This window comes from Marinitoga arctica (assembly GCF_054657315.1).
Genome location: NZ_BAAHYY010000001.1, coordinates 1 through 57,671, shown reverse-complemented (window position 1 = coordinate 57,671; position 57,671 = coordinate 1). Strand labels below are relative to the sequence as shown.

The 57,671-nt window shown below is 27.4% G+C and carries 60 protein-coding genes and 1 tRNA gene (1 of these 61 running past the window's edge); 26 read left to right on the top strand and 35 right to left on the bottom strand.

Annotated elements, in window-relative coordinates; all coding sequences use genetic code 11:
* The 3 genes from ftsH to ACYQ44_RS00295 form a co-directional block, all read right to left on the bottom strand.
* Positions 1-1,087, bottom strand: the 5' portion of a protein-coding gene (ftsH, locus tag ACYQ44_RS00305; protein WP_459994484.1) for an ATP-dependent zinc metalloprotease FtsH. It extends 800 nt beyond the left edge of the window; only the first 1,087 of its 1,887 coding nucleotides appear in the window; its start codon is at positions 1,085-1,087; its stop codon lies beyond the left edge, outside the window.
* Positions 1,065-2,024 carry a tRNA lysidine(34) synthetase TilS gene (gene tilS / locus ACYQ44_RS00300; protein ID WP_459994483.1) on the bottom strand — a complete coding sequence of 320 codons (960 nt, stop codon included), beginning with the start codon at positions 2,022-2,024 and terminating at the stop codon, positions 1,065-1,067. Before tilS ends, ftsH begins: the two co-directional genes overlap by 23 nt.
* 138 nt (positions 2,025-2,162) lie before the next feature.
* A tRNA-Thr gene (locus tag ACYQ44_RS00295) sits at positions 2,163-2,237 on the bottom strand.
* 110 nt (positions 2,238-2,347) lie between these two features.
* Between ACYQ44_RS00295 and ACYQ44_RS00290 the strand changes: the two genes are divergently transcribed.
* On the top strand, positions 2,348-3,238 hold the full coding sequence (locus tag ACYQ44_RS00290; RefSeq protein ID WP_459994482.1) for an HD-GYP domain-containing protein: 891 nt from the start codon (positions 2,348-2,350) through the stop codon (positions 3,236-3,238).
* A gap of 36 nt (positions 3,239-3,274) precedes the next feature.
* Here ACYQ44_RS00290 and miaB read toward each other — a convergent pair whose 3' ends face one another.
* The 15 genes from miaB to ACYQ44_RS00215 form a co-directional block, all read right to left on the bottom strand.
* Positions 3,275-4,624 (bottom strand): tRNA (N6-isopentenyl adenosine(37)-C2)-methylthiotransferase MiaB, encoded by a 1,350-nt coding sequence (miaB, locus tag ACYQ44_RS00285; protein ID WP_459994481.1) that lies wholly within the window; start codon positions 4,622-4,624, stop codon positions 3,275-3,277.
* A 70-nt stretch (positions 4,625-4,694) separates the two neighbouring features.
* Positions 4,695-5,498 carry a 30S ribosomal protein S2 gene (gene rpsB, locus ACYQ44_RS00280; RefSeq protein WP_459994480.1) on the bottom strand — a complete coding sequence of 268 codons (804 nt, stop codon included), beginning with the start codon at positions 5,496-5,498 and terminating at the stop codon, positions 4,695-4,697.
* A 102-nt stretch (positions 5,499-5,600) separates the two neighbouring features.
* Complete coding sequence (gene rsfS / locus ACYQ44_RS00275; RefSeq protein WP_459994479.1) at positions 5,601-5,960, bottom strand: ribosome silencing factor; 360 nt, start codon at positions 5,958-5,960, stop codon at positions 5,601-5,603.
* A 15-nt stretch (positions 5,961-5,975) separates the two neighbouring features.
* Positions 5,976-7,802, bottom strand: a complete 1,827-nt coding sequence (gene glmS / locus ACYQ44_RS00270; protein WP_459994478.1) for a glutamine--fructose-6-phosphate transaminase (isomerizing) — start codon at positions 7,800-7,802, stop codon at positions 5,976-5,978.
* A gap of 12 nt (positions 7,803-7,814) precedes the next feature.
* Positions 7,815-8,807, bottom strand: a complete 993-nt coding sequence (plsX, locus tag ACYQ44_RS00265; protein ID WP_459994477.1) for a phosphate acyltransferase PlsX — start codon at positions 8,805-8,807, stop codon at positions 7,815-7,817.
* 2 nt (positions 8,808-8,809) lie between these two features.
* On the bottom strand, positions 8,810-8,995 hold the full coding sequence (gene rpmF / locus ACYQ44_RS00260) for a 50S ribosomal protein L32 (protein WP_280999832.1): 186 nt from the start codon (positions 8,993-8,995) through the stop codon (positions 8,810-8,812).
* Between the two features lie 21 nt (positions 8,996-9,016).
* The gene (locus ACYQ44_RS00255; protein WP_459994476.1) at positions 9,017-9,574 is read right to left on the bottom strand and encodes a YceD family protein; all 558 of its coding nucleotides are present in this window, start codon (positions 9,572-9,574) and stop codon (positions 9,017-9,019) included.
* Between the two features lie 58 nt (positions 9,575-9,632).
* Entirely contained in the window at positions 9,633-10,568 is a 936-nt protein-coding gene (locus ACYQ44_RS00250; protein ID WP_459994475.1) for an RluA family pseudouridine synthase, read from the bottom strand.
* The gene (lspA, locus tag ACYQ44_RS00245) at positions 10,550-10,993 is read right to left on the bottom strand and encodes a signal peptidase II (protein WP_459994553.1); all 444 of its coding nucleotides are present in this window, start codon (positions 10,991-10,993) and stop codon (positions 10,550-10,552) included. Before lspA ends, ACYQ44_RS00250 begins: the two co-directional genes overlap by 19 nt.
* Positions 10,994-11,003: 10 nt before the next feature.
* On the bottom strand, positions 11,004-11,822 hold the full coding sequence (locus tag ACYQ44_RS00240) for a CheR family methyltransferase (protein WP_459994474.1): 819 nt from the start codon (positions 11,820-11,822) through the stop codon (positions 11,004-11,006).
* Between the two features lie 20 nt (positions 11,823-11,842).
* Positions 11,843-12,628 carry a hypothetical protein gene (locus tag ACYQ44_RS00235; RefSeq protein ID WP_459994473.1) on the bottom strand — a complete coding sequence of 262 codons (786 nt, stop codon included), beginning with the start codon at positions 12,626-12,628 and terminating at the stop codon, positions 11,843-11,845.
* A gap of 39 nt (positions 12,629-12,667) precedes the next feature.
* Positions 12,668-13,423, bottom strand: a complete 756-nt coding sequence (locus ACYQ44_RS00230) for a YebC/PmpR family DNA-binding transcriptional regulator (protein WP_459994472.1) — start codon at positions 13,421-13,423, stop codon at positions 12,668-12,670.
* Between the two features lie 20 nt (positions 13,424-13,443).
* A complete protein-coding gene (locus tag ACYQ44_RS00225) occupies positions 13,444-14,844 on the bottom strand; it encodes a PP2C family protein-serine/threonine phosphatase (RefSeq protein ID WP_459994471.1) in 1,401 nt (466 codons plus the stop codon).
* Positions 14,837-15,205, bottom strand: a complete 369-nt coding sequence (locus tag ACYQ44_RS00220; protein WP_459994470.1) for a response regulator transcription factor — start codon at positions 15,203-15,205, stop codon at positions 14,837-14,839. Before ACYQ44_RS00220 ends, ACYQ44_RS00225 begins: the two co-directional genes overlap by 8 nt.
* 1 nt (position 15,206) lies before the next feature.
* Entirely contained in the window at positions 15,207-15,761 is a 555-nt protein-coding gene (locus tag ACYQ44_RS00215) for a TIGR03936 family radical SAM-associated protein (protein WP_459994469.1), read from the bottom strand.
* A gap of 89 nt (positions 15,762-15,850) precedes the next feature.
* Between ACYQ44_RS00215 and ACYQ44_RS00210 the strand changes: the two genes are divergently transcribed.
* From ACYQ44_RS00210 to ACYQ44_RS00190, 5 genes are all read left to right on the top strand, one after another.
* Positions 15,851-17,872: a transglycosylase domain-containing protein gene (locus tag ACYQ44_RS00210; protein ID WP_459994468.1), complete on the top strand. Its 2,022-nt coding sequence runs from the start codon at positions 15,851-15,853 to the stop codon at positions 17,870-17,872.
* Between the two features lie 13 nt (positions 17,873-17,885).
* Positions 17,886-18,731 (top strand): cyclic nucleotide-binding domain-containing protein, encoded by an 846-nt coding sequence (locus ACYQ44_RS00205; protein WP_459994467.1) that lies wholly within the window; start codon positions 17,886-17,888, stop codon positions 18,729-18,731.
* A complete protein-coding gene (locus ACYQ44_RS00200; protein WP_459994466.1) occupies positions 18,724-19,224 on the top strand; it encodes a hypothetical protein in 501 nt (166 codons plus the stop codon). Before ACYQ44_RS00205 ends, ACYQ44_RS00200 begins: the two co-directional genes overlap by 8 nt.
* Positions 19,225-19,365: 141 nt before the next feature.
* Positions 19,366-20,403, top strand: coding sequence for an L-threonine 3-dehydrogenase (tdh, locus tag ACYQ44_RS00195; protein ID WP_459994465.1), 1,038 nt, complete (start codon positions 19,366-19,368; stop codon positions 20,401-20,403).
* 11 nt (positions 20,404-20,414) lie between these two features.
* A complete protein-coding gene (locus ACYQ44_RS00190; RefSeq protein WP_459994464.1) occupies positions 20,415-21,599 on the top strand; it encodes a glycine C-acetyltransferase in 1,185 nt (394 codons plus the stop codon).
* Positions 21,600-21,622: 23 nt separating this feature from the next.
* On the opposite strand, the gene ACYQ44_RS00185 is transcribed toward ACYQ44_RS00190, so the two are convergent.
* The gene (locus ACYQ44_RS00185) at positions 21,623-21,802 is read right to left on the bottom strand and encodes a hypothetical protein (protein ID WP_459994463.1); all 180 of its coding nucleotides are present in this window, start codon (positions 21,800-21,802) and stop codon (positions 21,623-21,625) included.
* A 7-nt stretch (positions 21,803-21,809) separates the two neighbouring features.
* On the bottom strand, positions 21,810-22,985 hold the full coding sequence (locus ACYQ44_RS00180; protein WP_459994462.1) for an ABC transporter permease: 1,176 nt from the start codon (positions 22,983-22,985) through the stop codon (positions 21,810-21,812).
* Between the two features lie 110 nt (positions 22,986-23,095).
* Here ACYQ44_RS00180 and upp point away from each other — a divergent pair, with 110 nt between their 5' ends.
* Entirely contained in the window at positions 23,096-23,731 is a 636-nt protein-coding gene (gene upp / locus ACYQ44_RS00175) for a uracil phosphoribosyltransferase (RefSeq protein WP_459994461.1), read from the top strand.
* A 25-nt stretch (positions 23,732-23,756) separates the two neighbouring features.
* On the opposite strand, the gene ftsY is transcribed toward upp, so the two are convergent.
* The gene (gene ftsY / locus ACYQ44_RS00170; RefSeq protein WP_459994460.1) at positions 23,757-24,665 is read right to left on the bottom strand and encodes a signal recognition particle-docking protein FtsY; all 909 of its coding nucleotides are present in this window, start codon (positions 24,663-24,665) and stop codon (positions 23,757-23,759) included.
* Positions 24,666-24,841: 176 nt separating this feature from the next.
* Between ftsY and ACYQ44_RS00165 the strand changes: the two genes are divergently transcribed.
* From ACYQ44_RS00165 to eno, 8 genes are all read left to right on the top strand, one after another.
* Positions 24,842-25,501: a DUF2225 domain-containing protein gene (locus ACYQ44_RS00165; RefSeq protein ID WP_459994459.1), complete on the top strand. Its 660-nt coding sequence runs from the start codon at positions 24,842-24,844 to the stop codon at positions 25,499-25,501.
* A complete protein-coding gene (locus tag ACYQ44_RS00160; protein ID WP_459994458.1) occupies positions 25,501-27,561 on the top strand; it encodes a LysM peptidoglycan-binding domain-containing protein in 2,061 nt (686 codons plus the stop codon). Before ACYQ44_RS00165 ends, ACYQ44_RS00160 begins: the two co-directional genes overlap by 1 nt.
* A gap of 3 nt (positions 27,562-27,564) precedes the next feature.
* Positions 27,565-28,044, top strand: coding sequence for an RrF2 family transcriptional regulator (locus tag ACYQ44_RS00155; RefSeq protein ID WP_459994457.1), 480 nt, complete (start codon positions 27,565-27,567; stop codon positions 28,042-28,044).
* Positions 28,004-29,095 (top strand): tRNA 2-thiouridine(34) synthase MnmA, encoded by a 1,092-nt coding sequence (gene mnmA, locus ACYQ44_RS00150; protein ID WP_459994456.1) that lies wholly within the window; start codon positions 28,004-28,006, stop codon positions 29,093-29,095. Before ACYQ44_RS00155 ends, mnmA begins: the two co-directional genes overlap by 41 nt.
* Before the next feature lies 1 nt (position 29,096).
* A complete protein-coding gene (gene coaD, locus ACYQ44_RS00145) occupies positions 29,097-29,585 on the top strand; it encodes a pantetheine-phosphate adenylyltransferase (protein ID WP_459994455.1) in 489 nt (162 codons plus the stop codon).
* Between the two features lie 64 nt (positions 29,586-29,649).
* Entirely contained in the window at positions 29,650-30,249 is a 600-nt protein-coding gene (tsf, locus tag ACYQ44_RS00140; RefSeq protein WP_459994454.1) for a translation elongation factor Ts, read from the top strand.
* 50 nt (positions 30,250-30,299) lie between these two features.
* Positions 30,300-31,001, top strand: coding sequence for a UMP kinase (gene pyrH, locus ACYQ44_RS00135; RefSeq protein ID WP_459994453.1), 702 nt, complete (start codon positions 30,300-30,302; stop codon positions 30,999-31,001).
* A 14-nt stretch (positions 31,002-31,015) separates the two neighbouring features.
* Complete coding sequence (eno, locus tag ACYQ44_RS00130; protein WP_459994452.1) at positions 31,016-32,308, top strand: phosphopyruvate hydratase; 1,293 nt, start codon at positions 31,016-31,018, stop codon at positions 32,306-32,308.
* A 31-nt stretch (positions 32,309-32,339) separates the two neighbouring features.
* On the opposite strand, the gene ACYQ44_RS00125 is transcribed toward eno, so the two are convergent.
* From ACYQ44_RS00125 to ACYQ44_RS00105, 5 genes are read right to left on the bottom strand one after another with little or no spacing between them, the layout of a single operon-like run.
* Entirely contained in the window at positions 32,340-34,028 is a 1,689-nt protein-coding gene (locus ACYQ44_RS00125) for a hypothetical protein (protein WP_459994451.1), read from the bottom strand.
* Between the two features lie 12 nt (positions 34,029-34,040).
* Positions 34,041-35,039, bottom strand: a complete 999-nt coding sequence (locus tag ACYQ44_RS00120; protein ID WP_459994450.1) for a M42 family metallopeptidase — start codon at positions 35,037-35,039, stop codon at positions 34,041-34,043.
* 2 nt (positions 35,040-35,041) lie between these two features.
* Positions 35,042-36,091: a M42 family metallopeptidase gene (locus tag ACYQ44_RS00115; protein WP_459994449.1), complete on the bottom strand. Its 1,050-nt coding sequence runs from the start codon at positions 36,089-36,091 to the stop codon at positions 35,042-35,044.
* Complete coding sequence (locus ACYQ44_RS00110) at positions 36,084-37,118, bottom strand: M20/M25/M40 family metallo-hydrolase (protein ID WP_459994448.1); 1,035 nt, start codon at positions 37,116-37,118, stop codon at positions 36,084-36,086. Before ACYQ44_RS00110 ends, ACYQ44_RS00115 begins: the two co-directional genes overlap by 8 nt.
* 13 nt (positions 37,119-37,131) lie before the next feature.
* Entirely contained in the window at positions 37,132-37,743 is a 612-nt protein-coding gene (locus tag ACYQ44_RS00105) for a septum site-determining protein MinC (RefSeq protein ID WP_459994447.1), read from the bottom strand.
* A gap of 218 nt (positions 37,744-37,961) precedes the next feature.
* Between ACYQ44_RS00105 and ACYQ44_RS00100 the strand changes: the two genes are divergently transcribed.
* The 10 genes from ACYQ44_RS00100 to ACYQ44_RS00055 all read left to right on the top strand — a co-directional run bounded on the left by ACYQ44_RS00100 (position 37,962) and on the right by ACYQ44_RS00055 (position 49,469).
* Positions 37,962-39,644 (top strand): acyl-CoA mutase large subunit family protein, encoded by a 1,683-nt coding sequence (locus ACYQ44_RS00100; protein ID WP_459994446.1) that lies wholly within the window; start codon positions 37,962-37,964, stop codon positions 39,642-39,644.
* Positions 39,645-39,676: 32 nt separating this feature from the next.
* Positions 39,677-40,075, top strand: coding sequence for a cobalamin B12-binding domain-containing protein (locus ACYQ44_RS00095; protein ID WP_459994445.1), 399 nt, complete (start codon positions 39,677-39,679; stop codon positions 40,073-40,075).
* Positions 40,053-40,985, top strand: a complete 933-nt coding sequence (gene meaB / locus ACYQ44_RS00090) for a methylmalonyl Co-A mutase-associated GTPase MeaB (RefSeq protein WP_459994444.1) — start codon at positions 40,053-40,055, stop codon at positions 40,983-40,985. Before ACYQ44_RS00095 ends, meaB begins: the two co-directional genes overlap by 23 nt.
* A complete protein-coding gene (mce, locus tag ACYQ44_RS00085; protein WP_459994552.1) occupies positions 40,966-41,373 on the top strand; it encodes a methylmalonyl-CoA epimerase in 408 nt (135 codons plus the stop codon). Before meaB ends, mce begins: the two co-directional genes overlap by 20 nt.
* A 26-nt stretch (positions 41,374-41,399) precedes the next feature.
* On the top strand, positions 41,400-42,953 hold the full coding sequence (locus ACYQ44_RS00080; RefSeq protein WP_459994443.1) for an acyl-CoA carboxylase subunit beta: 1,554 nt from the start codon (positions 41,400-41,402) through the stop codon (positions 42,951-42,953).
* Between the two features lie 14 nt (positions 42,954-42,967).
* Positions 42,968-43,333 (top strand): OadG family protein, encoded by a 366-nt coding sequence (locus tag ACYQ44_RS00075; RefSeq protein ID WP_459994442.1) that lies wholly within the window; start codon positions 42,968-42,970, stop codon positions 43,331-43,333.
* Positions 43,330-43,734: a biotin/lipoyl-containing protein gene (locus tag ACYQ44_RS00070; protein WP_459994441.1), complete on the top strand. Its 405-nt coding sequence runs from the start codon at positions 43,330-43,332 to the stop codon at positions 43,732-43,734. Before ACYQ44_RS00075 ends, ACYQ44_RS00070 begins: the two co-directional genes overlap by 4 nt.
* 102 nt (positions 43,735-43,836) lie before the next feature.
* Entirely contained in the window at positions 43,837-44,946 is a 1,110-nt protein-coding gene (locus tag ACYQ44_RS00065) for a THUMP domain-containing class I SAM-dependent RNA methyltransferase (RefSeq protein WP_459994440.1), read from the top strand.
* A 150-nt stretch (positions 44,947-45,096) separates the two neighbouring features.
* Entirely contained in the window at positions 45,097-46,878 is a 1,782-nt protein-coding gene (locus ACYQ44_RS00060; RefSeq protein WP_459994439.1) for an ABC transporter permease subunit, read from the top strand.
* Positions 46,878-49,469: a sugar ABC transporter permease gene (locus tag ACYQ44_RS00055; RefSeq protein ID WP_459994438.1), complete on the top strand. Its 2,592-nt coding sequence runs from the start codon at positions 46,878-46,880 to the stop codon at positions 49,467-49,469. Before ACYQ44_RS00060 ends, ACYQ44_RS00055 begins: the two co-directional genes overlap by 1 nt.
* Positions 49,470-49,495: 26 nt before the next feature.
* Here ACYQ44_RS00055 and ACYQ44_RS00050 read toward each other — a convergent pair whose 3' ends face one another.
* Genes ACYQ44_RS00050 through ACYQ44_RS00015 form a run of 8 tightly spaced genes read right to left on the bottom strand, consistent with a single transcriptional unit; the run spans position 49,496 to position 56,136 of the window.
* Complete coding sequence (locus tag ACYQ44_RS00050) at positions 49,496-50,155, bottom strand: YigZ family protein (protein ID WP_459994437.1); 660 nt, start codon at positions 50,153-50,155, stop codon at positions 49,496-49,498.
* A 35-nt stretch (positions 50,156-50,190) separates the two neighbouring features.
* Positions 50,191-51,138 carry a class II fructose-1,6-bisphosphate aldolase gene (gene fba, locus ACYQ44_RS00045; protein ID WP_459994436.1) on the bottom strand — a complete coding sequence of 316 codons (948 nt, stop codon included), beginning with the start codon at positions 51,136-51,138 and terminating at the stop codon, positions 50,191-50,193.
* Between the two features lie 58 nt (positions 51,139-51,196).
* Positions 51,197-52,285 (bottom strand): AAA family ATPase, encoded by a 1,089-nt coding sequence (locus tag ACYQ44_RS00040; protein ID WP_459994435.1) that lies wholly within the window; start codon positions 52,283-52,285, stop codon positions 51,197-51,199.
* Between the two features lie 8 nt (positions 52,286-52,293).
* The gene (locus tag ACYQ44_RS00035; protein WP_459994434.1) at positions 52,294-52,644 is read right to left on the bottom strand and encodes a hypothetical protein; all 351 of its coding nucleotides are present in this window, start codon (positions 52,642-52,644) and stop codon (positions 52,294-52,296) included.
* On the bottom strand, positions 52,628-53,989 hold the full coding sequence (locus ACYQ44_RS00030) for a B12-binding domain-containing radical SAM protein (protein WP_459994433.1): 1,362 nt from the start codon (positions 53,987-53,989) through the stop codon (positions 52,628-52,630). Before ACYQ44_RS00030 ends, ACYQ44_RS00035 begins: the two co-directional genes overlap by 17 nt.
* Positions 53,989-54,756 carry a type III pantothenate kinase gene (locus ACYQ44_RS00025; RefSeq protein ID WP_459994432.1) on the bottom strand — a complete coding sequence of 256 codons (768 nt, stop codon included), beginning with the start codon at positions 54,754-54,756 and terminating at the stop codon, positions 53,989-53,991. Before ACYQ44_RS00025 ends, ACYQ44_RS00030 begins: the two co-directional genes overlap by 1 nt.
* A 5-nt stretch (positions 54,757-54,761) precedes the next feature.
* Positions 54,762-55,784, bottom strand: coding sequence for an L-threonylcarbamoyladenylate synthase (locus ACYQ44_RS00020; RefSeq protein ID WP_459994431.1), 1,023 nt, complete (start codon positions 55,782-55,784; stop codon positions 54,762-54,764).
* 1 nt (position 55,785) lies between these two features.
* Positions 55,786-56,136 carry a carboxymuconolactone decarboxylase family protein gene (locus ACYQ44_RS00015; protein ID WP_459994430.1) on the bottom strand — a complete coding sequence of 117 codons (351 nt, stop codon included), beginning with the start codon at positions 56,134-56,136 and terminating at the stop codon, positions 55,786-55,788.
* A 111-nt stretch (positions 56,137-56,247) separates the two neighbouring features.
* Here ACYQ44_RS00015 and ACYQ44_RS00010 point away from each other — a divergent pair, with 111 nt between their 5' ends.
* Complete coding sequence (locus tag ACYQ44_RS00010; RefSeq protein WP_459994429.1) at positions 56,248-56,616, top strand: VanZ family protein; 369 nt, start codon at positions 56,248-56,250, stop codon at positions 56,614-56,616.
* Between the two features lie 151 nt (positions 56,617-56,767).
* On the opposite strand, the gene ACYQ44_RS00005 is transcribed toward ACYQ44_RS00010, so the two are convergent.
* Positions 56,768-57,592 (bottom strand): SDH family Clp fold serine proteinase, encoded by an 825-nt coding sequence (locus ACYQ44_RS00005; RefSeq protein ID WP_459994428.1) that lies wholly within the window; start codon positions 57,590-57,592, stop codon positions 56,768-56,770.
* Between the last annotated feature and the right edge of the window lie 79 nt (positions 57,593-57,671).

Sequence of the window (57,671 nt, the reverse complement as noted above, 5' to 3'; positions counted from 1 at the left end):
AAACCTCAACATCAACATTTGGAGAAATAGGTTTTCCTCTCATATGAATCTTTAATATTTGTTCTCTACCTTTAACATCTGGCATATCTAATATGACTTTTTTATCAAATCTTCCAGGTCTAAGTAAAGCTTTATCTAAAATATCCGGTCTATTGGTTGCAGCCATAACAATGATACCAACCCTCGGATCAAATCCATCCATTTCTACTAATAACTGGTTTAATGTTTGCTCTCTTTCATCATGCCCTCCACCTAAACCTGCACCTCTTTGCCTTCCAACAGCATCTATTTCATCTATGAATATTATCGCTGGAGCATTTGCTTTTGCTTGAGAAAATAAATCTCTAACTCTTGCTGCACCAACACCAACAAATAATTCAACAAAATCCGAACCACTAATATAGAAAAATGGGACCTTGGCTTCTCCTGCAACAGCTCTAGCAATAAGTGTTTTACCTGTACCAGGAGGTCCAACTAGTAATATACCTTTTGGCATTCTTGCACCCATTTTATTAAATGCTTGAGGATTTTTTAGGAATTTAACTATATCTTCTAATTCTTCTTTCGCCTCATCCACTCCAGCAACATCATTAAATGTAATCTTTTCTTTTTCAGGATCATACTTTCTTGCTGGACTTTTGGTAAAACTCATCCCTTGTGGGCCTCTTCCAGTTAAAGGTCTTAACATTAACATCCAAAGAAAAATTAATATAATAAATGGTATTACATAACTTAATATACCATATAACCATCCAGATGTCACATCTTGTTTGAAATCCACTTCTACATTCTCTTTAGTCAATTTATCTATTAATTGCGCATCTCTTAATATTACTGGGGCAAAAAGTTCATATGATTGTCCATCTATTGTTTTTACATTCAAACTTCCAGTATCTTTAACTATTACCTTAGAAATCTTCCCTCTCTCTACCATATCCATAAATTCAGTATAACTAATAGTTAAGCTTGTAGTATCAACCGTCATTCCTCTTATAATAAAAAATATTATAAGACCTATAATAAAATAGGTTGCTACTATTAAAAGTAATCTTTTTTTATTATCATTAGGACTTTTGTTTTCTGCCAAGAGACTTTACCTCCTTTGATATATAAAGAAAATTCCCATCTTTTTCCAAATATAAATTATTTATCTTTCTTTGACCTTTGGAGCGCATAGATACTATCTTATTTATTTCCTCCTTTGAAGGAGGAAATTGATTAAGATTTAAAAATAACATTCTTAAAATTTCTTTATCTAAAAAATCTTTCTTAATATTAATTTTATATATTTCATCTTTAAATTCAACACGTTCATCATATATGTCTTTAAGGAAATTTCTATATTCCCATGTAATTTCAGCAAATCGAAAAATTGCATCTTCATATTTTTCGTTTATCTTTTCTAATTTTGGTAATATTTCGTGCCTTATTTTATTCCGAGCAAATTTGGTATCAAAATTTGATTCATCTATAACATATTTAACATTGTTAATTGTAACATATTTTTCTAGATTTTCAAAATTTAAACTCAATATCGGTCTTGTTACATTTTTATTTATTGGTAAAATACCTCCTATCCCAAAAATACCTGTTCCCTTTGTCAATCGGTAAATTACTGTTTCAGATAAATCTCTGGAATAATGGGCAATTGCTATTTTATCATAACATTTATTTTCTAATATTTCATTAAAAAATTCATATCTTAATTCTCTTGCTGCTTCTTCAATACTCATTTTATTATCTTCAGCATATTCTTTTACATTTATTTTTTTTGAATAAAAAGGAATACTTCTTTTTCTACATTCTTTTTCAACAAATTTCTCCTCTTTATCAGCAGAAGTTCGCAATGAGTGATTAAAGTGCGCAGCTGCTATGGATATACCTAAATTATCTTTTAATTTATATAATATATCCAACATTGCCATGGAATCTCTTCCACCTGAAACTCCTAATAGAACTCTATCTCCATTTTCATACATTTTATATTTTTTTATAAACTTTAAAACTTCAAATTCTATTTTCATTTTTAACATCTCCCATCTTAATAATTATAACATATTTTTTTATTTTATGTTATTCTTTTGTCAATATAAATGAATATATATTGTATGCATTTTAATAATCCCTTTCAAATAAAAAAGATTCTCCATACGGAGAATCTTTGGAGCCGGTGAAGGGACTCGAACCCCCAACCTACTCATTACGAATGAGCCGCTCTGCCATTGAGCTACACCGGCAATCAAAAAATATTATATATTTTTATATTGATTTTGTCAAGAGATATATTTTCTTCAATAATATGATATAATTAAAAATATATAGAAAATTTTACAAAGGAGGATATTACATGTCATTCGAAAAATATAAAATTTATGATAATACAAGTTTATCAAAAGGGATTCTTAATGTTTTTACTTTTGATTACGTTTCTAATATAGAAAATGCAAAAATAATTATCTCTAATAAAAAGGTAAACATAGAAAAAACTTACATGTTGCTAGAAAATGAACAATTATTTTTAATAAGAAATCAACAACCTATTTTAACAATAGAATTTTCTATTGAGAATTTTCAGTTAATATTGTTATCATTATTATCATTTGTATTTAAAGAAAAACCATTTGAACTTCTATATTTATTAGAGGATAAAAGAAAAGAAGTTTCTGAGTTTATAAAAAATTTAATTGTTTTATTCGAAGTGGAAGACAAAAAAAGCAGTATGAGCCATACTCAAAGAGTAGCCTTTTATAGTAAAAAATTTGCTGAATATATTAATAAATCAAAGGAAGATATAAATTTAATTTATGATTTGGGCATGTTGCATGATGTTGGTAGGATTGGCATAGAACAATTAATGCTATTTTCTAAAACTCGTGTTTATGATCTTGAAGAATGGGATTTAGAACACACTATTGCGGGATCTATCTTTCTTTCAAATAGAAAAGAACTTTGGTATGCAATGGATGTTGTTAGATCTCATCATGAAAATTGGGATGGAAGCGGATATCCTGATAAATTAAAAGAAGAAGAGATTCCATACATGGCAAGATTTATTGGTATTATAGACTGGTTTGATCTTGCCACGCATACAGCAACATCCGAACATTTTGGTATATTAACCCCTGAAGAAGCTATTGAATATATAAATTTAAATTTAGGTAAAAAATTTGATCCAAATATTGGAAAACAATTTATAGAATTTATTAAAGATTTTTTATCTAAAGAGAACTTTATATAAAAAATATCCCTGGAATAAATACTCCAGGGATATTTTTTATATAAATGATTTTATTTTTTCAAAATCTTTTTTCCCTTCAACAGATACAATTTGTCCATATAATGGACCTGCTGAAATTTTATTAATTTTAATTTTAATAAATTTTCCTATTAAATCCTCTGTACTTTCAAATATTGTTACTTTATTATTTATTGTTCTTCCAATATATGCGCCTGATTTGGTTCTATTTTCTTGGATTACCGTTACTATTTTATCTAAATATTTTTCATTTTCTTCATGATTAATTTGTTTTTGTATATTCATAAGATATTGAAATCTTTTATTTTTAATTCTTTTCGGAATATTATCTTCAAAATATTTTGCTGAAATTGTTCCTTCTCTAGGAGAATACTCTGCAATATTTAATCTTTCATATCTAGCTTTTTTCACAAGATCAATTGTTTCCATAAAATCTTCATCCGTCTCTCCTGGAAAACCTACAATAATATCTCCAGAAATAGTTACATGCGGAACTGAACTTTTAATTTTTTCCAACAATTCAAGGTAAAATTCTTTTGTATAACGTCTATTCATTTTTCTTAATATGTTATTACTTCCTGCCTGTACAGGTAAATGAAAATTTTTCGCTGCTTTCTCATTGATTCTTATTTCTTCTATTAGTTTATCTGTTATATCCGTTGGATACGAGGTTAAAAACCATATTCTTTTTATCGAATCGAATTTTGATGCTTCTCTAATTAATATATCTAATTTTGGTTTTTTGTCTCCAATATCCTTTCCATATGAATCAACATTTTGTCCTAAAAAAGTTATTTCTCTATATCCATTGTTATTATAGTATTCTACTTCTTTCAAAATATCTTCTATAGGTCTACTCTTTTCAAAATGTCTTGTATATGGAACTATACAATATGTACAATATTTGTTACATCCATATATAATATTAATCCATCCATGATGTTTACTAAATGGATGTTTAGGTAAATCCGCTGTAATTTGATCAAATTTATCAGAAAAATCTGCAAACCTTTTTCCTAATTTAGCTTTTTCATATAAATCTTTTATATCCATATAGTTTCTGGTACCAAAAACAAAATCAACTCCTAAAAATCTTTTTAAAATATTTTCTCTTTCTTTTTCTGCTGTACAACCACCAACTCCAATAATAAGATTATTCTTTTTTCTTTTTATTTTTTCATATTGGCCAATGGTTCCGTATAATTTATGTTCAGCTTTTTCCCTTACAGCACAACTATTTAAAATAATGAGGTCTGCTTCTTGTGGATTTTCTGTCCATTCGAAGCCTTCGTCTTCTAAAATCCCTGTCATGATTTCTGATTCGTTTACATTCATTTGACATCCAAAAGTTTTAATATAAAATTTCACTATTCCACCTCCTAATCTTATAATAAAATCCCGGAAAATCCGGGATTTTAAGCTATTATTTAATTTTATATTACTCTTCTTCTTCTACAACTTCTCCATACTTTTCTTCTGCTTCAACTTTTGCCCTTGTTACTTCTTCAACTGCATCAACTACTTCTTCTGATTCTTCATTTGCTGCTTCATCACCCATTCTTCCTTCTCTACCTTCAATATATGCATCTGCTATTTTTGATGAAATTAATTTTATTGCTCTAATTGCATCATCATTACCAGGAATTACTATATCTATTGGATCAGGATCACAATTTGTATCAACTAATGCTATCACAGGAAGACCTAACATATTTGCTTCAGCCACTGCAATTTGTTCTTTTCTAGGATCAACTAAGAATATAAAATCAGGAATTTTCTTCATTCCCCTTAAACCACCAAGGTTTTTATCTAATTTTTCATATACTTTTTTAACTTTACTTTGTTCTTTTTTAGGTAGATTTTCAAATTCTTCTGAATTTACAAATTCATCTAATTCTTCCAATTTTTTAATTCTCTTCTTAATAGTTGGGAAATTTGTTAATAATCCACCTAACCATCTGTTGTTTACATAATAGGCTCCTGCCCTTTTAGCTTCTTCAGCTATAATTTGTTGAGCTTGTTTCTTTGTACCTACAAATAAAATAACTTTTCCATCAGCTGCTTGTTCTCTAACAAAATCATATGCTTCTTCAACTGCTTTTAATGATTTTTGTAAATCAATAATATAAATACCTTTTCTTTCTGTGAAAATATAGGGTTTCATTTTAGGATTCCATCTTCTCGTTCTATGACCAAAATGCACCCCTGCTTCTAAAAGTTGTTTCATGCTAATAACTGCCATACCAACACCTCCGAGTTTTTGGTTTTTACCTCCACCGCCCTACGTTTCCGACCTATAATCATTAGGCACCGAGGAAACTGCATAACGGTGTGTGAGGTTATTTTAACTAATATTTATCCTTTCTGCTTCACTCCATAATCCTTCTAGATCATAAAAATCTCTTGCTTTTTCAGTAAAAATATGAACTACTATACTACCACTATCAACAATTACCCATTCATATCCTTTATCTTTATCATAATATAATAATTCATGACCTTTTTCCTTAAATTTTTCTACAACTGCATCTCTTAAAGCATTTAAATGTGTTTCAGAATTACCAGTAGCAATGATAAAATAATCTACTAATAATGGAGATCCTTTCATATTCAAAACTTTTATATCAATACCTTCTTTTTCATCCAAGGTTTTTACTATTTCTTTTGCTAATTCAAAAATCTCCTCTTCTGATTTTATATTCACTAATTTTCACCTCCATTACTCTACTGTAACACTTTTAGCTAAATTTCTAGGTTTATCGGGATCCAGTTTTCTTAATACAGCTACATTATAAGAAAACATTTGAATAATCGGAGCCATTACTAACGGATATAATGCTTCATGTGTTTCTGGAATCATTATATATTCATTTGTTAGTTGTTTTATTTCATCATTTCCTTTTGTTGTTATTGCTATTATATTTGCATTTCTCGCCTTAGATTCCATTAAATTTGATTTCATCTTCTCATATAATGTATCTTTTGGTATTATTGCAAAGACAGGAAATTGTTCATCTAATAATGCTATTGGACCATGTTTCAATTCTCCTGCCTGATATCCTGCTGCATGTATATAACTGATTTCTTTTAATTTTAATGCTCCCTCTAGTGCTGTTGGATATCCAAACCCTCTTCCTATATACATCATATGCTGATAATTTACATATTCTCTTGATAATTCTTTTATCTTTTCATTTAATTTTAATACATCTTTATATATTTCCGGCATTTTTTCTATGCCTTTTAATATCTCTTTTATTTCTTCATTTATTCCTTCTGTTAATTCAATTATTTTTGCTCCTAATGCGTATAATATAGCTATTTGTGCTGTATAGGTTTTTGTTGCAGCTACTCCTATTTCTGGCCCTGTATTCATATATATTGCGCCATGAGACTCTCTAGGTATTGTTGAACCATATACATTACTTATCGTTATTACTTTTGCTCCCTTTTCTTTGGCTATTCTTATACCTTCTAAAGTATCTATTGTTTCACCTGACTGTGATATTGCCAATACTAATGTGTTTTTATCTACGTGAGGATTCATATATCTAAATTCTGATGCTACTTCTATATCTACATCAATTTTCGAATACCTGTTCATAAAATATTTAAATGTTAAACCTGCATGATAACTGGTCCCACAAGCTACTATAAATACTTTTTTTAATTCTTTTGTTATGAAATCCTTAAGATTATCTATCTCTGTTATTATTGGTTCTCCATCTTTAATTCTTCCAGTTATTGCTGATTTTAATGCATCTGGTTGTTCGTTTATTTCTTTTAACATAAAATGGTCATATCCACCCTTTTCTGCTGCCTGTTCATCCCAATCTATATAGACTGATTCTTTTTCTATTTTTTCTCCATCTATATTATAGAATTCTATCTTCCCAGGTTCTAAAATGGCCATTTCATTATCATTCATAAAATATACATCTTTTGTATATTTTATTATTGGTGTTATATCAGATGCTAATAATGCGTAATCTTCATTATATGCTACTACCAAAGGGCTTCCTTTTCTTACTGAAACTATTCTTTTTTCGTCTGTATGAATTACTCCTATTGCATATGCGCCGTCTAATCTTTTAATAGTTTTTAATACTGCTTCAAATAAATTTCCTTCATAATATTCTTCTACTAAATGTGCAATTACTTCTGTATCAGTCTCTGATTTGAATTTATGTCCTTTAGATATTAATTCTTTTCTTAAATCCTGAAAATTTTCTATAATACCATTATGTACTAATGCTATCTTCCCTGTGCAATCTGTGTGAGGATGGGCATTTGAATCTGTTACTCCACCATGAGTGGCCCATCTTGTATGTGCAATTCCTATATTTATATTCTTTTCTATTTCTCTATTTAATTCTTTTTTTAAATTTGATATTTTTCCTGTTGCTTTAATTAATTCTATATGATTATTTTGAGAAAATGCTATTCCTGATGAATCATATCCCCTGTATTCCAGTTTTTGTAATCCATCAACTATATCTTTTACCTTTACTTCCTTTTTCCCTACCAATCCCACAATTCCACACATTGTATTTACCTCCTACAAAATTTCCTTTATCTTTTCTAATATATTTTCTTTTACTGCTCTATTTGCAACATCAAGAGCATTGGCTATAGCTTCACTATCAGATGAACCATGAGCTTTTATAAGAATTCCATTTATACCAAGAAAAAATGTTCCTCCATATTGCCTATAATCAAGACTTTCTTTTAATCCTTTTAATGATTTTTTCATTAAAAGAGCTCCTATTTTTGCAAATATTCCACCATTTTTTATTTTTTCTTTTAATTCTGACATTATATAATAAGCTGTTCCTTCAATTGTTTTTAAAGTATTATTACCAGTAAACCCATCTGTTACAACAACATCTATTTCTTTTTCAAAAATATTCCTTCCTTCAACAAAACCTTCATATTTTATATTTTCATCATTTTTAAGATATTCAGATGCTTCTTTAACTAATTTAGTACCTTTACTTTCTTCTGTTCCTATATTTAATATATGAACTTTAGGTTCATTTATACCAAGAAATTTAGCAAAAGCTATTCCAACTTTTGCTAATGATAAAAAATGAACGGGCTTTAGCTCAGCATTAGCGCCACCATCTACTAAAACTCTTGGTTTCCCACCTTTACCGGGTAATGGAATAACTAAAGCTGGTCTATCAATTCCTTTTATTCTTCCAGTTATAAACGTACCAGCCGCAAGCAATGCACCTGTATTTCCAGCACTTACAAAAACATCCAATTCTCCATTTTTCATCATTTCTGTTCCAATATAAATTGAGCTATTTTTTAACTTTAAAACGTCTGTTGGTTTTGTATGATTATCCACTAAATTTTCGGCTTTAATAAATTTAACCCTTGAATGCAGGTTTTCTGGTATATCTTTTTTGAATTTTTCTTCTCCCCCAATTAAGTATAATTCATCTATATAATTATTTTTCAAAGCAAAAATCGCGCCCTCTAAATTTGAATAGGGCGCGTTATCTCCTCCGAATAAATCTAAGCCTATTCGGGCTTTTTTCGACATTCTTATTCTCCTATTTCTAATATTTGTTTTCCATTATAATATCCACAATTCAAACATACTCTGTGGGGGAGTTTAGGTTCGCCACAATTTGGACATTTTGTAACATTTACTTTTATAGCTTTGTATAAATTTGCAGCTCTTCTTCTATGTGTTCTTGCTCTTGATGTTTTTTGCTTTGGTACAGCCATTTATAATCCCTCCTAAATTTATTATTTTTCATCATTATTAAATATACTTAATAAATTTGCAAACCTTGGATCAATATATTCTTCATCATGTTTATGGTCTGGATTTTCATTTAAATCAATACCACAAACTTGACATAACCCTTTACAATCATCTTTACATAATGGTTTATCAGGAATTTCCATTAATATTGATTCTATTATTCTATCAGAGATATCTACTTTATTTTCAGAAAAGAATATAATGTTATCTAACGACTCAAGTTTTTCACTCTTTGTATACAAGTCTGAAAATCTTTCATTTATATAAAACGCATCAATCTCTCCAACTACCTTTTCATTAAAAGGTTTCAAACATCTTGAACATATTAATTTAATTATTGTTTCCACTTTTCCTTTTATAATAAAACCCTCTGTATTTTTACTAATTTCAAATTCCACATTTACTGGTAAAGTTATGTCAAAAACACCTTCAGGAGTATCTATTTGCTGCCATTTTAATATAAAAGAAAAAGTTTCTTTATCTTCAACTTTATCTAACTCATATATTAATTTAGTATCTCTTAATTTATCGTTTAACATATAAAACACCTCGCGCTTTATTTTACGACAATATTTTTTAATATATAACAAGAGTATGTTAATTTTCTGTTATTTTTTTTTCCAAATTTATCATAGCTTTTTTAAAATCTTCTGGAATAGGTGCTATAAATTCCATCCATTCATTAGTTCTCGGATGATATAATCCCAATCTCAATGCATGCAACATTTGTCTATTAATACCAAATTTATAATCTTCAATTGGTTTCCCATATATTTCATCACCTAATAATGGATGACCAATATATTTAAAATGAACTCTTATTTGATGAGTTCTTCCTGTTTTTAAATTTATCCATGCTAAAGATGCTTTATCTTTAAATTCTTTTATTATTTTATAAAGAGTAATAGATTCCTTACCTCCAGCAACAACTGCCATTTTTATTTTGATTTGAGGATGTCTAGCTAATGGGGCATTTATTTCACCTTTTTTATTTTTTAGAATACCTTTTACTAAAGCTATATAAGTCTTTTTTGTTTTTCTATCTTTAAATTGTTTACTTAGAGATTGATGAGATAAATCATTTTTAGCAACAACTATTACACCTGAAGTATTTTTATCCAATCTGTGAACAATACCTGGTCTTAGTTCTCCACCTATTCCCTGTAAATCAGTACAATGATATAGCAAAGCATTTACTAAAGTACCTGTAACTTTATTAACAATCGGATGCACAATCATAAACGGTGGTTTATTTACAACAATAATATCCTTATCTTCATAAATAATATTTAAAGGTATATCTTCAGGCAAAACCTCTATTGTAGGTGGTTTATCTGGTACTTCTATCGTTATTATTTCACCATTCTTTATTTTATATGACGGTTTTTTTAGATTTCCATTTACAATTATTTGACCTTGTTTAATCGCTTTTTGAACATAGCTTCTAGAAATCCAATCTGGAACTTTTTCAACTACAAATTTATCCAGTCTCCATCCATTTTCTCTATTTGTAACTAAAAAATTCTCTTCCACGGATCATTACTCCTTTTCAAATAATAAATACCCAAAAGGATTCCTCCAATTGTCACAAATGAATCTGCAATATTAAAAACAGAGAAATATTTAACACTAAACATATCAACAACATATTCAATCCTTATTCTATCATAAATATTTCCTAAAGCTCCTCCTATTATAAAAACCGTAGATAAATCAAATAACAAAGATTTGTGTTTTTTTAAATGAACATTTCTATATACATATATTAAAGTAACTACAATTGTTGCAAGAATTCCCATTATAAACGGATGACCTTGAAACATACCAAAAGCTATTCCTGTATTTGTTACATAAGACAAGGTCAAAAAATCTCCTATTAGATTTATAGTTTTTCCTGTTAAATACTCTTGAGCTAATTTTTTTGATATTTGATCAAATACTAATATAAACGGAATCATCCAATCCAATTTAATCACTCACTTTTTGATAAAAGAAAGGTTCTATTATTTCTAAACCTAGATTTTTATAATTAAATATTCTTTCTGTTGATCCAACAAATAATACTCCTCCTTTTCTCAAAGAAGCAGCAAAATTTTTATATAATTTATTTTTTGCATCCATATCAAAATAAATCACAACATTCCTACATGAAATTAAATCCATATCCTTTTCAAATGGGTCCATTAATAGATTATGTTGTTTAAATATAACTCTATTTTTTATTGTTCGTAAAACTTCATAGCTATCTTTAGTTATTTTTCTGAAATATTTTTTCTTTATTTCTTCAGGAACATTAACCATAGATCTCTCAGAATATATTCCTTTTTTAGCTTTTTCTAAAACAAATTTATCTAAATCTGTAGCTAATACCTTAATATTTTTAGGAGCATTTAATTCTTCAAGCAATATTGCGTGTGTATATGGTTCTTCACCTGTAGAACACCCAGCACTCCATATTTTAGCTGTATTACCTTTTTCTTTTAAAATTGTTGGTAAAATATATTTTTTTAAATAATTCCATTTTTCCGGATTTCTAAAAAATTCAGTAACATTTATAGTTAGCTTATCTAAAAATTCATCCCATAATTTGCTTTCCTTTTTTAAATCTTCAAAATATTTTTTATAACTATCATATGAATATTTTCTCATTAACATATCAATTCGCCTTCTAACCCTATGTTGTTTATAGCCTCTCAAATCAAGCTGGAAATACCTCGCAATATTATCTAATAACCATATATAATCTTTATCATCGTATGGGGAATTATATAAACTTTTTTCATCCATGCTATTTCCTCCTAATATTTCTAAAAAATTATATTAAATTTTATTCCATAATATTTATTTGAATTGATAACCAAATATAGGTTATTCTTTATTATAGGCAAATTAAATTCAAATTTATTTTTTTTATCATTATAATACAAACTCCTCATATAATTATTATTTTTACTATTAAAATCAAAAAATAAAGATATATCTCTATTTAAAATTTCAACATAAATATTATTTTTCGATATTATAATTATACCATTATTCGAAAATACAAAAAATACTCCATAATCACTTTTTTTATCAATTGTCTCAGCAAATAAACCAACCTTTATTTTATCTCCATAATAACCCCCTAATGAAGTTTCTGAAAAATTATATAAATTTATCCAATAAAAAAAATTACTAATATCATTTTTCAAGTTTATTCCAATCATACCATTTGAAACTATATAAGAAATCGGATAATTAAAATATATCTTTTCCAATGAAATTACAAAAGAATTAAAAGAACCTAAAAAATATATAGGATCATTAAAATCTTTTCTTTTAAATTTATAATTAATACTAAATCCCGGTTGATTAAAAATCAAATAATTAAGAACTTCATCAATATTGGCTACTTTTATATAATTATCTGTTAAAGGACTCATTGATATAAAAAAAGAAATATTAGCAACATATAAATCTGTTGCTTCAAAATCAAAATTATAATCTATTTTAAATTCTCCATTATTTGCATAAGTTAAAAACATATTATTTGAAAATACCTGTATATTAAAAATACTAATTAATAATAAAAGTAATATTTTAAATTTCATTTAACCACCTGAAAAACAAGGGGCTTAAAGCCCCTTATATTACATATTTTGAGCTAATCTTTCCATTTCTTCATCATCAATTTCAAAATTTGCAAATACTTCTTGAATATCATCACTATCTTCTAAAGCATCTAATAATTTCAATAATTTTTCTGCATCAGATCCTGCAACTTTAACAGTTGTTTTTGGAATATAAGTTAACGCTGCTTTTACTGAATATCCCATTTCCTTTAATGTATCTCTTACTTGTACCATATCTTCTGGTAAAGCAATTACTTGAACATTATCATCTTCTTCTATTACATCCTCTGCTCCAGCATCCAATGCTGCCATCATAAATTCATCTAAATCTGCAACTTCTTCTTTAGGAACAAGAATCATAGCTTTTCTTTCAAAATTCCAAGCAACTGATCCACTTTCAGCTAAACTTCCACCATGTTTTGAAAGAATATGTCTCACTTCTTGAGCTGCTCTGTTTTTATTGTCTGTTAATGCTCTCATAATAATAGCCACTCCTGCTGGCCCATAGCCTTCATACATTATTTCTACATATGAATCTGCATCTGTACCTCCAGCACCCTTTTTTATAGCTGCTTCAATTTTATCTTTTGGCATATTAGCTTCTTTTGCTTTTTCAATAGCTGTTCTTAATCTTGGGTTTGATTCAGGATCTGCTCCACCTTCTTTTGCAGATACAGTTAATTCTCTTATAAGTTTTGTAAAGATCTTAGATCTCTTTGCATCTTGTGCTGCTTTTCTATGTTTTATATTTGCCCACTTGTTATGACCTGACATAAAAAAATACCTCCTTTAAATTATTTTGATTTAATTATCATTAATGTTGTGTCATCATGCTGAGATGCTTTACCAACAAATTTATCTAAACTTTCCATAATTATAGAAACAATTTCCTCAGCATTTTTATCAGCATTTATTTTAAATATATCTATTAATCTTTCAAGCTCAAACTCTTCACTTTTTTCATTACGCGCTTCAGTTATACCATCAGTATATAAAGCTATGTTAACATATTTATTATATTCTAATTGTTGGCTTTCAAATATAAATCCATCCATTATACCAATAGGCATATACTCAGCTTCAAATAATAATAATTCCCCATCTCTAATAATTATTGTAGGATTATGTCCACAATTAATCATTTCTATATTTTTATTTTTATAATCCAACATCATAAAAATAGCTGTTACAAATCTATCCTGCGGTATTTCTTTTGATATATAATCATTTAAATTTGAAATTATTGTAGTTAAATCAGTATTTTTCTCTAATTCATGTCTTAATATAGATCTAAACGAGGTCATAATCAACGCAGCTGGGACACTTTTTCCAGAAACATCTGCTAAAACCAAAAATATCTTATCCCCTAAATCTACAACATCGTAATAATCTCCTCCTATGTCATAAGCTGGTCTATAAAAAGCTTTTATGTCAACATTTTCAAATTCTGGTATTTTTTTCGGTAATAATGACTTTTGAATTTCAGAGGCTATTCTCAACTGCTCATCTAGTTTTTCTTGTTCTATTTTTTTGTTTAAAAAATCAAGGGTATCATAGCTAAATGCTATTTGTTCAGCAATTGATTCCATTATTTTTCTATTCCCTGCTGTAAATATACCTTTTTTTGAACCATAAAAAAGAAAAAAACCCCATACTTTTATATGTGATTCTATGGGTATAAACATTATAGGAATTTCTTCTTGAGTTATTGGATTCTTTTCAAAAATCAAGGGTTTAATTTTATCTTTTATGTTTAGATATTCTATAAAATCAACAGTTTTTTCAAAATCCAATAATTTAAAATCTGCATGTAATATGTTAAAATCTTTTCGTGGCGGAAAATCTGAAAACTCACCTATAATGATATCCTCATACGATATAATATCCTTTATTCTTTCTAATATTTTATCTATTGAATCTCTTGGATTAAGGAATTTATGCAATATTTTTCCTATATCTAAAACAGCCGTTAACTCTTCATACAGTTTTGACAATTCTTCAACTTGCGCCTCTAATTGAAGTGAAAATTCTTCTAATTGCATTCTATAATTTTCGCTCTCATCAAACAATTGTTCAATTAAAAATTTTACTCTATTTCTAATTTCTTTTAAATTTTTTGGCTCGTCTTTATAGTATTTAATTTTATCATTCAATTCCCGATATACTTCTAATCCATACTCCGTTGCCTTATCCATTGGACTCCACCGCCTGCTTTACTACTTCAAGTACACTCTTTGGACTAAATGGTTTAGTTATCACTTTCATTGCTCCTAAGGCTAAAGCTAAATTTTCATCTTCTTCTCCGCCCTTTGCTGTTAAAACAATAATAGAATATTTTAAATTTTCTTCTTTCAATTTTTTTAACACTGTAAATCCATCCATTTTAGGCATCATTATATCCAAACATATTAAATCAGGAGATATTTCCTTTATTTTTTGTAATCCTTCTTCTCCATCCTTAGCTTCATATACTTCGTATCCCTCTTTTTTAAAATTAAATGCTAGTATCTTTCTTAAAACGTCCGAATCATCTACAATTAATATTTTTTTTGCCATATTATTCCCCCCAAATCACATCATAAACAAAAGGAAAAAATATAAAAGATTCATTTATATTATTAAAAATTTTCCAAATATTATATATTTTATTATTCTCTTGTTTATATTCTAACACATAAATCCCTTTATTATTTTTTTCATATTTAATTTCAATAAATTTATTTTTTAACACTTCATCGATTTCCAATGTATCTTTAAGTTTTAAGAACAAGTTTTCAGATATATATATTCTAAACAAATAATATTTTATATTTAGTTTGTAATTTTCCTCTACTGATTTATATTCTATTAATTCAAATCCTTCAGATACATAATTATTAAAGTCTGAAAAATTTTGTTCTTTTTTAGTATTTAATACTATATACAAGCATCTATTGACATATCCTAACGGAATAGCTTGAGATATAGCCAATTTCGGTTTAGAATGGAAACCCTGAGTATACTCCATATCTATTTTAGCTCTTCTAAACATTCTTTCTATTTCTTCTAAAGTATCATTATGAGAAATAAATGTTGATTTTCCAAATTTTTTAAATTTTAAAAGATATTTCAAAACTCTCACTCCATTATATGATATAATTAATTAAGCAAAAACTATTATATACTATTTTTATTAAAATAATTTTAAATGGAGGAATTACTTTGAAATATTTTCTTTCTGGTATTATAATAGTATTAATTATTGGAATTATGCTTTTTTCCTATACTTATACTATTTTTTTAAAAAAATCTATTTTCTCTATTAATAGCAATTACAACACATACGTTTTTTCTAATGAAAATGAGATATTGCCGCCAAAATTTAAATATGTGAAATTATCAGAAACTCCTATAGATTTAATTTTTACTTTATTATGGTCTGAAGACAGAGATTTTTTTGGCCACCCTGGATTTAACTTAAAAGGCTTTACTAGAGCAATTATCACTAACTTAACTCAAGGTACTTCATATGGTGGAAGTACTATAACTCAACAAGTTGTAAAGAATATTTATTTGTCGCAAAGAAAAATAATATCAAGAAAAATATTAGAAATTTTTTTATCTTTTTGGGTAGAAAAAAATTATACGAAAAATGAAATATTAGAATCATATATTAATATAGCTTATCTTGGAAATAACATAAATGGATTTGGTGCTGCTGCTGAAAGATATTTTGGAAAAAATTTAAATAATTTAAATTTAGCTGAAATTTCTGTTCTTGTTGGAATTATTAATGCTCCTGAATACTATAATCCTTACAAATATCCTCTAAGAGCAAAAAATCAAGGTTTGATTATATTAAATTCTTTATTTAATAATCTAATTATTTCAAAAGATGAATATAAATCATATACACAATTATTAAATAATATTAATTTTAAAAAAATTTTTTTTGATGAAAATAACTTCCAATTATTACTTGCTATAAAAAATGAAGAAAAAAATCTCAATCTAAATGGTGGAGGCTATATAATAAAGTCCACTATTGATAAAGATTTATTTGAAACAATAAAGGCAACCTGGGAATCTTCTCAAAGTGCTATAATAATGGATAATAAAACTGGAAAAATCATTAGCTTTTTTGGAAATCAATATGATGTTTTCTATTCCAATAGGCAAATAGGATCCACTATAAAACCTTTTTATTATCTTTTAGCTTTGAATAAGGGATTTAATATTAATACTCCTTTACTTGATGAACCAATGAAAATAGGTGATTGGGCGCCTCAAAATTTTGAAAAAACCTTTAAAGGGAAAGTTTCGCTAAGAGATGCTCTTATTCATTCTATCAATATTCCTTCAATACATGTATTTCTAAGTCTAGAAAATACTCCAGAGAAAGCAATTTTTACTGTAAAAAATTTCTTAAAAGAAATAGGTATAAATGGATTTTATCCTAATGATATAACTTTATCTTTAGGAACTTTAGAAAGTAATGTATATAATATAGCTAAGGCTTATTCAATATTTCCTAATTATGGATTAATACCTAAATATTACTTAATAGAAGAAATATATGATAAAAAAGGAAATTTAATTTATAAAAAATCTCCAGAAATTGATAAAAAAATTCAAAATGTAAGTAATAAATCATATAGTCTCATAAATGATCTATTAAAGGATGTTGTCAATGAAGGAACTGCAAAAACTTTATTTTCTAAAAATACTGATTTTCATGGAAAAACTGGTACTGCTGAATATTCTGTATGGTTCTCAGGTTATGATGGAAAAATTGTAATTTCTACACGAAAAGATGGAAAATTTTTATTGTCTACAAAACACGCAATTCCAATTGCCAGAAAAATTCTTAATAATTTTTATTCATACACATCAATAGTCAAAGTTCCAACCTTTTATGTTAATTCAATTAATAGTAAATCTCAAGACATGTTTGAAACTTTCATCTCTAACAAGTTTAATATCTCAAATCTCTATCTTAGTAAAAAGAATTATATTGTTAACATTCAAAATTATGAATTTTTATTCCCTGATCTTTTTATAAAATACAAAGAAAATATTGAAAAAAATACAATTCATATGTTTGAAAAAGATAAAAATAATATAAAAGAATATAAAAATTCTTTAGATTTAGGAGAAGAAAATACTTATAACAATTTTATTAATGAAAAGTTTTTTTTAGATTATTATTTTCCTGATTTGTTCAATGTTATAAAAAATGATTAAAGAAGGTGTTCTCATGAAAGAATTTTTTAATCCAGGAGAAATTTTATTAAAAGAAAATGAAATATATAATTTTTGTTATTATATTATTTCCGGAAAAGTAATTACATCTCTTAGAAACCATGAATTAGGTGCTGGTGAATTTATAGGTGCATTAAGTTTTTTAACTGGAAAACCTTTATTAGAAAATTTTATCGCAAACACAAAAGTTGAAGTTTTAAAATTTGATAAAAATACTATCCAACAAATCATTGATGAGAAGGAATTTTCATTATTTTTAGAGCACATATCAAAACTATATGTTAATCTTTCATTTAAAAGCCTATTTGGTGTCACTCCGAATATATATGAAATGTTGATTTCTAAAGCCAGAACATCTAATCGAAAAGATTTAATTGAAAATTTTGAACTTGATGAAACAGATATAATACTAACTGAATTAGACCAAATTTTAAATGTCGGTGAAATTTTCGAAACGGAACTCCCTGAAGATCCTAATATTACAACAGAAACATTCAAAACGCTATTTAATAAAAATAATGTAGATCCAGCTGAAATAATAGTTTTTATAACCAATTATATAAGAAAATACAATGGAACTCCTCAACTTTGCGAAGATTTAATTTATGGTTTTGAAAAATCAATAGAAATTGAAGATAGAGCTCTTGTAAAATATTTTTTATATTTATCCACTATTTATTGCGAAGATAAATACAGAATAAGGGATATTATCGAAGAATATTTAGAAATATTAAGGTTTTGGGGAGTACCATCATGGGGTGAGATGTTAATTCGACTTGAAAATTATGATATTTATCTAAATATTTTCAATGAAAAGAATGTTGGTGAGAAAAATGATTGAATGTGAATTAATCACAAATCTCTCAAAAGAGGTTAGAGAAATTGCATATGTTCAAACTGGAATGGTCATTTCTGTTATTAAATACGGAGATGAAGAAAAATTAGGCCAAGTATTTTGTGAAGGTGATTATTTTGGCCTTGATTCCTTAACATTTGGTATTAATTTAATTGACTATTACAAAGTTGTGGGGAAAACTCGTTTCAAAAAAGAATCTTATGATCTATTTGTTGCAATTCTAAAAGATGAAGATTATTATAATAAATTTTTTTTAAATCTTAAAATTACTTTTTTAGAGATTGCATCATTTATACAAAAAAAGAAAGAAGAAGTATTATTACTCAACTTGAAAAAAGTTTATAATAGAAATAAAAACTTAAAAGGTCTCCCAAAAAATTTCATATTGAATTATGTTGAAAAAAACAAAATAAACATTCTATTAGAAAATAACCTCATCACAGAGGATAATGATTTTTATTATTATAATCCTAAGTAAAATGATTATTTTTTAAGATTATTACTGTACAAAAACCATAATAATGAATAACCTGAAAAAAATGACATTGAAATTTTTTTCATTTTTGAGTTAAACTATTATAAATAACTTAAATAAGGATGGTGAAAAATCTTGGGAACTATGAAAGCTATTGTAAAAAAAACTCCTGAAAAAGGATTTGTATTAGATGAAGTTCCTATACCGGAAATAAAAGAACCAAACGAGGTTAAAGTAAAAGTTATTAATGCCTCTATTTGTGGAACTGATTTACATATATGGAAATGGGACGAATGGTCTCAACAACGAATTAAAACTCCTCAAATAGATGGTCACGAATTCGTAGGTGAGGTTGTTGAGATTGGTCCAATGGTTAAAGGATTAAAACCAGGGGACATTGTTGCTGCTGAAACTCACATTCCATGTGGCGTTTGCAAACAATGCAAAACCGGTAAAATGCATGTTTGTAAAGATATGAAGATATTAGGTGTAGATAGAGACGGAGTTTTTGCAGAATATGTTGTTGTACCAGAAATCGTATTATGGAAATTAGATCCTTCAATTCCTAAAGAATACGCCTCAGTTATGGAACCATTAGGAAATGCTATTCATACTGTAACTGCTGTTGATTTAAGGGGAAAAACTGTTTTAATAACGGGAGCTGGACCAATAGGAGCTATCGCTGTTCAAGTTGCAAAAAATTCTGGTGCCGCTACAGTTATTGTTAGCGAAGTTTCTGAATATAGAATAAAAATGGCAAAAGATATGGGTGCAGATTATATAATAAATCCTGCCGAAAAAAATTTAGTTGATGAAGTTATGAAATTAACAAATGGAGATGGGGTTGATGTTTTATTAGAAATGTCTGGAAATCAAAATGCATTAAATGATGGAATTGAAGCCTTAACTAATGCTGGTGAAGCAGCAATATTAGGCGTATTTCCTACAAATCCAGTACCTTTTGCAATGAATACAGCTGTATTTAAAAATATTACAATTCATTGTATTACTGGAAGGAAAATGTTCGAAACATGGCAAATTGCATCAGAATGGCTAAGAACAAAAAAAATTGATTTATCTAAATTAATTACTCATATTTTACCTATGGAAGAATTTGAAAAAGGATTTGAATTAATGAATTCAAAAAAGAGCGGAAAAATCATATTAAAAATTTCAGAATAAGGGGGTATATTATGAATTTCTATGAACAATTAACCAATGAAATGAATGAATTAAAAGAAAGTGGTTTATTTGTTACCATAAGAACATTAAATAGTGCTCAAGGAGCATGGTTTGAAGTAGATGGGAAAAAAGTTTTAAATCTTTGTTCAAATAACTATTTAGGCTTTGCAAATAACGAAAGATTAAAAAAAGCTGCTATTAAAGCTATTGAAAAATATGGTGTTGGGCCCGGTGCAGTTAGAAGTATAGCTGGTACAATGGATATACATCATCAACTGGAAAAAGAACTTGCTGAGTTTAAAAAAACCGAAGCGACTTTGGTTGTTCAGTCAGGATTCAATGCTAATCAAGCTGTTATTCCTGCAATTACTACTGCTGAAGATGCTATACTTTCAGACGAATTAAATCATGCGAGTATCATTGATGGAGTTAGATTATCAAAAGCTAAAAAATATGTTTGGAAACATAAAGACGTTAAAGATTTAGAAGAAAAACTAAAAGAAGCAAAAAATAATGGCGCAAGAAGATTGTTAATAATCACTGACGGTGTGTTTAGCATGGATGGAGATCTTGCCCCATTACCTGAAATAGTGGAAGTTGCTGAAAAATACGAAGCTATTGTCATGGTTGATGATGCTCACGGCGAAGGTGTTCTCGGAGAAAGCGGTAGAGGTATTGTTGATCATTTCCATTTACATGGTCGTGTTGATATTGAAGTAGGAACATTATCAAAAGCGTTTGGTGTTGTTGGTGGATTTGTAGCTGGAAAAAAAGAATTAATTGATTATTTAAAACAAAAAGCAAGACCTTTCTTGTTTAGCAGCTCACTGTCTCCAGCCGAAGCAGGTGCTGCATTAGAAGCTGTAAGAATTCTTGTTGAAAGCGGAGAAGTTGTTAAAAATTTATGGGATAATGCAAAATATTTTAAAGATAAATTAAATGCTCTAGGTTTTGATACATGGCATAGTGAAACTCCTATTACACCTGTTATGTTATATGATGCAAAAGTCGCAAAAGAATTTAGTTTAAAATTATTTGAAGAAGGTATTTTCGCTCAATCAATAGGATACCCAACTGTTCCTAAAGGGTTAGCAAGAATTAGAGTTATGATTAGCGCAGCTCATACAAAAGAGGATTTAGACTTTGCTGTTGAAAAATTTGAAAAAATAGGGAAAGAATTAAATATTATAAAATAATAATGAGTTATATCAAGGCGCACCTATATTTTAGGTGCGCTATTTTTTTCTAATCTTTCATTTACCTTTATCTCTGTACCCTTTATTATTCTTATTATATTTTCAATATGTTTCGGAATTACTATTAAGAAAATTAATGCCCACAATAATAAATCAAAATCAAATACATTAAAATAAGCCAAAATTAAATACAAATATTCCATTAAGTAACTACTTTTTCTCTATATATGACAACGAAATTAAACTAATAAAAAATGAAGATATTGTAAAGAACAACATAATATATATATCTTTGCTTACCATCAGAAGATCATATTTTAATAAAGCAACTTTCCTTAAAGAATCCACCGAATACTTTATAGGTAATAAATATGACCATTTATACCACAAAGAATCTTTGGGGATAGAAACCAAAACATCTCCAAATAATACCATCATTCCTATAAAAATAGCTAATAAAAATGTTGTTGTTCTTGTTGTTTTTGAAATCGATGAAATTAATAAACCAATAGATGCAAACATTACAACATTTAAGATTATCAATATCATTAAATAAATTTCATTACCCGCAAAATTACTTCCATAATATTTAAAAATGTAAAAAGTTATAGTACTTGATATTAATCCTAAAATTACATATGTTAATAATTTATATAAAGAAAATTCCCATATTTTTAGACCATTAGCTCTATAAATATCTAATAAACCATTTTCCCTTGTCTGTGAAATGGAGATCCCTATTCCACCCATAGAAAAAATTAATATCAAAACTAATATTGCAGATGGTGCCAACATATCTTGAAAATCTAAAGATGCCCTTTCAATATTTTTCAAACTGCCATTTTTTATATTTGGAATTTGGATTTTTATTTCTGGAGGCTTTCTGTTTTTGTCAACAGAAATACCTCCTTTTAAAAGAAATTGTGTTGTGGATCCTACTGAAATTTCTGGAATCCCTGACAATTCATTAAATAAAGCTTTTACAACGGTATAAATAGCTACACTACTATCTAAATCATTAGGATTTGGAACTAAAATCAGATTAGTATCTTTATAATCTTTTAAATTTTCCATAAATCCTTTAGGAATTATTAATATAGAATCATATTCATTACTTTTTACAGCTTCAACTAATTCAGATTGAGATGTTATCTGAACTGCATCTTTCCATTTAAAAAATTGACTAAGAAATAAAAAACCAAATTTACCTAAAAATGAATTATCCTCATTATAAACAGCTATTTTATAATCAGCAAGCATATTTTCCGGAAATAAGTTAGATCCCAAATATGATAACAAAAAAGGAACTAATATCAGAGTTAATATAAATCCTTTATTTCTAAAAATTTTTACTAATTCATATTTCATTAATGAAAGTATTTTCATTTTACCACCCCTATTTTCTAAATCTTTATATATTTTATCAAAAAAAGTAAATTGTTCAAAGCATTTTTATGGTATAATTGTTAAAAGAATATAAAAAAGGAGGCACAAAAATGGATTTCCCTAATCTTACTGTTGTTAATCACCCTTTAATCAAACACAAATTAACTATTATGAGAGGTAAAGAAACTGGCCCAAAAGAATTTAGAGAATTGCTAAAAGAAATCACTCTCCTTCTTACATATGAAGCTACTAGAAACTTGCCAACAATAAATGTTGATGTTGAAACTCCAATTCAAAAGACTAAAGGTGAAATGGTTGAAGATAAAAAAATAACCATAGTTCCTATCTTAAGGGCTGGTCTTGGAATGATGGATGGAATTCTTAGTCTTGTACCTAATGCAAGCATTGGTTTTTTAGGAATTTATAGAGATCCCGAATCCTTAAAGCCTGTAGAATATTATTTAAAATTTCCACCTTTTTCAGAAAATCATTATGTTTTCATTGTCGATCCAATGTTAGCTACTGGATTTTCTATAAGATATGCAATAAAAAAAGTAAAAGAATTTGGAGTTAAAAATATAATTGTAATGTCCTTACTCGCAGCACCTGAAGGAGTTAAAAACATAGAAAATGAGTATCCAGATGTAAAAATTTTTACTGCTTCACTTGATGAAAAACTTAATGATCATGCATATATTATTCCTGGACTCGGCGACGCTGGAGATAGATTATTTAGAACTAAATAAAATAACCGATGCATTTGGGCATCGGTTATTTTTCTTCAATACCTAACAACGCATTACAATATTCTTTAGGATCAAAAATTTGTAAATCATCTGCCTTTTCTCCAACTCCTATAAGTTTAATAGGTATTTTTAATTCTTGATTAATTGCAAATGCAATTCCTCCTTTTGCTGTTCCATCTAATTTAGTCACTACTATCCCACTCAAATCTATAGCTTCTTTGAATACTTGAGCTTGAATAATACCATTTTGTCCCGTAGTCCCATCCAATACCAATAACGTTTCATGTGGAGCATCAGGAATTACTTTTTGAATTACTCTTTTTATTTTTTTTAACTCCTCCATTAAATTACTTTTTGTATGCAATCTTCCTGCAGTATCAATAATAACTACATCTTTATTTTTTGCTACCGCATGATTCAATGCATCGTAAGCTACAGCTGCCGCATCTGAACCATGCGAATGTGCAATAACATTTATACCTAATCTATTTCCCCATTCTTTTAATTGTTCTATAGCAGCGGCTCTAAATGTATCTCCTGCTGCAAACACTACTTCTTTACCTTTCTCTTTATACATCCTTCCTAATTTTGCTATAGTTGTAGTTTTTCCTGTTCCATTAACACCTACAACTAAAATTACAAACGGTTTTTCATTTGGATTAAAATTAATTGGATTATTATCTAAATGCTCAACCATAATGTCTCGCAACAATAAAAGAGGATCTTCACTTTTTTCTTTTTTATATCTTTCTTTTAATTTTTCTAAAATATCTTTTGTTGACTCTACTCCAACATCTGATAATATCATTATTTCCTCAAGTTCTTCTAATACCTCTTCATCCAATTTTCTACCTGCAAATAACGTTTTTATATTCCCAAAAAACTTTTCTCTAGTCTTTTTTAATCCATTCGCAATTTTATCAAAAAAACCCATATTCAACCTCCTGCTCTTTTTATATCATTTAGATTTTTTTTTATCATTTTAATTTTATCATTAATTTCTGTTTTTTCAAAGAATATATTGTTATATTAAATTTAATATATACTATTTGGAATTTTTTCATTGAAATGGTAAAATATTTTCATAGAAGAATTTTAAGGGGTGTTAATATGGGAGATTTTTGGGAAGATGTTACAACATGTCCTTTATGCGGAAAAAATTTTTCATTTACAAAAATAAAATACGATAGTATAATAGTAAAAAAATATGAAGATGATTTAAAACCTATTTATAGTGGTCCTAATCCATTAAACTATTCAATTTTAACCTGTCCAAAATGCGGGTTTACTTATTATTCAGATAAATCTGGAGATTCATTAAAAAAAGTTTCTAAAGAACAAAAAAACAGTCTAAAGGAATATTTAAAATTAAGTAGAAGTAAATTAGGAAGAATTGACAACTCAAAAGACAAATCCATTGATTTTTTAAAAAAACAGTATGCCCAAGCAATAGTTTTATACAAAATAATAGATAAACCGGAAATAGTAGCAAAAAGCATGATTAGGCTTGCATGGATTTTTAGAGATGAAGAAAAAATCAAAGAAGAATTGAAACTATTATTCTCGGCAGTAGAAATTTTAGAACAAAATTTTAAAAATCTTAATTCTGATGAAGATTTAATTTTATATTACTTTTTTAAAGGGTATACACATCTAAGAATAGGAAAGAAAAAAATAGCAAAAGAGTTCTTCAATAAATTAATTGCTAGATATAAAAAATCTAATAATCCTTATGTAAGAAAAGCTGAATATTTGAAAGGAGAGCTATAATGAAAAAGTTGCTACCTGTAATATTATTAATTATACTATTCCTTAATTCTTGTTCTTTGTTTCAAAACACACCAACAATTACGAATGATAGAGTTGATAAAATAGAGCAAGAAATTGCGTTATTAAAATTGTCTTTAAATAATCAAGAAAAAAAATTAGAGTTATTAAACAAAAAATCTGAAGATCTTTCTTCTAAAATATCAAATCTTGAAAAAGATATTGATTTTGTTTTTTCTTCTATAGAAGCATCAAACAGCAAGACTTCTGAAAAACTATTATCGTATAAAACAGAATTAACAAACATAAATAAATCTATTGATTTATTAAAAAAACAAATTTCTGATTTAAAAACTGTTCAAGAAAAAAATATATATACAGATATATTGAATTCAATGGAAAATCGTATTTCGGACATTGAAAAAAATATATACACTTTAGATAACGAGACTTTAAAAAAAGATTATTTTTATAATATCTCAAAAAAATTTATAACAAAAGATTCTACTTTTATTTTAAATTTACAAAATGAATTTTATTCTTCTCTAAATTCAAGTATAACGGCTGTCGAATCATTAATAGAAAAAAAATATTATAATATAGATAATAATATAGTTGACATTACAGATAAAATTTCAACATTAGAAAAAAATTATAATTCTTTAACAAAAGAGATTGATAAAATATCGAATAGTCTTTATACAATTTCCTTAGGTGCAACAGAATTAAAAAACACTATAGATCAATCTGTAAAATCTAATTTAGATAATCTATTAAAAACTGTTAATTCTTTAGATAAAATATGGCAAATAAATTTTGAAACTTTAGAAAAAGATTTAGATACTTTAAAAAATGATTATTCTCAATTCAAAGATTTAACCTCTGGTATTATAAATGAAGAAAATTTAAAAAAATATGTTTATCAATCTGTAGAAACCGAGACTCAAAGAGAAGTCGCTAAATTATTTTATAAAACAAAAAGTGAAGAATTATTAAAGATTAAAAATCTTGAGGAAAATTTAGATAAATTAGATAAAAACATGAAAAATCTACAAAATTCATTTGAATTATTATCTTCAAGACCACCTAATACTATAGATGAAAAATATAAATCCAAATTAGAAGAATTAGAACGCGAACTAACTAATGCTTTAATATCATTCTCCAATGCAGAAATAAAAAATCTATTTGGATCAAGTGATCAAATTATTTATCAAGTTAAATCAGGGGATACTTTAAGTCAAATTGCATTAACTTTTGGTTTAGGTTATAATGGTATAGATTTAATAAAAGTTGCCAATAATATTGATGATCCAAGAACAATTCGTGTTGGACAGAAATTAATAATTCCCGTTAACAATATAGAAAATTTCTTAAGATGGCCATTGAATTACACAAATCCTTCTGATTATGAACGTATTGTCATAAGATTTGGAGATAGAATCTCAACTGGTATCTCCGTTGGTTTAGGAATATTACCTTTAAAAGATGAAGCTGTATATCCTGCTTTACCAGGAAGAGTTATTGATACTGGAAAATATTTAAATAATTCCTTTTATATAAAAATTGATCATGGTAGTGGTGTTATAAGTGTTTATTCAAATTTGTTTAATATTAATGTAAAAACAGGAAAATGGGTAGATTCCGAAACAATTTTAGGCAATGTAAAAAAAGATAAACTATTTAATTTTGAGATTTGGAAAAATGGAGAACCTAAAGATCCTATGAAATTATTTTTCAAATACCTTGGAAACTTCAAAGCGACTTTTTATACTGAATGGGATGATAAAATTATTTATTACCCAGCTTTTAGATTAACAAAATCTCAAAACGTTCCACGACCTTGGGTTACCGTAGCAGCAGATCCAAATTTTTTACCTTTAGGTACAGTGGTATATATACCTGAATTTAGAAATTCACCAAATTTTGGTTTTTTTGAAATTGAAGATATTGGTTCAAAAATAGTAGGAAATAGATTAGATATATATATTAACGATGTAAGACTTGCTCAAAATACACAAAATGTTAGTGTATACATTGTTGGTAAAAAAAATAGGAGGTAAATTATGGGCTTAACAGTAAAAAGCAGTTATGCATTAAGAGCTTTATATGAACTTGCATTATTTCATAAAAATGGGATAGAGAGAGTTTCAATAAGCGAATTATCAACAAAGCAAAAAATACCTAAAGATTTTTTAGAAAAAATTTTTAGTGAATTGCGTGAATATGGTATAGTAGATTCAGTTAGAGGTAGATATGGTGGCTACTCATTAAGTAGAGAACCTGAAAATTTAAAATTAAGCGAAGTAATATATATTCTCGATAAACCTTTTCAATCGTATGAATGTGTTGTATCTGGAAGATGTGAAACTCTAGGATCAGATTGTGCTGTTGGTTATGTTTGGAAAAAAGTAAACACAGTATTAATGAGTGAATTGTCAAAAATTACTTTATCAGATTTGATTGAAATTGGAGAAAAAATAAAATTAATGGGAGGAAATACAGTTGAAGAAAAAATTAATAATGCTGATGAGCGGAGGAGTTGATAGTTCTGTTTCTGCTTATTTAGCAAAAAAAATGGGATATGAAATAATTGGTATTCATTTTAAAACTATTCCTGATGAAGTTTTTTTAAAAATCCCTGAAAAGAAAAAAATATGTTGTAGCCCTTCCGATACTTATGATGCTATGCGAATCGCTGATAAATTAGGATTTGAACTAAAAGTTATTAAAATTTATGATGAATTTAGAGAAAAAATAATAAAATATTTCATAAATGAATATAAAAAAGGAGTTACTCCAAATCCATGTATGTTATGTAACAAATATTTCAAATTCGGACTGGCAATTGACCTACTAAAAGAGTATCAAGCAGATTATGTTGCTTCAGGTCATTATGCTATAAGAGAATTTTCAGAGAAATATAATACCTGGGTAATAAGAAAAGGTATTGATATTTCAAAAGACCAATCCTATTTTTTAGCTTACATTAATAAAGAATATTTACCAAAAATTTTATTTCCTAATGGAACCTACACAAAAGATGAAATTAGAAAAATTGCAGAGAAATTAGATCTTAATATAGCAAAAAAAATTGATAGTCAAGAATTATGTTTTATTCCAGATAATGATTATCGACGTTTTTTAAAAGATAATAATATAAATATTTCAAAAGGTGACGTATTGGATTTAAACGGAAATAAAATAGGAGAACACTCTGGATATACAAATTATACTATAGGCCAAAGAACTGGAATTTTATATTTTAAAAATCCAAATATAAAAATGCATGTATACAAAATAATCCCTGAAAAGAATCAAATAATAGTTGCTCCAACAAACAAAGTTTACTTTAAAGGATTAATAGCAAAAGATTTTAATTTTTTAGTTAACTTTCAAAAAATTGAGGCTAGATGTAGAATCCGAAAAAGAAATGAAGAAAAAGACGCTTTAATAGAAAAAATTGACGAAAGAAAAATTAAGGTAACATTTAAAGAACCTATTTTTGCAGTTACACCTGGGCAATTTGCAGTTGTTTATGATAAAGAAGGTATTATTTTAGGTGCAGGCAAAATAGAAAAATATCTGGAGGTATAATATGTCAAAAGCAATATATCCAGGAAGTTTTGATCCTATAACATATGGTCATTTAAATATCATCGACAGAGCATCTAAGATATTTGATGAATTATATATAGTTGTTTTGCATAATGTAAATAAAAATTATTTTTTTAGTTGCAACGAAAGAGTAGAAATAACAAAAAACGCATTAAAAAATTATAAAAATATTCATGTTGAAAGTTATGAAGGCTTATTGGTTGATTATGCTAAAATGAAAAAAATAAATGTTGTTATCCGTGGTTTAAGGGCTGTTTCTGATTTTGAATACGAATTACAACTTGCAAATGCTAATAGATCTTTACATGAAGATCTTGAAATATTGTTTTTAATGACAGATACGGAATTTTCATTTATTTCTTCTACCATTGTAAAAGAGGTAGCTAAATTTGGCGGAAATATTTCTCAATGGGTACCTAAAAATGTAGAAAAATCTATAATTAAAAAAATTAGTAATAACAATGTTTAAAAAAAGAAAAATAATTATGTTAAAATCACTTGGAATTAAAGAAAATTATTAGGAGGGAATTGAAATGGCTATTACTGCTGCTGATGTAAAAAAATTAAGAGATGCTACTGGTGCAGGCATGATGGATTGTAAAAAAGCTTTAGTTGAAGCTGATGGTGATTTCGATAAAGCTGTTGAAATTTTAAGAATAAAAGGCGCTGCTAAAGCTGCAAAAAAAGCTGGAAGAAGTGCTGGAGAAGGTATTATTTATTCATACATTCATCATAATGAAAAAATTGGCGTTTTATTAGAATTGAATTGTGAAACTGATTTCGTTGCAAGAACTGAGGAATTCCACGAATTAGCTAAACAAATCTCTTTACAAATCGCTTCTATGAGACCAAAATGGGTAAAAAGAGAAGAAGTACCCGAAGAAATTATTGCTAAAGAAAAAGAAATATACAAAGAAGAGATGAAAGAATCAGGTAAACCTGAACACGTTATTGAGAAAATTGTTGAAAATAAAGTTAATAAATTTTTTGAAGACAATTGCTTGTTAGAACAAGAATTTGTTTTTGCAGAAAAGAAGGGGACAAAAATAAAAGATCTTATTACTGAAGCTATTGCAAAAATAGGGGAAAATATTCAAGTTTCAAGATTTGCTAGATTTGAAATCGGTGAATAATTAAGGGTGGTTTGTGTCCACCCTTTTTTTTAAGGAAAAGGGGGAATATTATGTATAAAAGAATATTATTGAAGCTTAGTGGAGAAGTGTTATCTGGTGAAGATAAAAAGGGTTTTGATGAACAATCACTTGAATACCTAGCTAAAGAAATCAAAAATGTAGTTAAACATGGAATAAAATTAGGTATGGTTATTGGGGCAGGAAATTTATTTAGAGGTCGAGAATTACAAAATGTAACGAATAGTATAGGTGATCATATAGGAATGTTGGGAACAGTTATAAATGCCCTTTATTTAAAAGACTACTTTGAGAAAAAAGGAATTAAGACTGTTGTTGTTTCACAAATAGTGAATTTACCTTCTGTACGAATTATTCACTATGATGATATTGAATTATATTTTAATGCGGGTTATGTAGTAATATTTGCTGGAGGGACATCAAACCCTTTTTTTACCACAGATACCGCTGCTGCATTAAGAGCTGTTGAAATGAAAGCTGATGTTTTAATTAAAGCTACAAAAGTCGACGGTATTTATGATAAAGATCCTAAAAAATTTAAAGATGCAAAAAAATATGATAAAATATCATATGATGATGCTATAAATCTTGGATTAAAAATTATGGATACAGAAGCTTTTTCTATATGTAAACGTTATAAAATGCCTATAATTGTTCTAAATTTCTTTACGAAAGACAACTTAATAAATTCTTTATTGGAAAATTCAAATGTTGGTACTTTTGTTAAACCTTAGGGAGGTGGAGAAACATGTGGTATGATGAAATTGTTGCAGTAAGCGCAAGAGAAGTATTAGATTCAAGAGGAAATCCAACTGTTGAAGCAGTTGTAGAATTAGCAAGTGGTGCTATGGGAAGATCTATTGTTCCTTCAGGAGCTTCTACTGGAAAATTTGAAGCTTTAGAATTAAGGGATGGTGATAAATCAAGATTTAAAGGTAAAGGTGTATTAACTGCTGTAAAAAATATAAATGAAGTTATTGCAAAAGAATTAGTAGGGTTTAATGTTTTTGATCAACCATTAATTGATAAAGTTATGTTAGAATTAGACGGAACAGAAAACAAGTCAAAATTAGGTGCTAATGCTATTTTAGCAGTTTCTATGGCTGTTGCAAGAGCTGCTGCAGATTCATTAGGAATTCCTTTATACAAATATTTAGGCGGTCCAAACGCAAAGGTTTTACCTGTTCCTTTAATGAATATAATCAATGGTGGAGAACATGCTGATAACAATCTTGATATTCAGGAATTTATGATTGTTCCTGCAGGATTTAATAAATTTTCAGATGCATTAAGAGCTGGTGCAGAAGTATTTCACTCATTAAAATCTTTATTGAAAAAAGAAGGCCATGTTACAGCTGTTGGTGATGAAGGTGGATTTGCTCCAAATCTTAATTCAAACGAGGAAGCTATTCAATTTATTATTAAAGCTATTGAAGACGCTGGATACAAAGCTGGAGAACATGTATTTATAGCTTTGGATTGTGCAGCTTCTGAATATTACAATGAAGAAAAGAAAGTATATAATATTGATGGAAAATCTTTAACCGCTGATGAAGCTATGGAATATTATGAAATGTTAATAGATAAATATCCAATTGTTTCTATTGAAGACCCATTTGATCAAGAAGATTGGGAAGCATATTCAAAATTCACTTCAAAAGTAAGTAATAAGGTTCAAATTGTTGGTGATGATTTATATGTAACTAATGTTAAAAGATTACAAAAAGGAATTGATTTAAAAGCTTCAAATTCTATTTTAATCAAATTAAATCAAATAGGTTCAGTAACAGAAACATTAGACACAATGGAATTAGCTATGAAATCAAATATGACAAATGTTGTTTCACACAGATCTGGAGAAAGCGAAGATACATTTATTGCTGATTTAGCTGTTGCTATGAATGCAGGATTTATAAAAACTGGTTCCTTATCAAGAAGTGAAAGAATTGCAAAATACAATCAATTATTAAGAATTGAAGAAGAATTAGGTGAAGTTGCAGAATACAGAGGTTTAAAATCCTTTTATTCTTTAAGAAAATAATCTTTAGCGGGCTCTTTAGCCCGCTTTTGTTTTAATATATGTTTTCCAAGTTTTCCCATTGTTCATTAAGAACTCTTTCTATCTCTCTGAATAATTTCTTTTTCTTACTTCCATACTTGGGAACATTAAATAAAATATATTTTATATCCATTCCTTCAAAATCCATTAAAATATTTATATAATCTACTATTTCACGCATAAATGTTTCATTATGAATTAAAAATATATAATTGTTATTATATTTAATTATATAACTTTTAAATATTTTTATGTCTGGCAAATTTGGGAGTTTATCTTTAAATTTCAAAATTATTGTAGTCTTAAAATTATAATTAAAAAATAATTTTTCAAAATACTCTTTATTATAAATAGTACTCATTTTCATATACAATTCTTTTAACATGTATATAATTCCATCAAGAACATATTTGAATTCAAAATCCCCAAATTTCTTCTCTTTTATTATAATAATTCCATCAAAATCAAATATTTTTTCTTCAAAACTATGTTTATAAACATTTTTTGTAGTTTCTAAAAATCCTATTATTTCTTTAGATACATTTATATTTTCAGAACTATATATCTCATATGCTGAATAATTTATATCACTAATTTGCTTTTTAAAAAAAGAAAAATATATTATATCGTCATGAAGTTTAATAACTTTCATCAAATTATTTTCCAAATCCTCAAAAGTTTTTATTTCTTTAAAAAGGTATTGTCTTGTATAATTTATCCTTTCAATTGTTTTATCAACAATTTCAACGTCATCTACACCTAAGTTATTAGAAATTTTTTTTAATTGACTAAAAATATAATCTTCATATTTAAAATATCTTCTCATCCATATAATTAACACATTAGAAAAAAACAATGTTAACAATAAAAAATATAAAAATGAATATTTTAAAATATATTTATTTTCAAAAATTGATAAAACATATACACTATTTCCAAAATTAGTCTTTTTTATACTATATATTTTCCCATTAAAATTAAAACTACTATTTCCCTCTTTAGATAAAAATATTTTAGAATAAATAAAATATGGTAAAGATAAGTTAGGCCAAATTGTTTTTGTTTTACTATCTACAATATAAAATTTTAATTCATCCATAAAAAATGTTGTTAAATAATCAAAATTTATATTTATTTCAAGAGTAATAAATCCAGAAGGTATTTGATTAACCCCAAAAAGATAAGTTGAAATATATATATAATTATTATTTTTAATTTGAAAAATAGGTGAATACATAATTATATTTTCACTATTATCAAGTTCTGTTAAGTTATTTTCAAATAAACTAAGGTTCAATAAATTAGCATTGCGAGGGTATATTATTTCATGATCAAAATTACTTATAATTATATTCCCCTTAAAAAGAAGCATATCTTTTTTTTCTTGAATATATTTCTCCAGTTTATCATAAGTACTTTTATATAAAAATTCTTTATTTTTTTCATAACTTGGTATTATATATATTAAAGACTTAGAGTAAGCATTTATATTCAAATCATTACTAAAATTTTTTGCTAAATCTATATATTTAGAGCTATATTCACTAACTATTTTAACTGCAGAAATAGAAGAACGGTCTACTATTTCTTCAACCGTTCTTTCTAAATAACTGGTATTTAAATAAAATATTATTAAAAATAACCCAATAAAAATACTCAAACTTATTAAGAAAAAATCTCTGAATGATCCTTTATCCTTCATTTAATCACCATATTATTTATTAGAGAGAGCTAAAACAAATTTAACAGTTTCCTCAACATCGAACATAGAAACCATCTCATGAGGTGTATGAATATATCTTGTTGGAATAGAAATTGTACCTGAAGGTATTCCAGATTTCGTTACCTGATAACCGCCTGCATTTGTTCCGCCAAACAATAAAACTTCCATTTGATGTTTTATATTATTTTCTTTAGCTGTTTCTTTTAAATATTCCACAACAAATTTATCACTTACTGTATATCCATCTTTTATTTTTATACATGGTCCTTCATTTAATTTCATTGACATTCTCTTAAATGCTTTAGGTGTATCTGCTGCTGCTGTCACATCTAATGCAATCGCCATATCAATATTATAATTATATCCTGCCACAGATGCTCCTATAAGACCAACTTCTTCTTGAACTGTAAATGAAAAAATTAAATTATTTTTAGGTTTATCAATTTCTTTTATAGCTTTTATCATAATAGCACAACCTACTCTATCATCTAAAGCTTTTGAAATAATTTTATCACCTAAATCATTAAATTGCGAATAATATGTTCCAAAAGTCCCTATAGGTGCTATTTTTTCTGCTTCATCTCTTGAATCTACACCTATATCAACATATAATATATCAAAATTAATATTATTCATATTTTTAGAATATTCCTCTATAGTTTCTCCTTCAAAACCTACAACTCCTATATGACCATTAAACTGAACCTTTGCTCCAATTAAAACTCTTGGATTAACCCCTCCTACAGGTTCTACTCTCAAAAATCCATTGTCTGTAATATGAGTTACAACTAATCCTATTTCATCCATATGAGCATCAAATAATATTGTTTTATCACTTACACCTTTTTTTAAAGCAATTAAATTACCCAATTTATCAACTTTGTATTCATCAACATAATTTTTAATTTCATCTATTATAATATCCCTTATTTCCTTTTCTCTACCACTAGGTGATTTTGCTTCAGTTAATTTTTTTATTAAATCTTTCATTATTATAAAATCCTCCCTTCAATTACTAAATATTCGAGCAATTTATAACCATTAATATAATCATTAATATCTATAACCGTATTTGGTGAATGAATATATCTTGAAGGCACTGCTAAAATACCAGATGGAATTCCATCCAAAGTTATAGCCAATCTTCTTGCATCTGTACCTCCAGCTGTTCTCATTTTAAATTGCAACTTAATATTTTTTTCTTTTGAAACATTCAATATTTTATCAAAAATTTCTTTTGATAATACAACTCCTGAATGCATAAAAAACGTAGCTGGACCATCGCCTAAATGAGTAGCCCATTTATCTTTATCTAGTAATGGATAATCTCCAGCAGTTGTTCCCTCCAAAACCAATGCTACATCTGGTTTAATTCTGTGTGCCGCTACTCCACTACCTCTTAATCCAACTTCCTCTTGAACTACAAATGCAAAATAAGTATCATACTTTGGTTTATTACCTTCAGATATTTTATCTATAAGATTCATCATCCATGAACATCCCGCTCTATCATCAAAAGCTTTTGATACTGCCCTATTTCCTTTTATATTGAATTTAGTATCAAATGTAACCATATCTCCTACCTTTATTTTATTTTTAATTTCTTCTTTAGAAAAACCAGTATATATTCTAAATTTTTCATATCCTGGCTTTGATTTTCTCTCATCTGGGCTCAAAAGATGTATAGGTTTAATTTGAACAACAGATAATAATTCTCCATTAACTCTTAATCTCTGAGCAAAAACTACTCTTGGATCCACCCCGCCGACTGGAGAAATATGAAATGTTCCATCATCGTTTACTTTAGTAACCATAAACCCAACTTCATCCATATGTGCTAATAGCATTATTTTTTTAGATGAATCTTTTCCACTTATTTTTGTAATTAAATTGCCCATCACATCAACGTGATATTCGTCTACTTTATCTTTTATTTTCTCTAATATGTACTCTCTAACCTTATTCTCTTTGCCAGAAATCCCCGGCAATTCAGTTAACTCTGGTAAATATTTTAATAAATCATTTTTTAATAACTCATTCACCTTCTTCACCTTCTTTACCATAATCTGCTATAAAATTAGCTATAAGCATTGCTGATGTATCAATATCAGAAGGATCAACTATTTCTACTGAAGAATGCATATTTAAAATAGGTATAGAAATGCCTATTGTTTTTATTCCTTCTTTAACTATTTGAACAATATCAGCTTCAGTTCCGCTTCTTATTGGTAAAGGTTCAAGTTGATATTTGATATTATATTTTTGAGCTATTTTAATTAATTTTTCTGTTACTTCATTATTCATAGTTGGACCTAAAGCTATAGCAGGACCCTTACCCATTTCTATTTTCTCAAAATGAGCTGGTGTATCACTTCCAAAAGTTACATCCAATATAATTCCCACCTCGGGATATATTTCATACCCTGTTCTTTTTGCTCCTTTTAAACCTATTTCTTCACCTTGATTAAATAGGAAATATACTGTCTTATCTTCTAATATATATTTCTCCAAAAACTCTAATGTTTTCAAAAGTACAGCACACCCTGCTCTATCATCAATAGCCTTACCTGTAACCTTACCATTTATCTCTTCTGCTTTTACATCAATAACTCCAATATCACCTACTTCAATACCTTCAGTACCCTCATCTATAGAAAAATCTACATATAAATTATCGAAACTTGGAGCAGAATTTCTGTGTTCTATTTTTTGTAAATGTGGTGCCAGCATACCAACTAATCCTAACTTAACACCTTTTTGAGTATAAAACCTAACTCGTTTAGCAATTAAAGTTCTTGGGTCTACTCCCCCTATTGTATGAACCATAGCAAATTGATCATCAACTATTTTAGAAATTACTAAACCAATTTCATCCATATGAGCAAATAACCCTATTTTCTTATCACCATTTCCATATTTTAATCCTAACGAACCATTTCCAACATCTAACACTTCTATTTTTTTTGAAATTCCTTTAGCAATCTCTATAATTCTCTTCTTTACTTCATTTTCATACATTGAAATACCATCTGTATCACTTAAAATTTTTAAAATTTCAATACTTTTCATCTTCAGACCTCCATTATAATTCTATAGGCTCAACATTTATTTGATCATTATCATAATGTATTGAAACAGGACCTTCCGGCCATGCATAATTATTTAACACTATTCCACAAATTTCTACAAGAGGAGAATCCATTTCCGATGCTACTATAAATGTATTTTTATGTTGAGTCATTCCAACTCTTACAGTTCCTTTTACCTTTCCAAATACTATAACACTTCCACCTGCACGAATTTCTGCTCCTTGATTAACATTACCAAATATTATTATATCACCTGGATTATCTAAAATCTGACCTGATCTTACATGTTTTTTATAAATATTTGTTCCACTTAATCTGAATTCCCTTTTCTTTTTTTTGATTTCTGGCAAATCTTCAAAATATGCACCAGACAAATACAGTTTCTTTTCTTTAGCTAATTTACCAATTTTAGGAACTATTGAATACATCTCAGGATTTTTCACTAAAACATAAAATCCATCACCTTCAGAAAAAAAATTACTTAATTTATCAAGGTTTTCAGAAAGTTCTTCTAAAAGTTGCTTTTGTGTAACATTTTTTTCCAGAAAAAAAATGATGTCTCCATCAATAAACTTTGGATATACTATTTCATTTTCTGAAGCCATACAAAAAACCTCCCGTAATTTTCAATTAATTTCTATATTATATAATAACATATAATTATTACTAATGCCAATTTATTATTCTTATAATATAGAAGATAATCCTTAATTATTGACTTAAATTATGTTTTATTGCTATTTTTTTTATTAGCAAAAAAAAGAAAAATATTGTAAAATATAAAAGGATATATTTTACCATAAAATAATTATGGAGGTGCCTTATGTTTAATGAAGATAAAATAAAAGAAATTTCGGAAAAGAAAAAACAATGGGAAGAAACAACTTTAAAAAAGACATTAGAAAAATTTCCTGAAAGGAAAGAATTTTTTAAAACCACATATAATGAAGAACTTAAAAGATTATATACTCCAGAAGATATAAAAGATTTAAATTACATTGAAGACATTGGGTTCCCTGGTGAATATCCATTTACCAGAGGAGTACAACCAACAATGTATAGAGGAAGATTTTGGACAATGAGGCAGTATGCAGGATTTGCAACTGCTGAGGAATCAAACAAAAGATATAAATATCTTTTAGAACAAGGCCAAACAGGTTTATCGGTTGCTTTTGATTTGCCAACACAAATAGGATATGATTCAGATCATTCTATGTCAGAAGGAGAAGTAGGAAAAGTTGGTGTAGCTATAGATTCCTTAAAGGACATGGAAATATTATTTGATGGAATTCCACTCGATAAAGTTAGTGTATCTATGACAATAAATTCTACAGCCTCTATATTACTTTCTATGTTAATTGCTGTTGCTGAAAAGCAAGGAGTCCCTAAAGAAAAGTTAAGAGGAACTATACAAAATGATATTCTAAAGGAATATATTGCTAGAGGTACTTATGTATTCCCACCTGAACCTTCAATGAAAATAATTGTAGATATTTTTGAATATGGTTCAAAATACTTACCTAAATTTAATTTAATTAGTATTAGTGGTTATCATATTAGGGAAGCTGGCGCAAATGCTGTTCAAGAAGTAGCATTTACATTAGCTGATGGTTTGGCATATGTTGAGGCTGCTATAAAAGCTGGTTTAGATCCAAATGTATTTGGAAAAAATCTTTCTTTCTTCTTTAATGCCCATAATAATTTTATTGAAGAGATTGCAAAATTTAGAGCTGCTAGAAAATTATGGGCAAAACTTATGAAAGAGAAATTTAATGTAACTAATCCTTCAGCATTAAGGTTAAAATTCCATACCCAAACAGCAGGTTCTACATTAACTGCCCAACAACCATTAAATAACATTATTAGAGTAACAATGCAAGCATTAGCTGCTGTATTAGGAGGTACACAATCATTACACACAAATTCATATGATGAAGCATTGGGATTACCTACTGAATTATCAGCTACTATTGCTTTAAGAACTCAACAAATTATTGCTTATGAATCAGGGGTTACTGAAACAATTGATCCATTCGCGGGTTCATATGCAATAGAAGCTTTAACAAAAGACATAGAAGAAAAAGCCTTAAAATATATAGATAAAATAGAAAAAATGGGAGGCATGGTACGAGCTATTGAAGATGGATATATACAAAAAGAAATTTTAAATTCTGCATATGAATCACAATTAGCAGTTGAAAATTCAAACCAAATAATTGTAGGTTTAAATAAATTTACTGTTGAAGAAGAACAAAAATCTGGTACTATACTTAAAGTTGATCCAGAGGTTGAAGAAAGACAAAAAGAAAAATTAAAAAAATTAAAAGAAGAAAGAAACAACAATTTGGTTAAGAAAAATCTTTTAAAACTAAGTAATGCCGCTGAAAATAAAGAAAATATTATGCCATATATTTTAGAAGCTGTAAAATCATATGCTACATTAGGTGAAATTACCGACGTTTTAAGAGACGTTTATGGCGAATATCATGAAGCTGTAATATTATAATAATATAATATGAAAAAAGAGGAGGACTAACAATGGACAAAATCAGGGTATTAGTTGGAAAACCCGGTTTAGATGGTCATGATAGAGGAGCAAAAGTCGTTGCTAGAGCATTAAGAGATGCAGGAATGGAAGTTATATATACAGGAATCAGACAAACTCCAGAAGATATAGTTAATACAGCTTTAGAAGAAGATGTTCAAATAATTGGTTTATCTATTTTATCAGGCGCTCACATGAAATTATGTGAAAAAATACTGAATTTATTAAAAGAAAAAGATGCTAATATTCCAATCTTTTTGGGCGGAATAATACCAGAAGATGATATACCTAAATTAAAAGAAATGGGTATAAAAGAAGTATTCGGTCCAGGAACACCATTAGAAACAATAATTAGTAAGGTGAAAGAAATTGCAATTTCAAAAAAAGCTTGAAAAAACAATAGAAAAATTTAAAAATGGAGATAAATATGCACTTGCTCAAGTGATTTCTCTTGTGGAAAATAATATAAATTATGCATGGGATATCATTTCTCAACTCCCAATACCAGAAAAAGAAACTCAAATAATTGGAATAACAGGAAGTCCAGGAGCTGGAAAAAGTACAACATTATCCAAAATGGTGAATAAGTGGAGTAATGAAGGATTAAAAATAGGTATTATTGCTGTTGACCCTTCAAGTCCTTTCTCAGGAGGAGCTTTTTTAGGGGATAGAATACGTATGAGAAATCTTTCTGGAAAAGAAAATATATATATAAGAAGTGTTGCTTCAAGAGGTAGTGTAGGCGGTTTATGTGATTCAATTTATGACATAGTTGACGTTATGAAATCATTTGGTTTTGATAAAATCATAATTGAAACTGTCGGAGCTGGCCAATCAGAAATTGAAGTTATATTTGTAGCAGATACAATTCTCCTTGTATTATCACCTAATACTGGAGACGAAATACAAATGTTTAAAGCAGGAATTATGGAAATTGCTGATGCTTATATAGTAAATAAAATTGATTTACCAGAAGCAGACAAATTCATTTTACAATTGAAAAATACCTTATCTTTAGAGAGTGAATCAAAAACAAAAACTATTCTCCCTGTTAGTGCTATAAAAAATGAAGGAATTAAAGAAGTTATTGATTGGATTACTTATCACTTTGAAGAAATCAAAAAATCTGGTGAATATAATTTTAGAAAAAAAAGAAGAATAAAAAGAAGAGTTAGGAGCTCAATAATTAGAAATATTGATGATATAATTGAATCATCTAGCTTGGATTTCAAAAATATGACAGATTTAAAAGAAAAAATACTAAGTTATATTTGCGAGGTGAATAAAGGTGAAAAAAATTGATCATATTGGAATAGCTGTTAATTCAATAGAAAATGCCTTAAAATTATATAAAGGTTTATTAGGATTAGAAATAACAGGAGAAGAAATTCTTAAAGATAGAGGATTAAAAGTTGCTTTTATTGAAATTGGGGATACTAGAATAGAATTACTACAACCATTAAATGAAAATTCTGAAATTTCTGGTTTCTTAACTAAAAAAGGTGAAGGAATACATCATATTGCTTATGAAGTTAAAGATACAAAAGAAATGATTGAAAAAGCCAAAGATTTAGGATTAAAACCTTTAAGCGATGAACCCAAACTTGGTGCTCATAATACAAAAGTTGTATTTTTGCATCCAAAAACAACAAATGGAGTTCTTGTAGAATTAGTAGAACATAACAAATAATCAATCCTCTGAAGGGAGTGTATTACATGGATGAAAAGTTCCAAGAAATTTATGAAGAATTTTTAAAAAGAAAAGAAAAATTACTTGAAGGTGGTGGCCATGAAAAAATAGAAAAACAACACAAATTAGGAAAATTAACTGCCCGCGAAAGAATTGAATTATTATTAGATGAAGGTTCTTTTGTTGAAACAGATTTATTCGTAAAACATAGAAGCACAAACTTTGGTTTAGATAAAAAATCATTCCCATATGATGGTGTAATAACAGGCGTAGGAACAATCAATGGTAAAAAAGTAGCTATTTATTCCCAAGATTTTACAGTTCAAGGTGGCTCTTTAGGTGAAATGCATGCTAAAAAAATAATGAAGCTACAGGATATGGCTATGAAATATGGCATGCCTATAATTGGTATCAACGACTCTGGTGGAGCTAGAATACAGGAAGGTGTTGATTCATTATATGGATATGGTGGTATTTTCTATAGAAATACCTTAGCTTCAGGGGTTATACCTCAAATTACAATTATTGCTGGCCCATGTGCTGGGGGTGCTGTTTATTCACCAGCAATAACAGATTTTATAATTATGGTAGATAAAACTTCTCAAATGTTTATCACTGGCCCACAAGTTATAAAAGCTGTTACAGGAGAAGATGTTGATAAGAACCAACTAGGCGGTGCTATGGCACATAATGCAAAAAGTGGAGTTGCTCATTTTGTTGCAAATTCTGATGAAGAAGCTATGAACATCGCTAAAAAAATATTATCTTATATTCCTTCAAATAATCTAGAAACTCCTGAAGATATAGAATTTGATAATAATTTTGATATACCTGAAAAAATATATGATATAGTTTCTCCTAATCCTAAAAAAGGATATGATGTAAGAGAAATATTGGATTTAGTATTAGATAAAAATTCTTTCTTTGAAGTACATGAATACTATGCACCAAATATTGTTGTTGGTTTTGGTAGACTTGGTGGGAAAAGTGTAGGTATTATTGCTAATCAGCCGAAATACTTAGCCGGAGCTTTAGACATTAATTCTTCAGATAAAGCAGCTCGTTTTATAAGATTCTGTGATGCTTTTAATATACCTTTAATTACTTTTGTAGATACTCCAGGATTTTTACCAGGTGTTAATCAAGAACATGGTGGCATAATTAGACATGGTGCTAAATTACTATATGCATATAGCGAGGCCACTGTTCCAAAATTAACTATAATTTTAAGAAAAGCCTATGGTGGTGCATATATTGCTATGGCTTCACAACATATTGGATCTGATTTTGTATTTGCATGGCCTACAGCAGAAATTGCTGTTATGGGCTCTGAAGGTGCTGCGAACATAATTTTTAGAAAAGATATTAAAAATTCCGAAACACCTGAAAAAACGAGATTGGAAAAAATAGAAGAATATAAAAAGGAATTTGCTAATCCTTATGTGGCTGCTGGAAGAGGTTATATAGAAGATGTTATCGATCCTAAAGAAACAAGAAAAATATTAATTCAAACATTATTTATGTCAGAATCAAAAGCAGAGCCAAGACCAAATAAAAAACATGGAAATATTCCATTATAATTGGTGGTGTAATTATGGGTAATGTATTATCTATTACTTTTGTAGGTATTGTGATTGTTTTTTTAGTATTATTCATTTTAAGTATGTTTTTTGTATTCTTTAGATTTCTTTCACCTAAAAATGAAAAAAAAGTAAAAAAAGAAATAAACATTCCTCATAAAGATCCTATACCAATTACAAATATTGATCTTCCCAAAGATGAGGATAATGAGTTAATTGCTGCTATTATGGGTGCTATTGCTGTTACCATGAAAGATAAATCTTATAAAATAAAGAGTATAAAGCCCGCTACTTTAACACAAAATAAAAAATATAGTATGTGGGGTATGTTACCGCCAGTTATTACATGGCGAGCAAAAAGATTAGGAGGGAGAAAATGATTAGAAAGTTTAATGTTAAAGTTAACGGAAAAAGTTATGAAGTTGAAGTTGAAGAATTAGGTGTTGAAAATACTGTTTCTCAACTATCTCAAACACAAAAAGTTGATACTGTCCCTACACCTCCTGTTCAAAAAGTTGAGGAAAAACCTAAACCTAAACCACAACCAGTTGCTACTTCTACCTCAGGTAGAAATGTTGTAAAAGCTCCTTTACCAGGTGTTGTTGTTGATATCAATGTTGCTGAAGGAAATAGGGTAGAAAAAGGACAAAAATTATTAGTTATAGAAGCAATGAAAATGGAGAATGAAATTTTAAGTGAATTTGATGGAGTTGTTGAAAAGGTACTTGTTAAAAAAGGTGATAGTATAGATGGTGATCAAGAATTAATTATAATTGCATAGTCAGCTTTAAGCTGACTATTTTTTATTAATAAATTTTTAACATAAAAAACTAATATATAGTATATAATTTAGAATAATTTAGAAAAACAAAAGAGGTGTAATATGGAATATATAGCTTTATGTGCCACTGGTTTAGAAAAAGTACTTTCAAATGAATTAAAAAAAATGAATTATAAAATAGAAAAAACAAAAGATGGAATGGTGTTTTTTTCTGGAAAAGATTATGATTATTATAATCTAAATTTAAATATTCGTACTGCTGAGCGCATTTTAATACAAATAGGAGAATTTCATGCAGAAACTTTTGATGAATTATATGATGGTATTATGAATTTATCACTATCCCATTTTCTACCTAAAAATGGAAAGATCATAATTGATAAAGTTAGATCTTCAAAATCCTTATTATATAATAAATCAGTTATACAATCTATAATAAAAAAAGCTATAGTAGAAAATTTAAAAAAGACTTACAATTTAAAAACATATTCGGAAGAGCATGGAATATATAAAATTAGGGCTTATTTAAAGAAAAATAATATTATATTAGCTTTAGATACTACAGGCGATGGGCTTCATAAAAGAGGTTATAGAAAATTAGTCAGCGAAGCTCCTTTAAGAGAAACTATTGCTGCAGCTATGATATTAAAAGCTGGTTGGAAAAGAAAATTTGCTTTGATAGATCCTTTTTGTGGTTCAGGTACAATTCCAATTGAGGCAGCTTTATATGGCTTAAATATTTCTCCAGGTTTATATCGTAATTTCTCTTTTGAATCTTGGAAAAACTATGATAAAAAAAGATTTGATACATTAAAAAAGCAGGCTAAAGAAGCAATAAAATATTCTGATTTAAAAATTTATGGGTTTGATAAAAACTATAAAATGATTGAAATTGCTTTAAAAAATTCACAAAATTTTGGACTTGATAAATTTATAAAATTTGAAAAAAGAAATATGGAAAGTATAAAATTAAACTATAGTAGTGGATATATTATAACTAATCCACCATATGGTATAAGACTAAATGATAAAACACATGCAGAAAAAATCTATGAACAAATGCGTTATTTAAGAAAAAACTATTCAAATTTTTATTTTTCAATAATCACATCACACGAAAATTTTGAATCATTTTTTGGAAAAAAAGCTGATAAAAAAAAGAAAATAATTAATGGTAATCAGATATCATATATATATGAGTTTAAAAATTAAACTATTAATAAGCTCTTTTAAGGGCTTATTTTTTTACATAATATTTTATTTTCAAATTGATAAAAAAGGTATTTTTATGTTATAATTATTAAGTATTTTTAATTAAAACAAAAAATCTAAGTTTTTCATACATTTTAAGGGAGGGACACCATGAAAACTCTTGGAAAAATTTTGTTGTACTCTATAATAGCTCTTATGAATGCTGGATTAGTGTGGTCTATTTTTATTTTATCAGGTTTAGGAAATTATGGATTAGCAGTTGTCATTGCAGCTTTTGTAGTATTAGCAAATGTGGCTATTTTCTCAAAAAAAGGATATCCATATAGATATACATTACCTGCAATGTTTTTCTTATTTATTTTAACTGTTTATCCTATATATTACACAGTTAAAACTGCTTTTACGGATTATGGAACAGGACATTTATTTACACGGGATCAGGCAATTCAAATACTTTTAAATGATCCTAATTATTTATTTGAACCAGAAAATGGAAATAGTTATAATTTCAGAATTTATGTAAATCTTGAAAATTTTAAACCTACAGAAGATTTTTTAATAATTCTTTACAATGATAATGAAATATTATTTTCTGAAAAACCAAAAGATATAACTTATAATTCAAAAGGAACCCCTAAAAACGCCGTATCAGAATTAGTTCCTGTAAACAAAAATAATATGACTGTTTCGATTAATGGAAACACATATACTGCATTTTTAAAACGGGAATTAGATGATACTTTTAAGAACCTACCTATTGAAGAAAAAATAAATAATATTCTTGGTTTTGAAACAGACAAAGGTAAAAAATATGTATATTTTTATTCTCCTACAGACTCTGAAACTTTTAAAAATGCCGCATTTTATAATTCTGTATTAAGACAAAAGTATCTTGGTGTTTTGGAACTTAAAAATTATGATAATAAAATATATAGACTTTCTTCGCGATATATATATAAAAAATTTTCAGAATCATATAGAATATACGAATTAAGAGTCAAACCTATTTTTATAAATAATAAAAAAACTTATAAAACTATTATCTTTAATACAAAGACAAATAAAGAATTAGTTGATAAAGATGGAGCATTTTGGGATTATAATGAAAAAGGAGAATTAATTAGATTAATTGGTTATACCTCTTTTATTGGAACATATCAATTTGATAGAATAAGAAAAGATCCTAAAATCTCTGGCCCTTTCTTAAAAATATTCACCTGGACATTTACCTATGCCGCTTTAAGTGTTTTATTTAGTTTTGTTATTGGTTTGATATTAGCATTAATGCTTAATGATAGGTTTATGAAAGGTAGAATATTGTATAGAACTCTCCTTATTATACCATGGGCTGTTCCAGCATTCATTTCGGTTTTAATATGGAGAAATGGTTTTTTTAATGAAACATACGGTATATTAAATAGATTTGTTATTTCCAATTTAGGATTAGAACCCATAAAATGGCTTAATGACCCTTTTTGGGCTAAAGTTTCTGTTTTAATTGTAAATACTTGGCTTGGATTTCCATATATGATGACTATCACTCTTGGTGCTTTACAAAGTATACCTGATGAATTATATGAAGCTTCTTCAATAGATGGAGCAACTAGGTGGACACAATTTAGAAAAATTACACTTCCATTATTAATGGTTTCTTTAACCCCTTTGCTTGTAAGTAGTTTTGCTTTTAATTTCAATAATTTTGTAAATATATATCTTTTAACAGGTGGTGGCCCTGCTATGCCTGGAGCTACGACTCCAGCAGGTTCAACTGATATTTTAATATCTTATACATATAAATTAGCTTTTGAAGGATCAAGAGGTCAAGATTTTGGTTTTGCTAGTGCAATATCTATTTTGATATTCGCAATAGTTTCTGCAATTAGTTATTTCAACTTCAAACTATCAGGTGCATTTGAAGAGGTGAGCAGATAATGGCTATGATACAAAAGAAAAATTATATATTAAGACATATATTTCTAATTATTGTTATTATACTTGTTTTATTTCCATTGGTTTGGGTTGTTACTACATCTATAAGAAGAGATAATGCAGCTTTTTCACCAAAACTCTTTTCATCACGAATAACTTTAAACTATTACAGAGATTTATTATTTCCAAGAGCAACTGTACCTGAACTAATAAAAGATATAAATGGAACTTCTCATTTTATAGGTGAAAATGCACGTTTAAGTCTTGAAGATGCAAATAAAAAGTTAAATGAGGAATTATCTGACTTTAATAATTATATTTTACAAACTAACACATACTTAAATGACATTGATACTTACTTTAACAATTTGCTTGATTCTTTAAATAGCAGTAAAGATAATATAATTAAGGATATTAATAATTCAAGAGAAATATTATTAAATAAACTAAAAGATTTTGAAGAAGTTATATTATCTGATATTAATACAGAAATTATATCCGATAAACTCAAATTTCTAAAAAAAGATATAGATGAATATTATTCATTAAGAAATAATATATTTACTTTACTAAGTAAAATAAAAGTAACACCAAAAAATGTAGTATATTATAAAAATACATTATCAACATTATATTCTACAAAACCAAATTACACCTTATGGAAAATCAAAACATATAAAAAATGGATAAAAATTGATGATAATAAAAATATTGTAGATTTAGAACCTATGGTAAAAGAACTTTCAAACAAATGGAAATCTATCTTAAATAATGCAAAAAATATCGACTTATATTTTGAAACACTGGAAAAAGAAATTCTTGGTAAAGATTTAGAAAATATTAATACTTATGAAACTCAAATAAAAGATATACAAAAAAATATTTCTCTTGTTAAATATAATATTTCCCAAATTCAACCTTTAGTTATAAAATACAACAAAGACCTCATATCATTACTAGATATTTATGCACCAAATAGTTCAAAAATTGAATCTGCCATAAATTTATTTAAAAAATACAAACAAAATAAAGTTTCAAATAACAACGTTATGTCTATGTATAATGATATAGAAAACATAGCTGAAACTTTTTTAAAAATAAATGAAAATATGCAAAGTTTTGGAGATTTAGAAATTTATAAAAGTATAGTTGATTCATATACAACATCCTTTACATGGTTAAAAAATAATTTAGAATATATTAACCCTGAATTAGACTACGTTTCACCAGCATACAAAACATTGGTTGAAACTATAAAAAGCATTAAAACTACATTAGATACCTTATATTCTTTAACTATAAATTTAAAAACTGATCTTGAAAAACTTGGAAATTATCAAAATAAACTAAATGAATTAAATTCAAGTTTAGTAGAAACACAAACAAAATATAATGAAATATATAATAAAAATAAATCGACTTTAGAAAATTTTGAAAAATTAAAAAAATATGGCGAATTTACCATAATAAAAACCATATCTGAAAAATCTATTACAAACTATTATGAATCAGAATATTTTGCTGATATTTTAATTTCAAAATTATATCCATATTATAAACCGTCGAAAAAAGATTTAAATATCTTTGAACTAAGAAAAGATATAGAAGAATCTTATGAAAAATTTATATCCAGTAAAACATCTTTTGAAAATATCATTGCTGAAATAAAGCCAAATCTTGAAAAACTTGAAAATAATTCATATGATTATCTGAAAATTAATTATGGTGGTTATACAGCAGATATTTTACCAATAATAGAAATATCGTCAATATATAATTCAAAATTTGGTCCTGCCAAAGCTGATATATCCAGAGCTTCAAGAATAGTATCAGATCTAGCTGATTCTGTAAAATATAAGTCATTAAAAACTAATTTGAAAAATATTGATAAAAATATCTACAATCTCTTAGATAATTGGAATCCAAAACAAAGGAAACCTTTCTTAAGGTGGTTATTAAACTCTATTATTGTAGCAGGTTTAACATCTATTTTAACTGTTATGATAACCTCTGTAGCAGCTTATCCATTTAGTAGAATGAGATTTTTTGGAAGAAAAGAAGGATTATTATATTTAATGCTTATTCAAATGTTTCCAGCGATAATGTATATGATTGCATTATATGGAATGCTTAAATTCATGGGTGATTATTTTGGAGTAATTGGTCTTGACACACTTTCAGGTTTAATTTTCGTATATCTTGGTGGGGTTTCATTTAATATGTGGTTAATAAAAGGATATTATGATACTATACCAGATTCTCTTGAAGAATCAGCTATGATTGATGGTGCTACAAGATTTCAAACATTTTGGTTAATTGTGTTACCATTGGCATCACCTATTTTAGCTGTTGTGACTATATTATCTTTCATGGGTACATTTAATGAATTCGTATTAGCAAGAATTATTTTATCAAGTGAAAATAATTATACATATGCTGTTGGTCTACAAACCTTTACTTCAGGACCTTTCGAGACAGAGTGGGGGTTATTTACCGCTGCAGCATTGCTTGGCGCAGTTCCAATGGTATTATTATTCCTATCAATGCAAAAATATCTTGTAGGTGGGTTAACTCAAGGATCAGTAAAAGGCTAATAAATAGTCCCAGCTAATTGCTGGGACTATTTTTCAATACCAATTTCTTCCGTTCCTAAATATTTTACTTTACCTTTGTTTTTTAATATTAACCAAATCTCTTCTTCCCTATTTTCTTCAATAGCAATTTCAAATGTTACTTCTGCCATAAATTCATTTTTTATTATATTCCAACCATTTAATCTTTTTAATAATCTTTCAATTTCTGCATATTTTGAATAATCAGTAATTACTTGATATATTTTCAAATTAATATATTTACCTATTTTAGAACTTTTTATCGTTTTTTCCGCACATTGTGAATAAGCATCTATTAAACCTCGTACACCTAATTTTACGCCACCAAAATATCGTGTCACTACAATTGCTATATTCTTTAAATTATATTTTTCTATAACTCCAAATATTGGTTTTCCAGCTGTTCCAGAGGGTTCCCCATCATCAGAATAGTTAAATTTAATATCATCTATTTTATATGCCCAGCAATTATGGGTTGCATTTCTATATTTTGTAGATATTTCTTTTATAAATTCCTTCGCTGCTTCCTCTGTATGAACTTTTTTCACATTACCAATAAACTCTGATCTTTTTATTTTTATTGTAGTTTCTACTGAATTTAGAATTGAATAATATATTTCTCTCACCCCTTTGATAATTATTATACTATAAATTATAATATAATTCATCAAAAAAATCCCGGCACTTGCCGGGATTAATTAGTTTAAAATAATTCTGCTTTTCCTGCTGAACCAAGAACTTCCATTCTATCTGTAATAACTTTAATTGTATATTCTCTAGCTAATTTAAAATATTTTCTTGGATCAAATTCTTTTGGATTAGCATTTAAAAATTCTCTTAATCCAGCTATAAAAGCTATTCTTAGATCCGTATCTGTATTAACTTTATTAATTCCACATTTTACTGCTTCTTTTAATATTTCTGAAGGAACACCTTTTGCTCCACCAAAATCTGCTCCATGTTTTTCAGCGATTTCAACAAATTCTGGAACCACTGATGAGGCTCCATGTAATACCAATGGTCTTTTTACATATTCTTTTACCTTTTTTATTCTATCATAATCAATTTTAGCAGTACCTTTGAATTTAAAAGCTCCATGTGATGTCCCTACTGCAGGAGCAAGAAAATCTACATCAGTTTCTTCAACAAAAATCTTTGCTTCTTCTGGATCAACTAATACATTTTCTGCTGCAACAGCCTCATCTTCTATACCTGCTAATTGCCCTAATTCAGCTTCAACAGAAACACCTGCTGCATGAGCAAATTTAACAATTTCTTTTGTTATTTTCATATTTTCTTCAAAAGGATGTTCGGAAGCATCAATCATAACTGAAGAATATCCTGCTTTAATAGCTGCGACAATATATTCAAAGCTTTTACCATGATCTAGATGTAAAGCTACAGGGATATCTACTTCATCAGCAAAAGTTTTTACCATTTTTACAAAAATTTCTGCACCTTTTCTAAAATCTCCATTCCCTGCGTATTTCATTGCACCTTGACTTGTTTCAATTATAACAGGAGAATTCATTTTTACCCCAGCTTCAATTATATAATGCAGAAATTCTAAATTATTAATATTTAAAGCTGGAACTCCATAACCATGTTTATCAGCATGTTCTAAAATAATTTTTGTGTTTACATAAGGCATTTTAACCCCTCCCAGTAAGTAATTTATAATAAATCTAAGTAATTATATCATAATACTGTTAAATCTCTTCTAACCAATTTACATTATCTAAAACAATAGCCAACTCTTCAAATAATTTTTCGAAAAATGCTTTTTTTAAACCTTTATTTTTGTTTACAAAATGATCTATATTTCTTAAAATAGAATACGCTGAATCTTTAGAAATAATTGAAGACAATTTTTTTATATTTTTAGCCATCAATTTATGTTCAGAATTATCTAGTATTTTTACCATTTCATCTTCTTCAAGATTTTCAAAATATTTATTTAATCTTAATATCATAGAATTTTTTTCATCAATATTCATATTTTTTATCCTCTTGATTAAATTTTCATCTAATTCTAAAAGTATTTTTTCAGGAGCTGGTATATTACTTTTACTTTCTAAATAATTTATAAAAGTTCTTGCAGCTTCAGGACCCACAATTCCAGATGCAAGTATATACACATATTCTTTTATTTCTTCTTTAGACAAATTATTTAAAACTTTACTTAATTTATACCAACTTCTTGGACTTGGTTTTAAATCTAATCTGAATGAAACACTTTTTCCATTTGAAATGAATTCAGGATATTCTTCTATGAAAGAAATAATTTCACTCATAACATTTTGATTATTTGCCCATTGACTCCATTCATTCGCTTCAGGATTTAAACTTAAATGAAAAAATCTTGACATAAATGCCGGATCTGTAATTAAATCTACTTGGTCATAATCATCATCTGGAGGATTAGCAGCTGCCATGATCCATGTTCCTTTCGGTAATACGTGATTATGTATTCTCCTATCTAATAATAATTGCATTATAGCATTTCTTATAGATCTATGAGCTCTATTAATTTCATCAATCATTATAATTGTATTATCTTTTTCTGGCCACCAATCAGGTTTTAAAAATACTGTTTTATCCTCGTTTTTTGAAGGTAATCCAATTAAATCGCCTGGCTCCATTTGGGAAATAACTAATATAATTAATTCTCTACCTGTTTCTAATGCTATATCTCTCGCTATATCAGTCTTTCCTACACCAAAATGCCCCCAAATTAATGGAATTTCACCTGATTCCATAATTTTTTTTGACAAAAATTTTACATCGCTTGGCTTCATTTAATCACCTACCCGTTAGAATTAAATCTTCTTTTTGAAAACTCTTCTTGAATTTTCATATATCCATTTTTAATAGCTCTTCTACCAGTATTTGCTGTTTTTAATTGATTTTTGATTTTCCCCATTTCATTTTGAATTTCAATAATTCTTTTCTTATCATCATTTAATAATTTATTTATACGATTTTGAATTAAATCAGAAGAAGAGTAAATTGCCATTTTTTCTAAAATTTTTTTTCTTTGATCCAATATCTTTGGCAATGTTTCAAAATCCTCATTGATAATAATTCTGTCTATTAATTTTTCTATATTATCTAAACTTTCTATTATTTTTTGTATTTCTTCAAGATTTTCCTCCATGTTTAATCCCTCTTTTCATTTTTACTTCTCTTAAATACGCCTTTATACTTTCAATTTCATCTACATTCATCCCATATTTCCACCAATATGGCAAAAAAGAATTATTTAATAATAATGGATCTATATTATGTTCAAGCCATCCTTTTGAAACTAATTCATTATATTGCGGTGTATTTGGAATTGGAGTAAACTCATTTACAGATGGAATTATTCCTAAATTTTGACAAAAATCTATACCTCTTAATACATCTTCAACTTTTTGTCCTGGTAAATTTGCCATTATATATGCAGAAGTTTCTATTAATCCTTCATTTAATAATAAAGTTGCTGCTCTTTTTAAATCATCATTTGTTACTTTCCCACCTGTTTTCTTTTGCATTTCTTCATCTGAAGTTTCATATCCTAATTTAATAACTTTAAAATTTGCTTTTGAAAACAATTTAGCTGTTTTTTCATCAACCAATTTTGCATGTATTCCATTTGGCAGATGATATCTAACATTGAATTTTGATAATTCATATAATAATTCATTTTTTTTCGGATGTATTAAAAAAGCATCATCAAAAAATACTACATCGGTTACTGGCTTTTCCTTAAGAATGTTTTCAAGTCCATTGATTATATTTTTTACACTTTTTCTTTGATATTTCCACATTCTTGGAGTAACACAATATGTACATTTAAAAGGACATCCTATAGATGAAGTAATAACTATATTAGGTATACTTCCTTCATACAATTCATATGCCGGTTCTAATTTTTCAAACCAATCTATTTCTTCAATTTCACAATTATAATATTCAAGAACCTTTTTAATTGCAATATTTCCTGTCCCATTAATAACATGAACATTTAATTTTTCAAATTGTTTTTTTGCATGTAATGGCATTATATTTACATATATTCCACCAAGAAAAATTGGTTTATCCGGGAAAACTTCTCTTATCGTTTCAATTGTTTTATATACACCATAATACCAATATGTCATTACTGAGGTTACAAGTATTCCATCTACATTATCAATTTTTTTTAATCTTTGTACAAACTCTGATTTTGGTAAACCATATCTTTTAAATTTTCTCGGTATATTCTCTAATATGCTAGGTTTTTCAACTTCTTCATAATAAAATTTACCAGTACCATAATACTTATCTTTTACAAGATTGTTTTCTATAAAAAATTTATCATATCGATTCATTAAATCTATCAAGGAAACCTCAAACCCATTATTTTTTAATATACTCCCTATATATAATAATCCTAATGGTTTCAACCAAAAATCATAAGCTGCTGTATCATATATCCAAGGATTTACTAATAAAAAGTGTTTTGATGAATATTTCATCAATCTACTCCTTTCATTAATTCATAAAAAACATTCAGTCCTTTCAATGTTAAGTAAGGATCATAATTACTAAATTCTGGAATTATATTTTGTAATGACTTACCTATTCCACCAGTAATCACAATATCAAATTTTGTTTTATATTCTTTTTCTATATCCTTTAATAATTGTTGTATCCCATATACAACAGTTTTTATTATACCTATTTGTATATTATCTATTGTATTTTTACCTACAGAATAATCAAGAAATTTCAATTCTACTTGGGGTAATTTTGCCGTTTTAGAAAATAAAGCCATCATCTGTGTTTTTATACCCGGAATTATAGAACCTCCAATAAAATTTCCTTTATATAGTACATCTATTGTAATAGCTGTACCAAAATCAATTGATATAGCATTATCACTATAATATTCTTTTAAGGCAAGTGCATTTGCAATCCTATCTGCACCCACTTCATTTGGATAATCCACTAATAATTTCATATTATTTAAATTATTTGAATTAACAAAAACTGCATCTACAGAAAAATATTTTTGAGCAACCTTACCTAAAATATAATTTATTGAAGGTACTACTGAAGATATCACTACAGAATCTATATTACTTTCGTTTATATTCTCTCTATTAAATAAGGGAATTAAATGTGAATATAATTCATCTTCAGTTTCAAATGATTTTGTTCCTATTCGCCATGTGTTTAAAAATTTTCCATCATAAATACCTATAACTATATGAGTATTTCCAACATCAAATAAAAGTCTCAAATTTATTACCTCCTGATCTCAGAAGCAGCTTTTCTTAATCTATTCATTATTGATATACCCAATCCCTTATCTTCTACACCTTCTATTATAATTACATCGTTTTCAGTTTTATCTGCAGTTCTTAAAATATTAAATAATTTAACCGCTATTTCAAAATAATCCTCTTTTTTACCTGAAATCATTATATCATAATTATTAAAATATTTCTTATCTTCTTCAAATACAACCAGCAAAGGAGACTTATAATTATCAATTATTTCTTTTATTATATCTATTCTCTTTTGAGAATATTCAACCAATATTGTTTTCTTATTAGGTGCATAATGTCGATATTTCATTCCTGGTGCCTTTGCTATATCAACCTTTCCTTTTCCGTAAATAAAATCTGGAACTACTATATCGCCAAATACTTCTTTTAATTTTTCAGGAACAATCGGACCTGGTCTTAATAAAGTGGGAATATCTTCTGTTAAATCGATTACAGTTGATTCTAAACCAAAATCAACATCTCCACCATCAATAATTATATCAACTCTGCCATACATATCCTCTATAACATGTTCAGCAATTGTGGGGCTTGGTTTCCCGGATAAATTTGCACTTGGTGCTGCTATGGGAACTCCAGACATTTCTATCAAGCTTCTAACTATAGGATGTGCTGGAATTCTAACCGCAACTGTATCTCTATTAGCTGTTATTATATCAGGAACAATGCTTCTCTTTTTTAAAACAAAGGTAATAGGACCAGGAATAAAAATTTTAATTTTTTCTAATATTTTATCATCTATATATGCATATTTATTAATCATTTTTATTGAATTTAAATGTATAATTAAGGGATTATCTGCAGGTCTTCCCTTAGCAATATAAATTTTTTTTACAGCATTTACATTCAATGCATTTGCTCCTAGACCATATACAGTTTCAGTAGGGAAAACCACTAAATTTCCTAACTTAATTTTTTCAGCAGCAATATTTATTTTTTTCAAATCTATATCAAAAGGATTTATTTTCAAAATTTGAGTCATATTACTCTCCTCTAATTTCTTTTTTTGCTTCTTCTAAAAATGCTACAGCTTCTCTTAAATGTGGTATGACTATCGAACCTCCAACTATTAATGCTATATCAAATACCTCATAGAATTCTTTGTCTGTTACTCCTTCTTCTAAACATCTTTTTATATGATATGCTATACACCCTTCACATCTTAATACCATTGAAGCAACTAATCCTAACATTTCTTTATATTTTGTAGGTATTGCACCATCTCTATACACAGCACCATCTAAATTAAAAAATCTTTTTGTATTTAATGTACCATTTTCCAATATTTTTTCATTCATTTTTTCTCTAAATTCATTAAATTCATTTAATTTCATGTAATCGCCTCCTTTTAATGATTATAATAAATTATATCATATAATATAATTTAATTATTTTAAAATTAAATTATAAGATTTTTATGATATAATTTTTTGAGGAGGTAAATTATGAAGATGAAAAAAAGAAAGCTATTATGGGATATTCTTTTTATAGTATATTTAATTATTTTAATATATTTTGCTACTACACCAAAACCACCTTTTAATTATTCGAGATTTACAGGTGAAGATAAAATGTGGCATTTTTTAGCATACGCCGGAGGAATGTTTTTATTTTTAAAATCGTATTTTCATAGAAAAATTTTTCTATATATTTTTAGCAGTATTATTTTTATTCTTCCTATTGCAAGTGAATATATCCAAGCATTATCTCCATATAGATATTTTTCTATATATGATTCTTTATTTAGTTATTTAGGAATTTTTTCAGTGTTATCTTTTTTCTTATTATACAAAAAATTAAAAGTTAAAATATAAATAAAAAGTTGAAATATGATAATATATTGATAAAATCAAAATGGATAGTAAACATAGAGACTCTTACCAGTTTCTATGCTTCTATCCATTTATTATAGAAAAAATATATTAATTATGCTCAGATTATATAATAATTTATACTTCTACAAAATTATTTTTTATTTGTGTAGGATACAAATTCTACAGTTCCTCTTTGTCTTACAGGTTGAGAATATAAATCCATTAAAGCATATACCTCTTCTAGCATATCTGTTGAAACATTTAATCCAAGTTCTTTTGCTTCTTCTACTGTAATAGGATAATCATGAGTCCATCTTCCTTCAGTTAAAGTTTGTGAAAGCTCCTTAGCCTTATTTTCATCCATGTCATCTTTTAATATATTAAAAATAAAATTTTGAACCTGAGAAATAGATTTTTTTGCTACATCTGCTAATATAAGTGTTTGATCGTCAACCTTATCAACACCCTTTTGTTCTACAGCTTTTACAATACTTGGAGCAGGGTTTTGTCCTAATTGTGGATCTACAGGACCTAACACAGCATGTTCATCCATAATTATTTGATTTGCAGCTAAAGAAATTAAAGTCCCTCCACTCATTGCATAATGTGGAACAATAACTCTTGTTTCCGATGGATGATCATGCAAAGCTTTAGCTATTTGTGTTGCAGCTAAAACAAGTCCTCCTGGTGTATGAATAATTAAATCAATAGGCTTATCTTTTGGAGCTTTTCTAATAGCTCTTAGAATTTCTTCACTATCTTCCACATTTATATATTTGTAAAAAGAAAAACCTAAAAAACCCATGCTCTCTTGTCTATGAATTAAAGTTATAACTGTAGAGTTTCTTTTTTTGGACAAAGAAGATAATAAACTCTTCCTTCCTGCTATTAATTGTGCAAATTTCATTTGTGGTCCCATTAAAACATAAAAAATAAAAATCCACCATAATAATGTCCCTAAAAATCCTGTTGTCATCTTATCCCTCCAATTAAAAAATTTTATTATTATAATTATATCATTTTTTGAAGGGAAAAAATAACTATTATGTAAACAA

Excerpts from the sequence above, each read along its gene's own strand:
- ACYQ44_RS00080 (WP_459994443.1), top strand. The coding sequence starts at position 41,400 with ATGGATGAAAAGTTCCAAGAAATTTATGAAGAATTTTTAAAAAGAAAA.
- ACYQ44_RS00040 (WP_459994435.1), bottom strand. The coding sequence starts at position 52,285 with ATGAAGCCAAGCGATGTAAAATTTTTGTCAAAAAAAATTATGGAATCA.
- ACYQ44_RS00015 (WP_459994430.1), bottom strand. The coding sequence starts at position 56,136 with ATGAAATTAAATGAATTTAATGAATTTAGAGAAAAAATGAATGAAAAA.
- ACYQ44_RS00190 (WP_459994464.1), top strand. The coding sequence starts at position 20,415 with ATGAATTTCTATGAACAATTAACCAATGAAATGAATGAATTAAAAGAA.
- lspA (WP_459994553.1), bottom strand. The coding sequence starts at position 10,993 with ATGATTCCGTTTATATTAGTATTTGATCAAATATCAAAAAAATTAGCT.
- tilS (WP_459994483.1), bottom strand. The coding sequence starts at position 2,024 with ATGAAAATAGAATTTGAAGTTTTAAAGTTTATAAAAAAATATAAAATG.
- ACYQ44_RS00240 (WP_459994474.1), bottom strand. The coding sequence starts at position 11,822 with ATGGATGAAAAAAGTTTATATAATTCCCCATACGATGATAAAGATTAT.
- ACYQ44_RS00100 (WP_459994446.1), top strand. The coding sequence starts at position 37,962 with ATGTTTAATGAAGATAAAATAAAAGAAATTTCGGAAAAGAAAAAACAA.
- ACYQ44_RS00155 (WP_459994457.1), top strand. The coding sequence starts at position 27,565 with ATGGGCTTAACAGTAAAAAGCAGTTATGCATTAAGAGCTTTATATGAA.
- ACYQ44_RS00035 (WP_459994434.1), bottom strand. The coding sequence starts at position 52,644 with ATGGAGGAAAATCTTGAAGAAATACAAAAAATAATAGAAAGTTTAGAT.
- upp (WP_459994461.1), top strand. The coding sequence starts at position 23,096 with ATGGATTTCCCTAATCTTACTGTTGTTAATCACCCTTTAATCAAACAC.
- ACYQ44_RS00060 (WP_459994439.1), top strand. The coding sequence starts at position 45,097 with ATGAAAACTCTTGGAAAAATTTTGTTGTACTCTATAATAGCTCTTATG.
- ACYQ44_RS00235 (WP_459994473.1), bottom strand. The coding sequence starts at position 12,628 with ATGAAATTTAAAATATTACTTTTATTATTAATTAGTATTTTTAATATA.
- ACYQ44_RS00065 (WP_459994440.1), top strand. The coding sequence starts at position 43,837 with ATGGAATATATAGCTTTATGTGCCACTGGTTTAGAAAAAGTACTTTCA.
- ACYQ44_RS00220 (WP_459994470.1), bottom strand. The coding sequence starts at position 15,205 with ATGGCAAAAAAAATATTAATTGTAGATGATTCGGACGTTTTAAGAAAG.
- ftsY (WP_459994460.1), bottom strand. The coding sequence starts at position 24,665 with ATGGGTTTTTTTGATAAAATTGCGAATGGATTAAAAAAGACTAGAGAA.
- plsX (WP_459994477.1), bottom strand. The coding sequence starts at position 8,807 with ATGTCGAAAAAAGCCCGAATAGGCTTAGATTTATTCGGAGGAGATAAC.
- ACYQ44_RS00165 (WP_459994459.1), top strand. The coding sequence starts at position 24,842 with ATGGGAGATTTTTGGGAAGATGTTACAACATGTCCTTTATGCGGAAAA.
- rpsB (WP_459994480.1), bottom strand. The coding sequence starts at position 5,498 with ATGGCAGTTATTAGCATGAAACAACTTTTAGAAGCAGGGGTGCATTTT.
- ACYQ44_RS00110 (WP_459994448.1), bottom strand. The coding sequence starts at position 37,118 with ATGAAAAGTATTGAAATTTTAAAAATTTTAAGTGATACAGATGGTATT.
- glmS (WP_459994478.1), bottom strand. The coding sequence starts at position 7,802 with ATGTGTGGAATTGTGGGATTGGTAGGGAAAAAGGAAGTAAAGGTAAAA.
- ACYQ44_RS00125 (WP_459994451.1), bottom strand. The coding sequence starts at position 34,028 with ATGAAGGATAAAGGATCATTCAGAGATTTTTTCTTAATAAGTTTGAGT.
- tsf (WP_459994454.1), top strand. The coding sequence starts at position 29,650 with ATGGCTATTACTGCTGCTGATGTAAAAAAATTAAGAGATGCTACTGGT.
- pyrH (WP_459994453.1), top strand. The coding sequence starts at position 30,300 with ATGTATAAAAGAATATTATTGAAGCTTAGTGGAGAAGTGTTATCTGGT.
- eno (WP_459994452.1), top strand. The coding sequence starts at position 31,016 with ATGTGGTATGATGAAATTGTTGCAGTAAGCGCAAGAGAAGTATTAGAT.
- ACYQ44_RS00255 (WP_459994476.1), bottom strand. The coding sequence starts at position 9,574 with ATGTTAAACGATAAATTAAGAGATACTAAATTAATATATGAGTTAGAT.
- fba (WP_459994436.1), bottom strand. The coding sequence starts at position 51,138 with ATGCCTTATGTAAACACAAAAATTATTTTAGAACATGCTGATAAACAT.
- ACYQ44_RS00290 (WP_459994482.1), top strand. The coding sequence starts at position 2,348 with ATGTCATTCGAAAAATATAAAATTTATGATAATACAAGTTTATCAAAA.
- ACYQ44_RS00120 (WP_459994450.1), bottom strand. The coding sequence starts at position 35,039 with ATGAAAGATTTAATAAAAAAATTAACTGAAGCAAAATCACCTAGTGGT.
- ACYQ44_RS00230 (WP_459994472.1), bottom strand. The coding sequence starts at position 13,423 with ATGTCAGGTCATAACAAGTGGGCAAATATAAAACATAGAAAAGCAGCA.
- ACYQ44_RS00020 (WP_459994431.1), bottom strand. The coding sequence starts at position 55,784 with ATGACTCAAATTTTGAAAATAAATCCTTTTGATATAGATTTGAAAAAA.
- rpmF (WP_280999832.1), bottom strand. The coding sequence starts at position 8,995 with ATGGCTGTACCAAAGCAAAAAACATCAAGAGCAAGAACACATAGAAGA.
- tdh (WP_459994465.1), top strand. The coding sequence starts at position 19,366 with ATGAAAGCTATTGTAAAAAAAACTCCTGAAAAAGGATTTGTATTAGAT.
- ACYQ44_RS00180 (WP_459994462.1), bottom strand. The coding sequence starts at position 22,985 with ATGAAAATACTTTCATTAATGAAATATGAATTAGTAAAAATTTTTAGA.
- ACYQ44_RS00070 (WP_459994441.1), top strand. The coding sequence starts at position 43,330 with ATGATTAGAAAGTTTAATGTTAAAGTTAACGGAAAAAGTTATGAAGTT.
- ACYQ44_RS00005 (WP_459994428.1), bottom strand. The coding sequence starts at position 57,592 with ATGACAACAGGATTTTTAGGGACATTATTATGGTGGATTTTTATTTTT.
- ACYQ44_RS00105 (WP_459994447.1), bottom strand. The coding sequence starts at position 37,743 with ATGGCTTCAGAAAATGAAATAGTATATCCAAAGTTTATTGATGGAGAC.
- ACYQ44_RS00030 (WP_459994433.1), bottom strand. The coding sequence starts at position 53,989 with ATGAAATATTCATCAAAACACTTTTTATTAGTAAATCCTTGGATATAT.
- ACYQ44_RS00185 (WP_459994463.1), bottom strand. The coding sequence starts at position 21,802 with ATGGAATATTTGTATTTAATTTTGGCTTATTTTAATGTATTTGATTTT.
- ACYQ44_RS00055 (WP_459994438.1), top strand. The coding sequence starts at position 46,878 with ATGGCTATGATACAAAAGAAAAATTATATATTAAGACATATATTTCTA.
- ACYQ44_RS00200 (WP_459994466.1), top strand. The coding sequence starts at position 18,724 with ATGATTGAATGTGAATTAATCACAAATCTCTCAAAAGAGGTTAGAGAA.
- ACYQ44_RS00160 (WP_459994458.1), top strand. The coding sequence starts at position 25,501 with ATGAAAAAGTTGCTACCTGTAATATTATTAATTATACTATTCCTTAAT.
- coaD (WP_459994455.1), top strand. The coding sequence starts at position 29,097 with ATGTCAAAAGCAATATATCCAGGAAGTTTTGATCCTATAACATATGGT.
- ACYQ44_RS00010 (WP_459994429.1), top strand. The coding sequence starts at position 56,248 with ATGAAGATGAAAAAAAGAAAGCTATTATGGGATATTCTTTTTATAGTA.
- ACYQ44_RS00095 (WP_459994445.1), top strand. The coding sequence starts at position 39,677 with ATGGACAAAATCAGGGTATTAGTTGGAAAACCCGGTTTAGATGGTCAT.
- ACYQ44_RS00225 (WP_459994471.1), bottom strand. The coding sequence starts at position 14,844 with ATGGATAAGGCAACGGAGTATGGATTAGAAGTATATCGGGAATTGAAT.
- ACYQ44_RS00050 (WP_459994437.1), bottom strand. The coding sequence starts at position 50,155 with ATGAATTATATTATAATTTATAGTATAATAATTATCAAAGGGGTGAGA.
- ACYQ44_RS00075 (WP_459994442.1), top strand. The coding sequence starts at position 42,968 with ATGGGTAATGTATTATCTATTACTTTTGTAGGTATTGTGATTGTTTTT.
- ACYQ44_RS00205 (WP_459994467.1), top strand. The coding sequence starts at position 17,886 with ATGAAAGAATTTTTTAATCCAGGAGAAATTTTATTAAAAGAAAATGAA.